52 protein-coding genes (1 of these 52 cut by a window edge) are annotated in these 56,168 nt (G+C 69.6%); 20 read left to right on the top strand and 32 right to left on the bottom strand.

Annotated elements, in window-relative coordinates; genetic code table 11:
* Positions 1 to 237 precede the first annotated feature (237 nt).
* From BKK80_RS32975 to BKK80_RS33015, 9 genes are all read right to left on the bottom strand, one after another.
* Complete coding sequence (locus BKK80_RS32975; RefSeq protein ID WP_071072879.1) at positions 238 to 1,563, bottom strand: MFS transporter; 1,326 nt, start codon at positions 1,561 to 1,563, stop codon at positions 238 to 240.
* Between the two features lie 103 nt (positions 1,564 to 1,666).
* The gene (locus BKK80_RS32980; protein WP_071072882.1) at positions 1,667 to 2,680 is read right to left on the bottom strand and encodes an amidohydrolase family protein; all 1,014 of its coding nucleotides are present in this window, start codon (positions 2,678 to 2,680) and stop codon (positions 1,667 to 1,669) included.
* Positions 2,677 to 3,255, bottom strand: coding sequence for a 3-hydroxyanthranilate 3,4-dioxygenase (gene nbaC / locus BKK80_RS32985; RefSeq protein WP_071072884.1), 579 nt, complete (start codon positions 3,253 to 3,255; stop codon positions 2,677 to 2,679). Before nbaC ends, BKK80_RS32980 begins: the two co-directional genes overlap by 4 nt.
* A gap of 1 nt (position 3,256) precedes the next feature.
* Positions 3,257 to 3,688, bottom strand: coding sequence for a RidA family protein (locus BKK80_RS32990; protein ID WP_071072886.1), 432 nt, complete (start codon positions 3,686 to 3,688; stop codon positions 3,257 to 3,259).
* Positions 3,689 to 3,735: 47 nt separating this feature from the next.
* On the bottom strand, positions 3,736 to 4,524 hold the full coding sequence (locus BKK80_RS32995; RefSeq protein ID WP_071072888.1) for a 2-keto-4-pentenoate hydratase: 789 nt from the start codon (positions 4,522 to 4,524) through the stop codon (positions 3,736 to 3,738).
* Between the two features lie 46 nt (positions 4,525 to 4,570).
* A complete protein-coding gene (locus BKK80_RS33000) occupies positions 4,571 to 5,380 on the bottom strand; it encodes a 2-keto-4-pentenoate hydratase (protein ID WP_071073510.1) in 810 nt (269 codons plus the stop codon).
* Positions 5,381 to 5,394: 14 nt separating this feature from the next.
* Positions 5,395 to 5,793: a RidA family protein gene (locus tag BKK80_RS33005; protein WP_071072890.1), complete on the bottom strand. Its 399-nt coding sequence runs from the start codon at positions 5,791 to 5,793 to the stop codon at positions 5,395 to 5,397.
* Between the two features lie 6 nt (positions 5,794 to 5,799).
* Positions 5,800 to 7,281: a 2-hydroxymuconic semialdehyde dehydrogenase gene (locus BKK80_RS33010; RefSeq protein WP_232346435.1), complete on the bottom strand. Its 1,482-nt coding sequence runs from the start codon at positions 7,279 to 7,281 to the stop codon at positions 5,800 to 5,802.
* Between the two features lie 178 nt (positions 7,282 to 7,459).
* Positions 7,460 to 8,389, bottom strand: coding sequence for a LysR substrate-binding domain-containing protein (locus BKK80_RS33015; protein ID WP_071018083.1), 930 nt, complete (start codon positions 8,387 to 8,389; stop codon positions 7,460 to 7,462).
* A gap of 302 nt (positions 8,390 to 8,691) precedes the next feature.
* On the opposite strand from BKK80_RS33015, the gene BKK80_RS33020 reads away from it, so the two are divergent.
* From BKK80_RS33020 to BKK80_RS33050, 7 genes are all read left to right on the top strand, one after another.
* Positions 8,692 to 9,630 carry a dioxygenase family protein gene (locus tag BKK80_RS33020; RefSeq protein WP_071018081.1) on the top strand — a complete coding sequence of 313 codons (939 nt, stop codon included), beginning with the start codon at positions 8,692 to 8,694 and terminating at the stop codon, positions 9,628 to 9,630.
* Between the two features lie 57 nt (positions 9,631 to 9,687).
* Positions 9,688 to 10,437: an SDR family NAD(P)-dependent oxidoreductase gene (locus tag BKK80_RS33025; protein ID WP_071072892.1), complete on the top strand. Its 750-nt coding sequence runs from the start codon at positions 9,688 to 9,690 to the stop codon at positions 10,435 to 10,437.
* A 39-nt stretch (positions 10,438 to 10,476) separates the two neighbouring features.
* On the top strand, positions 10,477 to 11,361 hold the full coding sequence (locus tag BKK80_RS33030; RefSeq protein ID WP_071018078.1) for a beta-keto acid cleavage family enzyme: 885 nt from the start codon (positions 10,477 to 10,479) through the stop codon (positions 11,359 to 11,361).
* Positions 11,362 to 11,422: 61 nt separating this feature from the next.
* Positions 11,423 to 12,400: a quinone oxidoreductase family protein gene (locus tag BKK80_RS33035; RefSeq protein ID WP_071072894.1), complete on the top strand. Its 978-nt coding sequence runs from the start codon at positions 11,423 to 11,425 to the stop codon at positions 12,398 to 12,400.
* A complete protein-coding gene (locus tag BKK80_RS33040) occupies positions 12,397 to 12,732 on the top strand; it encodes a cupin domain-containing protein (protein ID WP_071018076.1) in 336 nt (111 codons plus the stop codon). The genes BKK80_RS33035 and BKK80_RS33040 overlap by 4 nt, the downstream gene beginning before the upstream one ends.
* Positions 12,733 to 12,826: 94 nt before the next feature.
* Positions 12,827 to 13,846: a tripartite tricarboxylate transporter substrate binding protein gene (locus BKK80_RS33045; RefSeq protein ID WP_071072897.1), complete on the top strand. Its 1,020-nt coding sequence runs from the start codon at positions 12,827 to 12,829 to the stop codon at positions 13,844 to 13,846.
* A gap of 136 nt (positions 13,847 to 13,982) precedes the next feature.
* Entirely contained in the window at positions 13,983 to 15,017 is a 1,035-nt protein-coding gene (locus BKK80_RS33050) for a LacI family DNA-binding transcriptional regulator (RefSeq protein WP_071018075.1), read from the top strand.
* Between the two features lie 12 nt (positions 15,018 to 15,029).
* Here the strand turns inward: BKK80_RS33050 and BKK80_RS33055 are convergent, their stop codons facing one another.
* Positions 15,030 to 15,923 carry a LysR family transcriptional regulator gene (locus BKK80_RS33055; RefSeq protein WP_071072899.1) on the bottom strand — a complete coding sequence of 298 codons (894 nt, stop codon included), beginning with the start codon at positions 15,921 to 15,923 and terminating at the stop codon, positions 15,030 to 15,032.
* A gap of 98 nt (positions 15,924 to 16,021) precedes the next feature.
* Here BKK80_RS33055 and BKK80_RS33060 point away from each other — a divergent pair, with 98 nt between their 5' ends.
* Both BKK80_RS33060 and BKK80_RS33065 read left to right on the top strand, forming a co-directional pair.
* Complete coding sequence (locus BKK80_RS33060) at positions 16,022 to 16,798, top strand: NAD(P)H-dependent oxidoreductase (protein WP_071039050.1); 777 nt, start codon at positions 16,022 to 16,024, stop codon at positions 16,796 to 16,798.
* Positions 16,799 to 17,075: 277 nt separating this feature from the next.
* Positions 17,076 to 18,014 carry a LysR family transcriptional regulator gene (locus BKK80_RS33065; protein ID WP_071018067.1) on the top strand — a complete coding sequence of 313 codons (939 nt, stop codon included), beginning with the start codon at positions 17,076 to 17,078 and terminating at the stop codon, positions 18,012 to 18,014.
* A 105-nt stretch (positions 18,015 to 18,119) separates the two neighbouring features.
* On the opposite strand, the gene benD is transcribed toward BKK80_RS33065, so the two are convergent.
* From benD to BKK80_RS33100, 7 genes are all read right to left on the bottom strand, one after another.
* Positions 18,120 to 18,890 (bottom strand): benzoate diol dehydrogenase BenD, encoded by a 771-nt coding sequence (gene benD / locus BKK80_RS33070; RefSeq protein ID WP_071072901.1) that lies wholly within the window; start codon positions 18,888 to 18,890, stop codon positions 18,120 to 18,122.
* 2 nt (positions 18,891 to 18,892) lie between these two features.
* Complete coding sequence (gene benC / locus BKK80_RS33075) at positions 18,893 to 19,927, bottom strand: benzoate 1,2-dioxygenase electron transfer component BenC (protein WP_071039054.1); 1,035 nt, start codon at positions 19,925 to 19,927, stop codon at positions 18,893 to 18,895.
* Between the two features lie 41 nt (positions 19,928 to 19,968).
* Positions 19,969 to 20,457 carry a benzoate 1,2-dioxygenase small subunit gene (gene benB, locus BKK80_RS33080; protein ID WP_071072904.1) on the bottom strand — a complete coding sequence of 163 codons (489 nt, stop codon included), beginning with the start codon at positions 20,455 to 20,457 and terminating at the stop codon, positions 19,969 to 19,971.
* Positions 20,454 to 21,812 (bottom strand): Rieske 2Fe-2S domain-containing protein, encoded by a 1,359-nt coding sequence (locus BKK80_RS33085; protein ID WP_071018061.1) that lies wholly within the window; start codon positions 21,810 to 21,812, stop codon positions 20,454 to 20,456. The genes benB and BKK80_RS33085 overlap by 4 nt, the downstream gene beginning before the upstream one ends.
* A 151-nt stretch (positions 21,813 to 21,963) precedes the next feature.
* On the bottom strand, positions 21,964 to 22,899 hold the full coding sequence (gene catA / locus BKK80_RS33090; protein WP_071018059.1) for a catechol 1,2-dioxygenase: 936 nt from the start codon (positions 22,897 to 22,899) through the stop codon (positions 21,964 to 21,966).
* A gap of 155 nt (positions 22,900 to 23,054) precedes the next feature.
* Positions 23,055 to 24,191: a muconate/chloromuconate family cycloisomerase gene (locus tag BKK80_RS33095; RefSeq protein WP_071018057.1), complete on the bottom strand. Its 1,137-nt coding sequence runs from the start codon at positions 24,189 to 24,191 to the stop codon at positions 23,055 to 23,057.
* Between the two features lie 429 nt (positions 24,192 to 24,620).
* Positions 24,621 to 25,544, bottom strand: coding sequence for a LysR family transcriptional regulator (locus BKK80_RS33100; protein ID WP_071072906.1), 924 nt, complete (start codon positions 25,542 to 25,544; stop codon positions 24,621 to 24,623).
* Positions 25,545 to 25,732: 188 nt separating this feature from the next.
* Here BKK80_RS33100 and BKK80_RS33105 point away from each other — a divergent pair, with 188 nt between their 5' ends.
* From BKK80_RS33105 to BKK80_RS33115, 3 genes are all read left to right on the top strand, one after another.
* Positions 25,733 to 26,476, top strand: coding sequence for an SDR family oxidoreductase (locus BKK80_RS33105; protein WP_071072908.1), 744 nt, complete (start codon positions 25,733 to 25,735; stop codon positions 26,474 to 26,476).
* 121 nt (positions 26,477 to 26,597) lie between these two features.
* A complete protein-coding gene (locus BKK80_RS33110) occupies positions 26,598 to 28,502 on the top strand; it encodes a bifunctional metallophosphatase/5'-nucleotidase (protein WP_071039061.1) in 1,905 nt (634 codons plus the stop codon).
* Between the two features lie 169 nt (positions 28,503 to 28,671).
* Complete coding sequence (locus BKK80_RS33115; RefSeq protein ID WP_071072910.1) at positions 28,672 to 30,822, top strand: LamG-like jellyroll fold domain-containing protein; 2,151 nt, start codon at positions 28,672 to 28,674, stop codon at positions 30,820 to 30,822.
* A gap of 119 nt (positions 30,823 to 30,941) precedes the next feature.
* Here BKK80_RS33115 and BKK80_RS33120 read toward each other — a convergent pair whose 3' ends face one another.
* Positions 30,942 to 31,562 (bottom strand): c-type cytochrome, encoded by a 621-nt coding sequence (locus BKK80_RS33120; RefSeq protein WP_071018049.1) that lies wholly within the window; start codon positions 31,560 to 31,562, stop codon positions 30,942 to 30,944.
* A gap of 42 nt (positions 31,563 to 31,604) precedes the next feature.
* Positions 31,605 to 32,867 (bottom strand): cytochrome C, encoded by a 1,263-nt coding sequence (locus BKK80_RS33125; RefSeq protein WP_236903870.1) that lies wholly within the window; start codon positions 32,865 to 32,867, stop codon positions 31,605 to 31,607.
* 633 nt (positions 32,868 to 33,500) lie between these two features.
* Between BKK80_RS33125 and BKK80_RS33135 the strand changes: the two genes are divergently transcribed.
* The 4 genes from BKK80_RS33135 (at position 33,501) to BKK80_RS33145 (ending at position 39,383) form a co-directional block, all read left to right on the top strand.
* The gene (locus BKK80_RS33135; protein WP_071039066.1) at positions 33,501 to 34,259 is read left to right on the top strand and encodes a DeoR/GlpR family DNA-binding transcription regulator; all 759 of its coding nucleotides are present in this window, start codon (positions 33,501 to 33,503) and stop codon (positions 34,257 to 34,259) included.
* A 294-nt stretch (positions 34,260 to 34,553) separates the two neighbouring features.
* Positions 34,554 to 34,709 (top strand): hypothetical protein, encoded by a 156-nt coding sequence (locus BKK80_RS37145; RefSeq protein WP_167366700.1) that lies wholly within the window; start codon positions 34,554 to 34,556, stop codon positions 34,707 to 34,709.
* Positions 34,710 to 34,758: 49 nt separating this feature from the next.
* Positions 34,759 to 37,020, top strand: a complete 2,262-nt coding sequence (locus BKK80_RS33140) for a phosphocholine-specific phospholipase C (protein ID WP_071018042.1) — start codon at positions 34,759 to 34,761, stop codon at positions 37,018 to 37,020.
* A gap of 104 nt (positions 37,021 to 37,124) precedes the next feature.
* A complete protein-coding gene (locus BKK80_RS33145; RefSeq protein WP_236903872.1) occupies positions 37,125 to 39,383 on the top strand; it encodes an alkaline phosphatase family protein in 2,259 nt (752 codons plus the stop codon).
* Between the two features lie 61 nt (positions 39,384 to 39,444).
* On the opposite strand, the gene BKK80_RS33150 is transcribed toward BKK80_RS33145, so the two are convergent.
* From BKK80_RS33150 to BKK80_RS33160, 3 genes are all read right to left on the bottom strand, one after another.
* Complete coding sequence (locus BKK80_RS33150) at positions 39,445 to 41,145, bottom strand: SulP family inorganic anion transporter (RefSeq protein WP_071039067.1); 1,701 nt, start codon at positions 41,143 to 41,145, stop codon at positions 39,445 to 39,447.
* A 176-nt stretch (positions 41,146 to 41,321) separates the two neighbouring features.
* The gene (locus tag BKK80_RS33155; protein WP_071073513.1) at positions 41,322 to 42,056 is read right to left on the bottom strand and encodes a hypothetical protein; all 735 of its coding nucleotides are present in this window, start codon (positions 42,054 to 42,056) and stop codon (positions 41,322 to 41,324) included.
* Positions 42,057 to 42,327: 271 nt separating this feature from the next.
* Positions 42,328 to 43,218: a hypothetical protein gene (locus BKK80_RS33160; protein WP_071072913.1), complete on the bottom strand. Its 891-nt coding sequence runs from the start codon at positions 43,216 to 43,218 to the stop codon at positions 42,328 to 42,330.
* Positions 43,219 to 44,099: 881 nt separating this feature from the next.
* On the opposite strand from BKK80_RS33160, the gene alr reads away from it, so the two are divergent.
* Positions 44,100 to 45,245: an alanine racemase gene (gene alr, locus BKK80_RS33165; RefSeq protein WP_071072915.1), complete on the top strand. Its 1,146-nt coding sequence runs from the start codon at positions 44,100 to 44,102 to the stop codon at positions 45,243 to 45,245.
* 73 nt (positions 45,246 to 45,318) lie between these two features.
* Here the strand turns inward: alr and BKK80_RS33170 are convergent, their stop codons facing one another.
* On the bottom strand, positions 45,319 to 45,810 hold the full coding sequence (locus BKK80_RS33170) for a flavodoxin family protein (protein WP_071018034.1): 492 nt from the start codon (positions 45,808 to 45,810) through the stop codon (positions 45,319 to 45,321).
* Positions 45,811 to 45,984: 174 nt separating this feature from the next.
* On the opposite strand from BKK80_RS33170, the gene BKK80_RS33175 reads away from it, so the two are divergent.
* Positions 45,985 to 46,539: a lipocalin family protein gene (locus tag BKK80_RS33175; protein ID WP_071018033.1), complete on the top strand. Its 555-nt coding sequence runs from the start codon at positions 45,985 to 45,987 to the stop codon at positions 46,537 to 46,539.
* A gap of 34 nt (positions 46,540 to 46,573) precedes the next feature.
* Here BKK80_RS33175 and BKK80_RS33180 read toward each other — a convergent pair whose 3' ends face one another.
* On the bottom strand, positions 46,574 to 47,554 hold the full coding sequence (locus BKK80_RS33180) for a GlxA family transcriptional regulator (protein WP_071018031.1): 981 nt from the start codon (positions 47,552 to 47,554) through the stop codon (positions 46,574 to 46,576).
* A 116-nt stretch (positions 47,555 to 47,670) separates the two neighbouring features.
* Here BKK80_RS33180 and BKK80_RS33185 point away from each other — a divergent pair, with 116 nt between their 5' ends.
* The gene (locus BKK80_RS33185) at positions 47,671 to 48,492 is read left to right on the top strand and encodes a dienelactone hydrolase family protein (protein ID WP_071072917.1); all 822 of its coding nucleotides are present in this window, start codon (positions 47,671 to 47,673) and stop codon (positions 48,490 to 48,492) included.
* Between the two features lie 31 nt (positions 48,493 to 48,523).
* Here the strand turns inward: BKK80_RS33185 and BKK80_RS33190 are convergent, their stop codons facing one another.
* The 4 genes from BKK80_RS33190 to BKK80_RS33205 form a co-directional block, all read right to left on the bottom strand.
* Positions 48,524 to 49,453, bottom strand: a complete 930-nt coding sequence (locus BKK80_RS33190) for a LysR family transcriptional regulator (RefSeq protein ID WP_071018027.1) — start codon at positions 49,451 to 49,453, stop codon at positions 48,524 to 48,526.
* A 41-nt stretch (positions 49,454 to 49,494) separates the two neighbouring features.
* Complete coding sequence (locus tag BKK80_RS33195; protein WP_071073515.1) at positions 49,495 to 49,758, bottom strand: cupin domain-containing protein; 264 nt, start codon at positions 49,756 to 49,758, stop codon at positions 49,495 to 49,497.
* 81 nt (positions 49,759 to 49,839) lie between these two features.
* Entirely contained in the window at positions 49,840 to 50,367 is a 528-nt protein-coding gene (locus tag BKK80_RS33200; RefSeq protein ID WP_071072920.1) for a GNAT family N-acetyltransferase, read from the bottom strand.
* A 107-nt stretch (positions 50,368 to 50,474) separates the two neighbouring features.
* Positions 50,475 to 51,065, bottom strand: coding sequence for a helix-turn-helix domain-containing protein (locus BKK80_RS33205; RefSeq protein WP_071072922.1), 591 nt, complete (start codon positions 51,063 to 51,065; stop codon positions 50,475 to 50,477).
* Between the two features lie 259 nt (positions 51,066 to 51,324).
* On the opposite strand from BKK80_RS33205, the gene BKK80_RS33210 reads away from it, so the two are divergent.
* Positions 51,325 to 51,756: a GNAT family N-acetyltransferase gene (locus BKK80_RS33210; protein ID WP_071039075.1), complete on the top strand. Its 432-nt coding sequence runs from the start codon at positions 51,325 to 51,327 to the stop codon at positions 51,754 to 51,756.
* Positions 51,757 to 51,765: 9 nt separating this feature from the next.
* Here the strand turns inward: BKK80_RS33210 and BKK80_RS33215 are convergent, their stop codons facing one another.
* From BKK80_RS33215 to BKK80_RS33230, 4 genes are all read right to left on the bottom strand, one after another.
* Positions 51,766 to 52,644, bottom strand: coding sequence for an SMP-30/gluconolactonase/LRE family protein (locus tag BKK80_RS33215; protein ID WP_071039076.1), 879 nt, complete (start codon positions 52,642 to 52,644; stop codon positions 51,766 to 51,768).
* Positions 52,641 to 53,408, bottom strand: coding sequence for an SDR family NAD(P)-dependent oxidoreductase (locus tag BKK80_RS33220; protein ID WP_071018020.1), 768 nt, complete (start codon positions 53,406 to 53,408; stop codon positions 52,641 to 52,643). Before BKK80_RS33220 ends, BKK80_RS33215 begins: the two co-directional genes overlap by 4 nt.
* Before the next feature lie 125 nt (positions 53,409 to 53,533).
* Positions 53,534 to 55,351: a sulfatase family protein gene (locus tag BKK80_RS33225; RefSeq protein WP_084545854.1), complete on the bottom strand. Its 1,818-nt coding sequence runs from the start codon at positions 55,349 to 55,351 to the stop codon at positions 53,534 to 53,536.
* Between the two features lie 83 nt (positions 55,352 to 55,434).
* A protein-coding gene (locus BKK80_RS33230) for a formylglycine-generating enzyme family protein (protein ID WP_418235907.1) crosses the window boundary here: on the bottom strand, positions 55,435 to 56,168 show its 3' portion. The gene runs 484 nt beyond the window's last position; only the last 734 of its 1,218 coding nucleotides appear in the window; its start codon lies beyond the right edge, outside the window; its stop codon occupies positions 55,435 to 55,437.

Below are 56,168 nucleotides of genomic sequence, written 5' to 3' on the forward strand. Positions count from 1 at the left end.
GGAATCCGGTTGCGGGTCATAACGTGATCTTATAAGCGCAACAAAGTGCGGTTTCAACCGCCAACTCGGGGGGGATGCCCGAGCCGCAACAAGTGCTCGATGAGATGCTTGGCGCCGGTTCGCTCCCCTCTCCGGTCTGAACACGCATGCGGGGAGAGGGAGCCACGACACCATGCTTGGCCAACGGCGTCGGCGTCGCTGCCGGCTCCGTCCAGCGCGTCTGCGTCCATCCGTTGGCTAGGCCGTGCGTTGCCGCACCAGATCGGAGCGGCCGTGGTTCACCAGCGCGATCGAGGCCGCGGCGATCACCGCCGGCACGGCGATGACAAGGAAGTTGTGGGCCAGCGGCAGGGACAGTCCGATGATGGCGCCGATCAGGATCGGCGCCAGGATCGCCCCGGCTCGCCCCACGCCCAGCATCAGGCCCAGCCCGGTGCCGCGGCAGGCCAGCGGATAGAACTGTCCGCAATAGGCACAGGACAGCGTCTGCGTGCCAATGGTGCAGGCGCCGGCCACGCCGACCAGCACGAACAGGACCCAGGTCGGCATGCCGTGGCCCAGCAGCGCGATCGACACCGCCGCCAGCAGGAACATCGGCACCAGCACGCCCTTGATGTGCAGGCGGTCGGCCAGCCAGCCGCCGCCGATGGCGCCGGCCGTGGCGCCGAGGTTCAGCACCAGCACGAAGGCCAGGGCCGATCCCAGGCTGTAGCCGGCCGAGGCCATCAGCTTGACCAGCCAGGCATTGAGCGCGTACACCATGAACAGGGACATGAAGCAGGTCACCCAGAACATCACGGTGCTGAAGCCTCGCCCCTCGGCGAACAGGGTGCGCAGCGGCGCCTCCTGCGGCTTGTCCTGGCTCGCCACCACGAAGACGTCGTCCGCCTGCGGCGCGTACTGCGGCGCCAGGCGCGCGAGGATGGCCTGCAGTTCGCCGGTGCGGCCGCGCTTGTGCAGGAAGGCCATCGACTCGGGCATCTGCCGCCAGATCCATGGCAGCAGCACAGCCGGCGCCGCCGCCGCGAGGAACACGCCCTGCCAGCCGTAGGATTCGATCAGGCCGCGCCCCACCAGCGCCGCCACGATGCCACCCACCGAGTAGCCGGAGAACATCACCGTGATCAGCGTGCTGCGCATGCGCCGCGGCGCGTACTCGGACATCTGCGCGATCACGTTCGGCATGACCCCGCCCATGCCCAGCCCGGCGAGGAAGCGCATCACGCTGAAGGCCACCGGCTCGTGCATCATGCCGGCCGCCGCCGTGCACAGGCTGAACAGCGCGATGCACAGCACGATCACCGCGCGCCGCCCGATGCGGTCGGCGAGCGCGCCGAAGACGATATTGCCGAACATCATGCCGAACAGCGCCGAGCTGACCATGAAGCCGGCCTGGGTCGCGTCCACGCCCATCTCCTTCATGATCGCCGGCAGCGCGATGCCTGCCACGGCGAGGTCGTAGCCGTCGAAGACGATGGCCAGTGCGCACCAGACGAGCACGGTGGCGTGGAAGCGGTTGAAGCTGGCGTCGTCCGCCAGTCGGTTGGCATCGATCTGCCGCATGGTGGTCTCCTCCTTGCCGCGCGCGCCGGCCTCCGGCTCTGTGCGCCCGCCGCGGGTTCTGCTGCTTGATGGTAGATGGCAGGTGACTGGCCGCCGTCGGCCTTCACGCTGCCGGCGCGGCCGCATCCAGCCCGAAGAAGGCGCGTGCGTTTTCGCCCAGGATGCCGCGCCGCTGCGCGGCGTCCAGGCAGGGCGCGCGGCGCACCAGGGCCCCGACCTCCTGCTCGCCGAGCGGGAAGGGATAGTCCGAGCCCAGCATCACGCGCTCGGCCCCCATCACGTCGACCAGCAGGCGCAGCGCGCCTTCGTCGAACACGATGCTGTCCACGTGCAGGCGCCGCGCATACTCCGACGGTGGCCGCGGGCAGTCCTTGCGCACGATGTCGCGGTGCTTCCACGCGTTGTCGGCACGCCCGAGCTGGAAGGCGAAACTGCCGCCGCCATGGGCGAAGCAGATGCGCAGCGACGCGGGAATCCGCTCCAGCGCGCCCGACAGGATCAGCGACAGCATGCCGAGCTGCGTCTCCGCGGCCATCGCCACCAGCCAGGGCAGCATCCAGCGCTTCATGCGCTGCCCGCCGCCCATCATGTCCCAAGGGTGGACCAGCACCGGGATGCCGTGCTCGGCGCAGTAGACGAGAAAGTCGACCAGGTCCGGATGGTCGAGGTCTTTGTCTCCCACGTGATTGCCGATCTGCACGCCGACACAACCCGCGGCGAGCGCGCGCGAGGCTTCCGCGCAGGCCAGCCGCGTATCCTGCAGCGGCACTTGCGCCAGCGCCTTGAGCCTGTGGGGATGGCGCGCGCAGAAGCCGATCGCCTTGTCGTTCATGCGCGCCGCCCAGTCGGCGGTGCGGGCGGCCTCCCAGGCATAGCCGAACATCACCGGCGTGGCGCACACCAGCTGCATGTCGATGCCCTGCGCATCGAGCTCGGCGACACGGAAGTCGGCGTCCCACAGCGCCCGGTAAACCGGGCGGAAGGGCGCATCCGCGATCATGATCTGTCCGGCCTCGCCACCGGCATCGACGGCCAGCCAGGGCGCGCGCTGCGCATCGACCGCGCTGGCCTCCGCGCGGCTGATGGGGGGCAGGAAATGGGAGTGGATGTCGATCATGGCAAGGCGGGAAAGTGCTTGGCCAGGGTGCGGTGCCAGGCCTGGAAATCGCGCCCGGGATGGATCTCGCCGCAGCCGGGGCAGCGGCGCGCGTGCTCCGGGCTCGCGTAGAAGGATTCGTACAAGGGCGGCAGGTCGGCGACGATGCTGCGCAGCGTCACCTCATGCCGCTGCACCGCCGTGCCGCAGGCCGCGCAGCTCCACTGGAAGGCGTCGTTCTCGCCGGCCGGGCGCTGGCGCTCGACCACCAGGCAGCGGCTGCCCGCTTCCGGGCGCTGGGGCGAATGCAGGGTATGCGGCGGCAGCAGGAACATGTCGCCCTCGCGCAGGTCGACGCGCTCGTAGCGGCCGCGCTCCCACAGCAACAGGTAGGCATTGCCCTGGAACTGATAGAACAGTTCCTCGACCGGGTCATCGTGGAAATCGCTGCGCTCGTTCGGCCCGCCGACCACGGTGACCATGAAGTCGCTGTCCTGCCAGATCTGCTGGTTGCCGACCGGCGGCTTGAGCTGTTGCGCGTGTTCGTCGAGCCAGCGCCGGAAGTTGAGCGGCCGGCCGTATTTCAAGGGAAACATGTCAGTCCTCCTGCGTGGCCAGCGGCTTGTAGGCGGTGGCCTTGATCTCAATCAGCAAGTGCGGGTGCGGCAACTGGTGCACCGCCACGGTGGTGCGGGTGGGACCGTCGTAGTCGAAGTACTCGGCCCAGGCCTCGTTGAAGCCGCCGAAGTCGTTCATGCTGACGAGAAAGACCTGGGTTTCGACCAGGTCCGACAGGCCCGCGCCCGCGCTGGCCAGGATGTCGCGGATATTGTCGAGCACGGCGCGTGTCTGTGCGCGGATATCGAGCGTGGTGACGCCCATCTCGTCGGCCTGCGCGCCGGCGAAGCTGTGGTCCGGGCGGCGTGAACTGGTGCCCGAGACGAAGAGGAAGTCGCCGGCCCGCTTGCAGTGCGGGAAGCGGCCGCGCGGCCGCGCCTTGCCGGCGACCAGGTGCGCTTCTGAGGTCATGGCTGGAGTCTCCTGTTGTCGTGGATGCCTGTACGGCCGCGCCGCGCTCAATGCCCGCCCGGCTGCGTGGTGAAGGCCACGCAGCCCAGCGCGCTGTCGCCGCAGCCGATGCTGCAGCTCACGTGCAGACCCGGCCGCAACGCCTCGGCCGCGGTGGCAGCGCCGGCCATGATCAGCGAGCCGGCAGGAAGGCTGGCTTGCGCCGCGTGCAGCAGGCGCGCGGCCTGCACCACCGAGCGCAGCGGGTGGCCGAGGATAGCGCCGGTCGAGCCGACCTGCACGTCGCGGCCGTCGAACTGCATGCGCACGCCATGGTTGCCGAGGCCGTCGAAGCGGCGCGACCAGGCGCCCACCACCAGGCCGGCGGAGGAGCAGTTGTCCGCCACCACGTCCTCGAGACTGAAGCGGAAATCGCGGTAGCGCGAGTCGATGATCTCCATCGCCGGCGCCACCGCTTCGAGATAGTCGGCGGCTTCCAGCGCGGTCAGCGGCGCGTCGATGGTGCGGCGCGTGACAAAGCAGACTTCGGGCTCGACGCGCGGGTGGATGTAGCGCCCGAGATCGACCGGACCGCCATCCTCTTCGATCATGGCGTCGGTCAGGTAGCCCCAGATCAGGCTGTCCACGCCCATCTGCACCATCTTTGCGCGGCTGGTGAAGCCGAGCTTGATGCCCTTGAGGCGCTCGCCCCGTTCGAAGCGGCGGGCGATCGAGGCGTGCTGGATGGCGTAGGCCGTGGGCAGGTCGAAGCTGCCCGGCGCGAACTGGGGAATGGCTTGCGCCTGGCTGGCGGCCGCATCGAGTGCGAGCGCGGCGTCGGCGAGGATCTGGCTCATGTCGGTTCCTGTGCAGGGGTTTCGTGGTGCGGCGGATCGCGCGGCTTCAGTCGCGCCCGCCGAAGACGGCCCGCACCGAGCCCAGCCCTTCGATGCGCGCCTGGAACACATCGCCGGGCGCGGCCGCCACCATCGGCCCCAGCGCCCCCGTCAGCAGCACGTCGCCGGCGCGCAGCGGCGCGCCCAGCCGGGCCATGGTGTCGGCCAGCCATACCGCCGCGTTGAGCGGATTGCCCAGGCAGGCCGCGCCCACGCCGCTCGAGACCGGCTCGCCGCGGCGCTCCATCACCATGCCGCAGTCGACCAGGTCGAGCCGGTCCAGCGTGACCGGCCGCGTACCCAGCACGAACAGGCCGGAAGAGGCGTTGTCGGCCACGGTGTCGGCCAGCCGGATGTCCCAGTCGGCGATGCGGCTGCCCACCACTTCCAGCGCAGGCAGCGCGTAGGCCGTGGCGGAAATCACGTCGGCCACCGTATGCGACAGGTGCGGCAGGTCGCGCTGCAGCACCAGCGCGATCTCGGCCTCGACCTTGGGCTGCAGGGTGCGCGACCAGGCGATCTCCTCGCCATCGCCGGCCGCCATGGTGGCGAACAGCGCGCCGAAGTCGGGCGCATCGACGCCGAGCTGGCGCTGCACCGCCTTCGAAGTCAGGCCGATCTTGCGGCCGACCAGGCGCTCGCCACCGGCCAGGCGGCGCTCGCTCAGCACTTGCTGCACCTGGTAGGCCATCGTCAGCACGTCGCCGCCAGGTCCGGCCGCGGCGGCCAGTTCTTCGCGCACGGGCGGGGTGGGCTGGCGCAGTTCGGCAGCGCGCCAAAGACGCTGCGCCACCTGCTGGACGACTTCATCGATCATGGCTTCCCTCGGCATCATGAGCGCTCCGCTGTGGAGCAGGCAAAGGTGAACTCGATCTCCACCGCGGCGCCCAGCGGCAGCGCGGCGACACCGAGCGTGGTACGGGCCGGCAGCGGCCGGCCGGCGAAGACCGACTCCCAGGCGTGGTTGAATTCGGCGAAGGTGGAGAAATCGCTGAGGTAGGCGCGCGCCAGGCACAGGGCATCGAGATCGAGGCCATAGTCCGGCAGCGCCAGTTGCAGGTTGTCGAAGATGCGCCGGGTCTGCGCGGCCACGCCGCCGTCGACCAGGCGGCCGCTGTCTGGGTCCAGCGCCACCATGCCGGCCACGTAGGCGGTGGCGCCGTGGCGCACGCACGGCGAATAGGCGAACTTCGGCGCGGCCACGCGCGTCGAGAGGATTCTCTGCAGCATGGCGCCTCAGATCTTGATGCTGACGTTGGTGGTCTCGGAGTAGAAGTCCAGCGAGTAGCGGCCTCCCTCGCGCCCCATGCCCGACAGCTTGCTGCCACCGAACGGTGTGCGCAGGTCGCGCGAGAACCAGGTATTGACCCAGGCGATGCCCACGTGCAGGCGCGCCGTCACGCGGTGCGCGCGCGACAGGTTGGTGGTCCACACGCTGCTCGCCAGGCCATAGGCGCTGTCGTTGGCGCGGCGGATCGCCTCGTCCTCGCTGTCGAACGGCGCCAGGTGGCAGACCGGGCCGAACACTTCCTCGCGCATGCAGCGCGCGTCGTCCGCCAGGCCGGTCCAGATGGTCGGCAGCACGAAGGCGCCGTCGTCGCGCGCGTCGCCGAACTGCGGCACACGGCCGCCGGTGACGACAGTGGCGCCCTCCTGCACGGCGAGATCGAAATAGGACAGCACCTTGTCGCGGTGGCCGTGCGAGATCAAGGAGCCCATGAAGACCCCGGGCTGGTCGGGCCAGCCCACCTGCAGCGCCTCGGTGCGCGCCTTGAGCGCGGCGACGAAGCGCTCGAAGAGGGGACGCTCGACGTAGACGCGCTCCGTGCACAGGCACACCTGGCCGGCGTTGGTGAAGCTGGAGCGCACGATGCCCTCCACGGCGGCGTCGAAATCGGCGTCGGCGAACACGATGGCGGCGTTCTTGCCACCCAGCTCGAACGACACCTCCTTCACGCCGTCGGCGACCGCCTTCATGATGGCGGCACCGGTGCGCGACTCGCCGGTGAACGTCACCGCGTCGACACCCCCATGCGTGGTCAGCGCCTCGCCGGCCGAGCCGGGGCCGAAGCCATGGACCACGTTGAACACGCCGGCCGGCGCGCCGGCCTCGTGGAACGCCTCGGCCACCAGCGTGGCGGTCGACGGCGTCTCCTCGGACGGCTTGCAGACGATGGCATTGCCGCAGATCAGCGCCGGCGCCGCCTTCCAGGTCAGCGACAGGATCGGCAGGTTCCACGGCGAGATGCTGGCGACCACGCCGAGCGGCTTGCGCTTGGTGTAGTTGATCAGTTCGGTGCCGTCGCCCAGCCGGGTCTCGAAGAAGTCGGTATGGGCCAGCTTGCCGAGGTCGGCGAAGGTGCGGAAGTTGTGGATGCCGCGGTAGATATCGAGCTGGCGCGCCTGGCCGAGCGGGCGGCCGGTATCGGCCACCTCGGCGGCAAGGAAGTCCTCGAAGCGGCGCTCGATGATGTCGGCCACGCGATGCAGCAGGCGCGCGCGCTCCTCGACATGGGAGCGGCCCCAGGGCCCTGCCATGGCCGCGCGCGCGCTGCGCACGGCGCGGTCGACCAGCGCGGCGTCGGCCTCGTGCACCTGGGCCAGCTCATGGCCATCCACCGGGCACAGGTTGCTGAAGGTCCGCCCGGTTTCGACGAACTCGCCGCCCACATAGTTGCGCGTCGGCCGCAGCGACGCCGGTAGATTGAATCGCGACAAGATGGTCTCCTCCGATGGCGCCGTCCACGATGGCCGCGCCGGCCTCGCGCGGCCGGGGGCTCCGGCTGACGGGCACGGAAGGATTCTAGGGAGCGGGCCGCGCGCCGGATAATGAAATCCTCGCGCGTTCGTATAAGGAGCAGGAATACCAGCGCTGCGGCGCGCCGGCACGACCCGGCTACGGCTCGGCGGCCTCGCGCAGCGCCTGCAGCAGGCGCTCGGCCGCCGGCGACGGCTCGCGCCCCTTGCACAGGGTATAGCCGATGGTGCCGAAGACGCTGCCATGGCCCAGCGGCAGCACGCTCAGCAAGCCACCCTGGACGAACTGCCGGGCCACCGAGAACGGCATCACCCCGATCATCTCGGACTGGATCAGCAGACCGAGATTGGTCAGGATCGAAACCGACTCGATCACCCGCACCGGCCGCTTCATGCCCAACGCCTCGAAGAAGCGCAATGCCGCCGGCATCGCGTCGGACTCCGGTGTCGGCAGGATCCAGTCGTAGTGCTCGAGCTGCGCCAGCGCCGGCGCCACCTCGCTGGCGAGCGGATGGTGGCGCCCCACCACCGCACACAGCTTCTCCTCGAAGAGCGGCACGTGCTCCAGCGCCGGATCGCCCGGCTGCGCCGGCAGCAGGCCCACCATCACGTCCAGCTCGCCGCGCACCAGCGCCTCGAACATGGCCTCGTTGCCGCCCACGCGCACCTCCACCACCACATCCGGCGCCAGCGCGCGCAGCCGCACCAGCGCCTTGGGCAGCAGGCGCGCCGAGGCCACCAGCAGCGAACCGACGATGACCTGCCCCGATACCCCGGCCTTCCAGGCATTGAGGTCGTCGGCCAGCAGGCGCACCCCCGCCAGCAGCGAACGGCAGTGCCCGTGCATCATGCGGCCGAAATCGGTCAGTTCCACGCCGCGCCGGGTGCGCACGAACAGCGCCTGCTCCATGTGTTCTTCCAGTTCCTGCACCGCCTTGGTCAGCGCCGGCTGGGTCATATGCAGCTCGCGCGACGCCGCCAGCAGCGAGCCGGTGGCGACCACGGTGTCGAAGATGGCGAGTTGCTGCAGGCGCAGGCGGCGGGCCAGCGAGAGTTTGGAGAAGGACATGGGAGCTCGCAGGGATCGGGCGCGGCGCGGCTTCAGCGGCCGCCGGCGCCGCAGATATTACCGCAAGGCACGCCGGCGGCCTGCCCGCCGTGCCCGCCGATGCTGGCAACGGCCACGCGCCACCCTCCGCTTCCGGCGGGTATCAAGCACACGCCCGCAGATGCGGTAATGGCTTGTTTTCATTGGATTTCCGCGGCTCCTGCCGCAGCCTGCACGGTGCCACGGCACAAGTTTCCCTTGACCATTGCGATTCCCCGGCTATGATTGCAAACGTTTGCAGCAAACGTTTGCAAGGAGCAGTGATGGAGACAGCAGTTCACGACAAGACATCCCGCGCCGACGAAGCGCTCGCGCTGATCGAGGACGAGTTTTCGGTGACGCCCATCGTCGAGGCCGCCATGGCAGGCACGTCCGACCCGCGCCTGCGCTTCGTGATGGCGTCGCTGGTGCGGCACCTGCACGACTTCCTGCGCGAGGTCCGGCCCACCGACGAGGAGTTCGAGCGGGGCCTGGAATTCGTCGCCGCGCTCGGCCATGCCACCCATGCCACCAATAACGAAGTGGTGCTGGCGGCGGACGTGCTGGGGCTGTCGACCCTGGTCACGGTGATGAACAACAGCACCCGCGACGGCCGCACGCCCGGCGCGCTGCTGGGACCGTTCTACCGCGCCAACGCGCCGGCCTACGACTGCGGCGACTGCGTGGTGCAGGACGATGCGCCCGGCCTGCCGCTGTTCGTCAGCGGCACGGTGCGCGCCACCGACGGCACGCCGCTGGCCGGTGCCCTGGTGGAGGTCTGGCAGGCATCGCCGGTGGGCCTGTACGACAACCAGGACCCGTCGCAGCCCGACCGCAACCTGCGCGGGCGCTTCCACACCGATGCCCACGGCCGCTACCACTTCCGCACCGTGCGCCCGGCCGGCTATCCGGTACCGACCGGCGGCCCGGTGGGCACGCTGCTGGCGGCGCAGCAGCGCCATCCGTACCGCCCCGCCCACATCCACTTCATCGTCGCCGCGCCGGGCTACCGCACCCTGGTCACCCAGGTCTTCGCCGACGAGGCGCCGGCGCTGGAAGGCGATGTGACCTTCGGCGTGCACCGCCAGCTGGTGGGCCGGCTCGACCATGTGGAGCAGGGCCGCAGCCCCTGGGGCGAGCTGCCCGCGCCCTACGACACGCTGGACTTCGACTTCGCGCTCGAACCCGGCACGCCGACCTTCCCCAAGCCGCCGATCGACTGAACGGCCGCTGCACGCTTGCCATCCCTTCCCATCCACCCTGTCATCGCGCACCACACCATGAGCCTCTCTCCTCTTTCCGGCAAGGTCGCCGTCATCCTCGGCGGCACCGGCGGCATCGGCTTCGCCGCCGGCGACGCGCTGGCCCGCCTCGGCGCCAGCATCGTGCTGGCCGGGCGCAACCACGACGGCGCGGCCAGCGCGGCGGCGGCGCTGCCGGCCGGCAACCACCTGGCCGCCAGCGCCGAGATCCGCGACAGCGCCTCGCTGCGCGAACTGGCCGCCTCGGTCCTGCACCACTACGGCCGCATCGACATCCTGGTCAATGCCGCCGGCTTCACGCGCGCCGTCCCGCATGCCGACCTGGACGCCCTCGACGACGACCTGATCGACGAACTGTTCGCGGTCAACTGGCGCGGCCAGTTCGCCGCCATCCGCGCCTTCGCGCCGCACCTGCGCGCCGGCGGCGACGGACTGGTCGTCAACGTGGGCTCGATCGCCGGCCGCAACGGCCAGGGCAGCAACGTGGCCTACTGCGCCGCCAAGGCCGGGCTCGACGCCATGGCCATGTCGCTGGGCCGGGCGCTGGCACCGGAGATCCGCGTGCTCAACGTCTCGCCCGGCGTGGTCGACACCGATTTCGTGCCGGGCCGCGACGCCGCCTTCAACGAACGCGCGGCCAGGACCACGCCGCTCAAGCGCATCGGCCGCGCCCAGGACGTGGCCGAGGCCATCGCCGCCTGCGCCACCACGCTGCGCTTCGCCACCGGCACCACCCTGGTGGTCGACGGCGGCCGCCTGCTCGGCTGAACGCCCCCCCGCCCCCCGGACATCACGCACCCACGCCCCATGCATGCACGCAAAACCCTGATCACCTGCGCCGTGACCGGCAACATCGTCACGCCCGAGCAGCACCCCGGCCTGCCGGTCACGCCGGCACAGATCGCCGACGCGGCGCTGGAAGCCGCCGAGGCCGGCGCCGCCGCCGCGCACATCCACGTGCGCGACCCCGAGACCGGCCGGCCCTCGATGTCGCTCGACTACTACGCCGACGTCATCGACCGCATCCGCCGCCGCCACCGCACACTCATCATCAACCTCACCACCGGCCCCGGCGGACGCTTCGTGCCGAGCGAGGACGAGCCGCGCGTGGCCGCGCCCGGCACCACGCTGCTGCACCCGGCCAAGCGTGTCGAGCACATCGCGGCGCTGCGCCCCGACGTCTGCTCGCTCGACCTGAACACCATGAACTCGGGCGGCGACGTCGTCATCAACACCCCGGCCAACGTCCGCAAGATGGCCAAGGTGATCCGCGCAGCCGGCGTGATGCCCGAGCTGGAGATCTTCGATTCCGGCGACCTCAACCTGGCGCTGGACCTGCAGCGCGAAGGGGTGCTCGACGGCCCCGGCCTGTGGACCTTCGTGCTGGGCGTCAAGTACGGCTTCGCCGCCACGCCGGAGACCGTCTTCTACGCGCGCAACATGCTGCCGCCGGGCGCCCACTGGTCCGCCTTCGGCATCGGCCGCGCCGAGTTCCCGATGGTGGCCCAGGCCTGGCTCGCCGGCGGCCATGTACGGGTCGGGCTGGAAGACAACCTCTACCTCGAGAAAGGCGTGCTGGCACCCGACAACGCGGCCTTGGTGGCCAAGGCGCGCGGCATCGTCGAATCGCTCGGCGGCGAGATCGCCTCGCCCGCCGAAGCCCGCCGCACCCTCGGCCTGCGCGACGCCTGAAGCGCGCCGCACGCACGCATACGGCACCCACACCCCAAACCCAAGTCCGACAGGAAAGCCCGTGAACACCATCCAAGTCAGCCGCAAGGCTTCCGATATCGACTCCCTGCAGCTCGACCTGCTCGACCTGCCCCGCCCGGCCGCCCAGCACAGCCAGTGCGTGATCGAAGTGGCCAGCGCCGGCGTCAACCCGAGCGACGTCAAGGCCACGCTCGGCCTGATGCCGCACGCGGTGTGGCCGCGCACGCCCGGACGCGACTTCGCCGGCACCGTGGTCGAGGGTCCCGCCGCGCTGCTCGGCCGCGCGGTCTGGGGCAGCGGCGGCGAGCTCGGCATCCGCCGCGACGGCAGCCATGCGCGCTACCTGCGCCTGCCGGTGGAGTCGGTGCGCGAGAAGCCGTCGACGCTCTCGCTGCTGGAGGCCGGCGCCGTCGGCGTGCCCTTCATCACCGCGTACGAGGGGCTGCGCCGTGCCGGCATGCCGGGCGCGGGCAGCACCGTGCTGGTCTGCGGCGGCAATGGCAAGGTCGGCCAGGCAGCGGTCCAGATCGCCACCGCGCTGGGCGCGCGCGTGTTCGCCGTCGAGCGCACCGCCGAGGCCTATCGCGGCCATGCCAGCGGGCCGGTGCGGATGATCGACGCCAGCCGCGAGCGCATCGCCGAAGTGGTGCGCGACGAGACCGGCGGCCATGGCGCCGACATCGTCTACAACACAGTCGGCAGCCCCTACTTCGAGCAGGCCAACCAGGCCATGGCGATCGGTGCCGCCCAGGTCTTCATCTCCACCATCGAGCGCGCGGTGCCGTTCGACATCTTCGCCTTCTACCGCGGCCAGCACACCTATGCCGGCGTCGACACGCTGGCGCTGGACAGCGCCGCCGGCGCCTGCATCCTCGACCAGCTGGCGCCGATGTTCGCCAGCGGGGCGTTGCGTCCCTTCCCGGTGCTGCAGGACTACACCTTCGCGCTCGGGCAGGCCAAGGACGCCTATCGCGCGGTGCTGCAGGGCGCGCCCGAACGCGTGGTGCTCAAGCCATGAACGTCACCCGCTTCGCCGAAGCACCGGCCTACTTCCCGCCGCACCACACCGGCATGCACTGCCTGCGCCTGCAGGGGCACGAGGCGGGCCGCTCCGACGCCCTGTGGATGGGCGTGTCGGTGCTGCTGCCGGGCGGGCACACCGCCCTGGACGCCTCTCCCCTGGAGAAGCACTACGTCGTGCTGGAGGGCGAGGTGCGCCTGCGCACGCCGGACGAGACCGTCACGCTGCATCAGTACGACTCGGTGCGGCTGGCGCCGGGCGAGGCACGCGAAGTCTCGAACCCGTGCAACCGGCCCGCCCTGCTGCTGCTGGCCATGCCCTATCCGTGAGGCGGCCGGAGCCCGGCGCAGACCGGGCCCGGCCCTCGCCGGCGCGTCCGCCACCGCGGACGCGCCGCGCCCCACCCCACCAAGGAGACAAGAGATGCTGCAATACCTGTTCCCCAGGCTGCGCGCCGCCGGCACCGCCCTGACCGCGACCCTGACCCTGGCCGCGGCCACGACCGCGCTGCTGGCGCCGGCCCCCGCCGCGCGCGCACAGGGCACCTACCCCAACAAACCCATCCGGCTGGTGGTACCGTTCTCGGCCGGCAGCGCCACCGACATCCTGGCCCGCATCCTCAGCAGCAAGATCGGCGAGGGCGGCGGCTACACCGTCATCGTCGAGAACCGGCCCGGCGCCGGCGGCACGCTGGGCGCCGCCATCGTCGCCAAGTCGGCCCCCGACGGCTACACGCTGGCGCTGGTGTCGATCGGCCACGCCATCAATGCCACGCTTTACCCGCGCCTGTCCTACGACACCTTGAAGGACTTCGCCCCGGTATCGATGGTGGCGACGGTGCCCAATGTCCTGGTCGTGAACGCCACCGGCCCCTACCACTCGGTACGCGACATCCTGGCCGCGGCCAAGGCCAGGCCCGGCACGCTCAACTTCGACTCGGCCGGCTCCGGCAGCTCGACCCACCTGAGCGGCGAGCTGTTCAAGCTGCAGGCCGGCATCGACATCCTCCACATTCCCTACAAGGGCACCGGCGAGGCGCTGACCGACATCATGGCCGGCCGCGCGGACTTCATGTTCGCGCCCACCGTCTCGGCCATGCCCTTCGTGCGCCAGGGCAAACTGCGGGCGCTGGCGGTGGCCACCGCCCAGCGCGCCGCCACCCTGCCGGACCTGCCCACCGTGGCCGAGGCCGGCCTGCCCGGCTACGCCTTCGACTCCTGGTTCGGCGTGCTGGCGCCGGCAGGCACGCCCAAGGAGATCGTCGATGCGCTCAATGCGCAGATCGCCAAGGCCCTGGTGGCGCCGGACGTGCGCGAGCGGCTCGCGGCCCAGGGCGCCGAGGCCAGGGGCTCGACCCCGCAGGCCTTCGCCGCCACCCTGCGCAGCGAAGTCGCCCGGCTGGCGCCGGTGGTACGGCAGGCCGGCATCCGCGGCGGGCAGTAAGGCACGGTCAGGCACAGGAGGGGGCTGGCGGCGGGCGGAAAGCGGCCCCCGCGCGTGGCGGCGGCCCGGTGCTGGCTTAGAATGGCGGATCCGCCAACCCGCGCCGCCGCCGCACCGCATCCCCCATCCCGCCGCCATGCCCGAGCGCAAACGCCTGACCCTCAAAGACCTGGCCGCCGAGATCAACGTCCATTACTCGACGGTTTCGCGCGTGATGAATCCGGCCACCCGGCACCTGGTGGCCGACGACGTCGCGGCGCGCATCCTGGAGGTGGCCGAGGCGCGCGGCTTCCGTCCCAACCGGATCGCGGCGGGACTGCGCACGCAGCGCTCCGGCCTGGTGGGCGTGGTGCTGCCCGACATCGCCAACCCGGTGTTCCCGCCCATCCTGGCCGGCATCGAAGCCGTGCTGGCCCAGCAGGGCTATGTGCCGATCGTGGTCAACGCCGGCCTCGACAAGGTGCGCCAGCGCTTCGTCATCGACCAGCTGGTCGGACGCCAGGTCGAGGGCCTGCTGCTGGCCACGGCCGAACGGGAAGACCCGATCCTCGACTACTGCCTCAAGCAGCGCATCCCCGCCGTGATGATCAACCGCGGCGAGGACGCGGGGCGCGCTTCCTGCGTGGTCAGCGACAACCTGCTGGCGATGCGCCTCACGGTGGACCACCTGGTGGCGCTGGGCCACCGCCGCATCGGCCACATCGCCGGGCCGGCCGCGCTCTCCACCGGCTACCAGCGCCGCGAGGGCTTCCTGCAGGCGGTGCGCCGGCATCGCCTGCGCCGCGAGGCGTGGCAGGTGGTGGAAGCCGACAGCTACTCGCGCGAGGCCGGCCGCCAGGCCTGCGCGCGCCTGTTCGCGGACTTTCCCGGCATGACCGCCATCGCCGCCGGCAACGACCTGATCGCCATGGGCTGCTACGACTACCTGCGCGAGCACGGGCTGTGCTGCCCCGCCGACATCTCGGTGGTCGGGCACAACGACATGCCCTTCGTCGACGCGCTGACGCCGCCGCTGACCACCGTGCGCATTCCCGTGCACCAGATGGGCGAAGACGCCGCGCGCCTGCTGCTGCAGCAGATCGGCGCGCCGGCATCGCCGCCCGTCACCGTCGAGCTGGTACCCGAACTGATCGTGCGCGGATCGACCGCGCCGCCGCCCGCGCCGCACTGAACGGCGCGCGCCCTACACCGCCGCCACGATCAGGTCCCGCAGCCACCGGTGGGCCGCGTCGCGGTGCACGCGCTCCGGCCACAACATCGAGATCTCGAAGCCCGGCACCTCCACCGGCGGCTCCACCACCCGCAGCGCCGGCACGCCGCGCACCAGCCGCTCCGGCACCATGGCGACCAGGTCGCTGCCGGCCAGCGCCGACAGCAGGAAGAGGAAATGCGGCACCGACAGCGCCACGCGGCGCGTCAGGCCGCGCGCCGCCAGCGCCTCGTCGGTGACACCGCGAAAGCCGCCGCCGTCCTGCGACACGATCACGTGGTCGAGCGCGCAGAACTGCGCCAGCGTGGGCCGGCGCCGCAGGCGCGGATGGCCGGCGCGCCCGGCCAGCACATAGCGCTCGCTGAACAGCGCGCGCCGGTGCAGGGCGGGCGGCGCGCCCTCGGTGGTGTGGAAGGCGAGGTCGATCTCACCCTGCTCCGCCTGACGCGCCACCTTGGCCGGCACCAGTTCCAGCACAGCGAGCCGGGTCCCGGGCGCCTCCACGCGCAGGCGCGCCAGCACCGGCAGCACCAGGGTGGACTCCATGTAGTCGGTGGCGGCCAGGCGCCAGGTGTGGCCGGCCTGGGCCGGATCGAAGGGGCTGTCCGCCGCCACCGCGCGCTCCAGCGCGGCCAGCGCCTCGCGCAGCGGCTCGCGCAGGAACTCGGCGCGCGCGGTCGGCCGCATGCCGCGTGGGCCCGGCAACAGCAGCGGGTCGTCGAAGAGCTCGCGCAGCTTGGCCAGGTGCACGCTGACCGAGGGCTGCGAAAAGTGCAGCCGCTGCGCCGCGCGCGTCACGTTGTGCTCGGACAGCAACACGTCCAGCGTCACCAGCAGGTTCAGATCGAGCCGCCTGAGATTATTCATGGAAATACCTGGAATATTGGAAATTCATTTCCAATATACCTGGGGGCGGCGCATGCTGCGGCTATCGCGACTCTCCGCTCCCGCAACGGCAGCCCACCATGAACGTACTGATCGTCTACGCCCACCCCGAACCCCGCTCCCTGAACGGCTCGCTCAAGGACTTCGCCGTGCGCCGCCTCGAAGCGGCCGGGCACACGGTGCAGGTCTCCGACCTCTATGCCATGCGCTGGAAGGCCACGCTCGATGCCGCCGACAGCCTCGACGGCGCGGCCGGCCCGCGCTTCGACCCCTCGCTCGACTCCAAGCGTGCCTTCGAGAACGGCCGGCAGAGCGAAGACATCGCCCGCGAGCAGGACAAGCTGCGCTGGGCCGATGCGGTGATCCTGCAGTTCCCGCTGTGGTGGTTCTCGATGCCGGCCATCCTCAAGGGCTGGGTCGAACGCGTCTACGCCTATGGCTTCGCCTACGGCGTCGGCGAGCACTCAGACACGCACTGGGGCAACCGCTACGGCGAAGGCACGCTGGCCGGCAAGCGCGCCATGCTGATGGTCACCACCGGCGCCTGGGACTCGCACTTCGGCCCGCGCGGCATCAACGGCCCGCTCGACGACGTGCTGTTCCCGATCCAGCACGGCGTGCTGTTCTACCCCGGCTTCGACGTGCTGCCGCCCTTCGTCATCCACCGCAGCAGCCGCGTCGACGCGGCCGGCTTCGATGCCGCCAGCGCGGCGCTGGGCGAACGGCTCGACACCCTGTTCGAGACGCAGCCGATTCCCTTCCGGCGGCAGAATGGCGGGGACTACGAGATTCCGGCGCTGACCCTGCGCGAGGAGATCGCGCCGGGGCGCAGCGGCTTCGGCGTGCACCTGGCGTAGTGGGCGGCGGGGCGAGGGACGGCGGCGGAGCCAGGCGGCGACGTTGCCGGTGTTGCCGCGCAACGGACCCGACCGGACCCGACCGGTCCCGACATGACCGCGGCGAGACATTGCGTCCGATGGGCCACGAAAGGCCGCCGCAGCGCCCACCGATCGTCAAGTAGAATGTGCCGGCGATCGGCAATCGGCAATCGGCATTCGGCAATCGGTTCAGCGGCACCCGCTCACTGCTCTGCACGCCGGCCTGGCATCGCGTCCCCATTGAACGGCAAGGAACATGGAGCTACGCCACCTGCGCTATTTCGTTGCGGTCGCCGAAGAGCGCAGCTTCACCCGCGCGGCGCAACGCCTGCATATCGCCCAGCCACCGTTGAGCCGGCAGATCCAGCAGCTCGAGCAGTTGCTCGGCGCACAGCTGTTCGAGCGCAATTCGCGCCCGCTGAAGCTGACCGAGACCGGGCGCTTCTTCTACCAGCACGCGGCGCAGCTGCTGGCGCAGATGGACGAACTCGAATCGATGGCGCGCCGTGTCGGCAAGATCGAGCGGAGCCTGTCGGTCGGGTTCGTCGGTTCGACCCTCTACGGCATGCTGCCGAAGATCATCCGCCGCTACCGCCAGCTGCATGCCGAGGTCGAGTTGAGCCTGCACGAGATGTCGACGATGGACCAGATCGCGGCGCTCAAGGAGGGCCGCATCGATGTCGGCTTCGGGCGCATCCGCCTGGACGATCCGGGCATCCGCCGCGTGGTGCTGCGCGAGGAGCGCATGATCGTGGCGCTGCCGCTCGGCCATCCGCTGTGCGAGGCGAAGGCGGCACTATCGCTGCGCGACCTGCTCAAGGAGACCCTGATCATCTTTCCGAAGTCCCCGCGCCCGAGCTATGCGGACCAGGTGCTGGCCGCCTTTCACGACCGCGCGCTCAAGCCCTCGCGCGTGCTGGAGACCCGTGAACTGCAGATCGCGCTCGGGCTGGTCGCCGCCGGCGAAGGTGTATCGATCGTGCCGAAGAGCGTGTACGGCCTGAAACGCGACGACATTGCCTACAAGGACCTCGACGACGACAAGCTGGTGTCGCCGATCATCATGAGCATGCGCATGCTCGACGAATCCGAGGACATCGAACGCATGCTGCGCCTGATCTACGATCTCTACGACGAAGGCGCGATGGAGTACCAGGCGCCCGGCGACCGCGCCGGCAAGCCGCCGCAAGCGTAGGCGGGGCGGGGCCGGCCGCAGCGGCGCGAGCGCGCCTGCAGTGCCACCGCGGCGGCGACTTCGCCGTTGTGGCGGAGCGCGCGGCCAAAGCCGCACGCCCGCCGTTCAGCCGGTGTCGCCGCCCGCGACTGGCAGCACGCTGCCGGTGATGTAGCTGGCCTCGTCGGAAGCAAGGAACAGGATGGGCGCGACCTGCTCGTCGAGGCTGCCGTAGCGCTTGAGGAAGGTCGACCCGATCACCTGCTGCACGGCCTCGTTCATCCACGCTTTTTCCTGCTCGCTGTCGCCGGCGGCATTGCGCGGGATCCGCCGCGGCGGCGCCTGGGTGCCGCCCGGCGCGGTCGCGACGACGCGGATATTGTGTTCCGCGTACTCCATCGCCAGCGCCTGTGTGAGCGCGTTGACGCCACCTTTCGCGGCCGAGTACGGCACGCGCCGGATCCCGCGCGTGGCGTTCGACGAGATGTTGACGATGGTCCCGCCGCCGCCCTGAAGCAGGTACGGCAGCACTGCGTGGCAGCTGTACAGCGTCGGCATCAGCGAGCGGCGCACCTCCGCGTCGATCTGCGCCGGCTCGAACTCGGCGAACGGGCGCATGCGGATCGCACCGCCGACGCCATTGATCAGGATGTCGATGCCGCCGAAGCGCTGCCCGGCGAATGCCATCGCGGCCCGCGCGCCTTCATAGGTTTCGAGGTCGGCCACAAATCCAGCCGTGCGCCCGCCGACGGCCTCGGCCGCCACGTCGGCTACGAACTCGGCGCGATCGACGAACAGCACCGAGGCGCCCTCGGCGGCGGCGCGCAGCGCGACACCGCGGCCGATGCCCTGGGCCGCTCCGGTGACCACCATGGTCTTGCCTGAAAAGCGCTGCATGATCAGGCCGCCTTGGAAGACACGCCGGGTGCCGCGTTGGGCGTGAACTTCTCGTAGTGGAAGCTGTTCGGCTTCACGCCGTTGTCGTCGAAGTGCTTGCGCACCGCATCGACCATCGGCGGCGGCCCGCACAGGTAGACGTCGACATCGCCGTCGTTCAGTGCGTCGGCCGGGATATGCTGCGTGACCCAGCCCTTGCGCGGGTGGCGGGAGGCTTCCTCGGCGACCACCGTCGCGTAGCTGAAGTTCGGCAGCCTGGCGACGAACGCGTCGATCGCACCGACCTGCACGAGATCGAGATCCCGCGTCACGCCATAGATCAGGTGGACCTTCTGCTGCGAACCGGCGCGCGCCAGCACTTCCAGCATCGACAGGAAGGGCGCGAGGCCGGTGCCGCCGGCAAGGAACAGCAGCGGCCGGCGCACGTCGCGCAGGTAGAAGCTGCCGAGCGGCCCGTGCAGATCGAGCTTTTGGCCCGGCTGCGCGGCTTCCAGCCACGTGCTCATCACGCCGCCGGGGATCTTCTTGATCAGGAAGCTGACCTTCGCTTCGCCCGGCGCCGACGAGAAGGAGTACGAACGGTGCTGGCCGCTCCCCGGCACGTCGATGTTGACGTACTGCCCCGGCAGGAACTCGGGCGCGCCCGCGTCCATGTCGAGCTCGAGCACGATCGCCGCATCGTGGTGCGGCTCGACCTTCGACACCGTCGCGCTGAAGCGGCCGTGCGCGGTCTTGCATGCGGTCGATGAGGTCGGCACAGCGATCACGCAATCGCTGTGCGGCACCATCTGGCACGTCAGCACCAGGCCGTCGTGCTTCTCATCCTCGCTCAGCGCGTCGTCGATGTAGTCATCGCCAAGGTCATAGCTGCCGCTTTCGGCACGGCACTTGCAAGTGCCGCACACACCGTCGGAGCAATCCATCGGCAGGTTGATACGGGCGCGGAAGGCGGCATCGAGCACCTTCTCGCCGGCCTTGCATTCGATGAAGCGGGTAACGCCGTCCTCGAAGTTCAATGCAATGTTGTAGCTGGACATGGAAGCTCCTCCATTTCCTTTCAGTACGGAATCGATCGGCGTCAGACGTGATAGACGTCGAGCACCTGGCGGATGTAGTCGTTCTTCAGCGCGATCTTCTTGTACGAGATCAGCAGGTCGTCGCCGACCCTGCGCAGCGTGACGAACATCGTGCCGAAGAAGTGATCGGTGACCCGGTAGCGGTGGTTGAGTGTGTGGAAGTTGTAGCGCACGTCGACCTCGTCGCCGCGCTCGGCCAGCACCTCCACATTGGTGACGTTGTGGCCGGTGCGCGGCTCCGGCGTCGAAGCGCTGCTGCGCTCGGTCTTGATGCGGAACACGCGATCCTCCAGACCGCCCCGGTCGGGGTAGTACATCAGCGAGATCTGGCGCTCGTGATCGTCGGTCAAGCGGTCGTCGTCGTCCCAGGCCGGCATCCAGTAGGTGACGTCCTCGGTATAGCAGGCCAGCCATGCGTCCCACTCGCGATCGTCGAGCAGGCGTGCCTCGCGGTACAGCGCGGCGCAGATGGTGCGGTAGTCGAAGCTCATGACAAGGCCTCCTCGCGTTCCGTCTTCAGGGCGTTGCGCATGACCCGCACCCAGTATTCGTGCTGGCACACGAACAGCCCTTCGTCCTCGCTGCGTTCGCCCGAGATGAGCGGCTTCAGCCCCATCTTCCTGGCGTTCTCGTCCGGCCCCTCGACCCACAGCGGGGCACCGCGCGACAGGTCGTTCCACATCGCCGTGGTGCCCGCGTAGCCGGCCTGGCAGGCCCGGAACTCTTCGAGGTCGTCCGCGGTGCCCATGCCGGACACGTTGAAGAAGTCCTCGTACTGGCGGATGCGGGTGGCGCGGTCGGCTTCGCTTTCCCCCTTCGGCGCGAAGCAGAAAATCGTGACTTCCGTCTTGTCCACGCTGAGCGGGCGCACGACGCGGATCTGCGTGCTGAACTGGTCCATCAGGAACACGTTCGGATACAGGCACAGGTTGCGCGTCTGGTTGACGATGAATTCCGCGCTGACCTCGCCCACGCGCGCCCGGATCTCCTCCCGTTGCCGGTAGACCGGCCGCACCTCCGGGTTCATCGTCCGGGTCCACAGCAGGATGTGGCCGTGCTCGAAGCCGTAGACGCCGGCGACCGACTTGCTCCAGCTGTTCGCATCGACAGCCTTGGTGCCCTCTTCCTTGCGCCGCCCCATCGTCGCCGCATAGTTCCAGTGCACGGTGCTGACGTGATAGCCGTCGCAACCGTTTTCCATCTGCATCTTCCAGTTGCCCTCGTAGATATACGAGGAGCTGCCGCGCAGCACTTCGAGACCCTGCGGCGCCTGGTCGACGATCTGGTCGATGATCACGCGTGCTTCGCCGAGGTATTCCTCGAGCGGCTGCACGTCATCGCTGAGGCTGCCGAACAGGAAGCCGCGGTAATTCTGGAAGCGGGCGACCTTCTTGAGGTCGTGCGAGCCGTGCGTGTTGAACTGCACCGGATACTCGGTCGTCTTCTCGTCCTTCACCTTCAGCAGCTTGCCGGTGTTGGAGAAGGTCCAGCCGTGGAACGGGCAGGTGAAGCTGCCCTTGTTGCCGTGCTTGCGGCGGCACAGCATCGCGCCCTTGTGCGCGCAGGCATTGATGACCGCGTGCAGCTCGCCGGTCTTGTCGCGCGTGATGACGATCGGCTGCCGGCCGATCCACGTCGTGTAGTAGTCGTTGTTGTCCGGGACCTGGCTCTCATGCGCCAGGTACACCCAGTTGCGCTCGAAGATGTGCTTCATCTCCAGTTCGAACAGGTCCGGGTGGGTGAAGATGTCGCGGCGGCAGCGGAATACACCGGCCTGCCTGTCGTCCTGCACGGCGGCAGACAGCAGATGCTCCAGTTGCTTGGCTTTTTCGATGATGGCGGACATGGTTCCTCCTCCTATGCGCACCCCAAGCCCTGCATGGAGTTCCTGCATCGGTGTCGAATGATTCTCGCGGGGGGGATCCGGGCGGCGGCGCCAGCGCGCCGCCCGGCCTGGCCGTATCGCGCGCCAGCGGCGATACGGTGGGTCGCAGCGGTCAGGCCGCTGCGGATGCGCGCAGGCGATGGACGATCTGGTTGTCCTTGCCCTCGAGCAGCGGCGTCAGGACGATGTCGAACTCGATGTCCTGGTAGGCATCGGCCTTCATGCCCAGCGCTGTGCCACCGGTCTTGCCGACCACGTGCGGGATCAGCTCTTCGCGGGTGGCGTAGGCGAAGTCGTCCCAGATCAGCGGGTCGCCCTCGATGTTGAACTGCGTCGTCAGCTTGCGGTGCGCCTCGCTGGTGACGAAGAAGTGCACGTGTGCCGGACGGCTGCCATGCCGGCCGAGGCCGTCCAGCAGCTGCTGCGTGGCACCTTGCGGCGGGCAGCCGTAGCCCACCGGCATCAGCGTGCGGAATTCGTACTTGCCGTCAGCGCCCGTGCGGACCGCGCCGCGCAGGTTGAAGTCAGTCTGCGCGCCGGTCGGGTCGAAGTGCGAATAGAAGCCCTTCGAGTTCGCGTGCCAGCATTCGACCACCGCACCGGCGACCGGCTTGCCGTCGGTGCCGGTGACGGTGCCGCGGATGACGAGGGGGCCCGCGTCCGCGTCGGCATCGAGGTCGATGCGCGACACGCCTTCGCGCACCGGCGCGCCGGCCACGTACAGCGGGCCCTCGATGGTGCGCGGGGTGCCGCCATCGAGGCCGGCCGCCTTGTCGGCGGCGTCCATGCGGATGTCGAGGTACTTCTCGAGGCCGAGGCCGGCCGCGAGCAGCGCCGCTTCCCCGTCCTGGCCCAGCTTGTTCAGGTAGTTGACACCGGCCCAGACTTCATCGGGCGTGATGTCGAGATCGTCGATGGCCTTGAACAGGTCGCTCAGCAGGCGGTGGACGATCTGCTGGCAGCGGGCGCTGCCCTTGTCGCCGCCGAGATTGGACGCCGCTTTCAGCAGATCCTGCACTTCCTGGGTATCGAATACTTTGACGCTCATGGTCGGTGTCTCCACTTGTGTTGGGGGAAAACATGGCTCGGGGCATGCTCCTCCCCGAACGAGCCGCCTTTCGCCGGCTCAAGGCCCGTCGCCGCGGGCCGGCGACGGCTGGCGACACCACGGTGTCACCGGAATCTTCTTGCGCGCGAACGGGATCAGCGGGTCACCTTGGTCAGCCCGTCGCGGGTGAATCGCCGGACCTTGTCTTCGTCCAGCTCGATGCCGAGGCCGGGGCCGTCAGGCACGGTCAGTTCGAAGTCGCTGTAGTCCAGCGGCTTCGCCAGGATCTCTTCGGTGATCAGCAACGGCCCGAACAGTTCGGTGCCCCACTGCAGGTTGGCGAAGCTCGCGAACAGGTGCGCGGAGGCGACCGTGCTGAACGCCCCTTCGAGCATGGTGCCGCCATACAGCTCGATGCCGGCCGCATCGGCGATCGCGGCGACGCGCTGCGCGGCGAAGAGCCCGCCGTTCTGTTCGATCTTGATCGCGAAGACATCGGCGCCATGGTGCCGCGCGATGTCGAAGGCACTCTCCGGTCCCTGCAGGATCTCGTCGGCCATCAGCGCGACGGGGTAGCGGCGCATCAGGCGCGCCAGTGCCGCGGCGGAGGCGACCGGCTGCTCGACCAGCTCGCAGCCGGCGTCGGCCAGGGCCGGAATCGCCTGCGCCGCCTGCGTCTCGCTCCAGGCCATGTTCACGTCCACGCGCACCGCCGCGCGCTCGCCGAGCGCCTGCTTGATGGCGGCGACATGGCGGATATCCGCATCGATCGCCTTGGCGCCGATCTTCAGCTTGAAGACCTTGTGCCGGCGCTCGGCCAGCATGCGCTCGGCCTCGTCGATATCGCGCGCGGTATCTCCGGAGGCCAGCGTCCATGCCACCGGCAGGCGCTCACGGCGGCGGCCGCCGAGCAGTTCGCTCACCGGCACGCCCAGCCGCTTGCCATGCGCATCGAGCAGCGCCGTCTCGAGCGCGCTCTTGGCGAAGTGATTGACCTTCACCAGCTTGCCGACGAAGTCCATCAGCGCCTGGATGCGCGTCGCGTCCCGGCCGATCATGGCCGGCGCGAAGTAGGTGTCGATCGCGAGCTTCATCGCCTCGGGACTTTCCGGGCCATACGCCATGCCGGCGATGGTGGTGCCTTCGCCGATACCCGTCACGCCGTCGCTGCACACCACCGTCACCAGCATCAGCGTCTGGCCGTGCATGGTCGCCACCGAAAGCTTGTGCGGGCGGATTGTCGGCAGGTCGACGAGCCGGGTTTCGATGCGTTCGATGGTGATCGGAGTCATGGGGCACGCTGCATGGGGAAGGTTCATGGAATGGTTTTATACGCGCCGGCCGGATCGAGCGTCCAATACTTTTGGACACCCGTTTTCATACCTGCCGAGCATAAAGTCCGGAGCAGATCCCCGAGAATTGCCGGGTTTCGATACCCGTCATGACAGTCGTACCCGGCTGAGAGCCATGCAGGCTCTAGGAAAGCCGTGCCACGTGGCAAGGCTTGCGGAAGGCCGGGACGCCAGCGGCCGCGCGCGCGCCAACGGCGGCCGATCGAGCCATCGATAGCCGGTACTCAGGGTTTTCCTGATGGCGATGTGACGCATCGCGGCAGGCGTCAGCCCGCCCTTCCGCCGCCCTTCCGCCGCTCTTCCGCCGCCCTTTCTCCGCCCTTCCGCCCGGCCTGCCTCGCCAGCGCGGAGACGAGCCGCCTGCCTCACTCAGCGCGCATCGAAGCGCGCCGCCAGCCGCTGCTCGCGGAAGGCCTGCACGATGTATTCGATGAACACCTGCGTGCTGCGCGGCAGCAGCTTCTTGTGCGGGTAGTAGAGCGACAGCGGACCGAAGTCCGTGTACCAGCCCGGCAGCAGCCGCACCAGGCGGCCTTCCTGCAGCCAGCGCGCGGCATGGGGCAGCGGCAGCAGCGCCACGCCGTAGCCCAGCATGGCCGCGTGGGCCATGGCGTCCGGGTCGTCGAAGACCAGGCGTGTGCGGCATTCGGCCTGCACCTGCCGGCCGGCCCGGTCGTGCAGCACCCAGGCGCGCAAGCGGCCGGTGGAGCCGGAGCGGCGCACGATGCCGTCGTGCTGTGCCAGCTCGGCGGGATGCGACGGGGCGGCATGGGTCGACAGGTAGGCGGGCGCGGCGGCGACCACGCCGTGCACCTGGGCCAGCTGGCGGGCGATCACCCCCTGCGTGAGTTCGATGCCGCCGCCGATGGCGGCGTCGAAGCCGCCCTGGATCAGGTCGGCCGGCCGGTTGTCGAACTGCCAGTCCGGCACGATGGCCGGATAGCGCTGCAGGAAGCCGCCCAGCATCGGCACCAGGTAATCGCGCCCGAAAGCCACCGCCACGCTGACGCGCAGCGTGCCGGAGGGCTCGCCGTCCTGCTGCGCGGCATGGGCGATGGCGTCCTGCAGGTCGGCGAACGGTTCGCCCACGCTCTGCAGGAACTGCCTGCCGCCCTCGGTCAGGGTCAGGCTGCGCGTGCTGCGCTGGAACAAGCGCAGGCCGAGCTGGGATTCCAGCCGCGCCACGTTCTTGCTGACCGCGGCCGGCGTCAGGCCGAGACGGCGCGCCGCTTCCGAGAAGCTGCCGGCATGCGCGGACTGGATGAAGGACTCGAGCAGGTTGAGGGCTTCCATGGGTAGACAGCGGCTCCGGCCAGGCCGGTTCGGACCGGCCCCAGCCTGATACCAGCAGTTGAAAGTAATGATCCGGATTATCGCCTACCGCACAGGGAATCGGCCGGACATACTGGCTCTACACCGGAACCACGCCGGAACCTCATCGGCAACCAAAACCGCAACCGCAACCGCAAGGAGCCCACATCATGTCAACTCCCTTCCAAGCCAAGATCGCCTTCGTCACCGGCGGCGCCCGCGGCATCGGCGCCGCCATCGTGCGCCGCCTGGCGCGCGACGGCGCCACCGTCGCCTTCACTTACCGCGAATCCGGCGCCGCTGCCCGCGCGCTGGCCGCGGAGATCGAAGCGCAGGGCGGCCGCGCGCTGGCCATCCAGGCCGATGCCGGCGACGCCGCCGCGCTCGCGCAGGCCATCGACGACACCGCCGCGCGCTTCGGCCGCATCGACATCCTGGTCAACAACGCCGGCGTGCTGCGCCTGGGTGCGCTCGACAGCTTCACGCTGGAAGACTTCGACCGCACGCTGGAAGTGAACGTGCGCGCCGTCTTCGTCGCCGCCAAGGCGGTGCTGCCGCACATGGGCCAGGGCGGCCGCATCATCAACATCGGCAGCTGCAACGCCGACCGCATGCCCTTCGCCGGCGGCGGCGCCTATGCCATGAGCAAGTCGGCGCTGAAAGGCCTGGTGCAGGGCCTGGCGCGCGACCTGGGCCCCAGGGGCATCACCATCAACAACGTGCAGCCCGGCCCGACCGACACCAATATGAATCCGCAGACGGGCGACTTCGCCGAGTCCCTGCACGGCCTGATGGCGCTGCCGCGCCATGCGCATGCCGACGAGATCGCCGGCATGGTGGCCTACGTGGCCAGCGCGGAGGCGGGCTTCGTCACCGGCGCCAGCCTGACCATCGACGGCGGCTTCAACGCCTGAACCCGGGGCGGGAGGCCGCCGGGCAGCCGGCGATGCCGCAGGGCATCGCCGGTGCCATGTCATCAGCACGTCATTTGCATCACGGAAGATACATTGAGACACATCTCAGACACATTCGACCGTGACACGCACTCTTCCCCGCCAGGCCGGCGCCTACTCGCTGGCCCTGCTCTCGACCCTGTTCACCCTGGCCGCCTGCGGCGGCGATGACAACGGCCAGCCGGCCACCCCGCAGGCCACCGCGCCGCAGCCGGCCGCCGAGGCCAAGCCGCTGTCGCTGACCATCCTGCACGTCAACGACCACCACTCCCACCTCGATCCGGAGTCGGTCAAGCTCAACCTGCTGACCGCCAACGGCAAGCGCGAGGCCATCGACGTGGAATACGGCGGCTTCGCCCGCGTGACCGCCGCCATCCAGTCGCTGGCCGGCGCCTCGCGCAATGTATTGAAGATCCACGCCGGCGATGCCGTGACCGGCGACCTGTACTTCAACCTCAGCAACGGCAAGGCCGATGCCGAGATGATGAACACCGTCTGTTTCGATTCGTTCACGCTGGGCAACCACGAGTTCGACAACACCGACAGCGGCCTCAAGACCTTCATCAACTACCTGCACGCCGGCAGCTGCAAGACGCCGGTGCTGAGCGCCAACGTCAAGTTCGCGTCGAGTTCGGCACTGGCCGGCGGCCCGGTCAAGGCCTCGACGGTGGTGGAGCGCGACGGCCAGAAGATCGGCATCGTCGGCCTGACCATCGCCGACAAGACCAAGAACTCGTCCCGTCCCGATGCCGGCACCACCTTCGACAACGAAGCGGTGGCGGCCCAGGCCGAGATCAACCGCCTGCGCGCCCAGGGCATCAACAAGATCGTGGTGGCCTCGCACGTCGGCTACACCGGCGAGCTGGCACTGGCCAAGCAGCTCAGCGGCGTGGACGTGATCGTCGGCGCCGATTCGCACACCCTGCTCGGCCCCAAGGAGCGCATGCAGACAGTGGGCCTGACGCCGGAGGGAGACTACCCCACGCGCGTGACCGACAAGGACGGCAAGCCCGTCTGCGTGGTGCAGGCCTGGCAGTACAGCTACGTGGTGGGCGAACTGAAGGTGGACTTCGACAAGAACGGCGACGTCAGCGATTGCCAGGGCACTCCGCATGTGCTGATCGGCAGCACCTTCAAGCGCGGCGCCACCCCGGTGAGCGACGCCGAAGCCGCGCTGATCCGCCAGGACATCGCCGCCAGCGGCGTGCTGCGCATGACCACGCCCGATGCCGCCGCGGCCGCGAAGCTGGCCACCTACAAGACGGAGAAGGACGCGCTCGGCCAGAAGGTGGTCGCGCTGGCGCCGGCCAACCTGTGCCTGCGCCGCGTGCCCGGCAGCAAGCGCGATGCCACCCGCTCGACGCTGGGCGACGTCTGCAACAAGGACGCCAACGTGATCGCCCACGGCGGCGACGTGCAGCAGCTCGTGGCCCAGGCCTTCCTGGAACGCGGCAAGGCCTTCTTCAATGCCGACATCTCGATCCAGAACGGCGGCGGCGTGCGCATCGACCTGCCGGCCGGCAATGTCACCGTGGGCAATATCTACAGCGTGCTGCCGTTCAAGAACACGCTGGTGCAGCTCAAGATGACCGGCGCCGAGGTCAAGGCCACGCTGGAAGACGCGATCGCGGCGGTGGTCGCCAACAACACCGGCTCCTACCCCTACACCGGTGGCCTGCGCTGGAACGCGGACCTGAACCAGCCGGCCGGCTCGCGCCTGAGCCAGCTCGAGGTCAAGACCGCCTCCGGCTACGTGCCGCTGGACCCGGCCAAGACCTACAGCGTGGTCACCATCAACTTCCTCGCCGACGGCCAGGACGGCTACACCACGATGAAGAGCGTGACCGGCGCGCGCCGCACCGAGGTGGGCCTCGACTACGCCGAAGCCTTCCTGACCTATGTGGACGGCCTGCCCGGCACCAGCAAGCAGCTCAACAAGCTGCCGGTGGCGGACTACAGCACGCAGGTATTCACCGATACGCCCTGATCCGGGATCCGCGCGTCAGTGCGCGGACCGCGGCGGCCTGCCAGTGCCGCCGCCTGGCCCTGGCTCTGGCCAGGGTCTTTTTTTGCCTGATTTTTGCCTGATTCTTGCCTGATCCCGGCGGAGACCGCGCCCCGCGGCGCCTCCGCGCCAACCCGCGAAACCTGCAGTCATGGAAAAAACCACCCCCAAGCGTCCCGACCTCGTCGCCGCCGACGGCACCGTCGCGCCAGGCCTCCCCGCCGCGCCCGACGCGCGCCGCCGCAACCTGCTCAAGGCCGGGCTGAGCGCCTCCCTGCTGCCGGTCGGCGGCAGCGCGCTGCTGGCCGCCTGCGCCGGCGGCGATGACAACGCCACCACGGCAGCGCCCGCAGGCGGTGCCGGCACCACGCCGCCGGGACCACAAACGCCGCAGGCGATCTCCAGCTTCGCGCTGGCGGTGCTGCCGGACACGCAGTTCTATGCACGCTATGCCACCGTGGCCGAGAACCGCCAGTTCTCGCGCAAGTTCGGCAGCGAACCCTTCCGCGCCCAGACCCAGTGGGTGGCCGACAACGCCGCCGGCCTCAACATCCCCTTCCTGGTCCACCTGGGCGACGTGGTCGACCAGCAGGGCAAGGAAGCGCAGTGGATGGTGGCCGACGCGGCCATGCAGATCCTCGAGAACGCCAAGGTGCCGTACTCCATCCTGGCCGGCAACCACGATGTGATCTCCGACCAGGACTATGTCACCCCCGCCAGCCAGGACAGCGGCACCGACCAGCAGCGCGACCTGTCGCGCGAGCCCTACCTGCAATGGTTCGGCACCGCGCGCGCGAAGCGGCAGGCCACTTTCGGCGGGCGCGATCCCAGCGGCTTCCACGAGTACCACGTGTTCATCGCCGAGGGCCAGCAGTTCCTGGTGCTGTCGCTGTCCTGGCGCATCTCCGACGCGGGGCTGGCCTGGGCCAACCAGGTGCTCCGGGACCATCCCACGCTGCCGGCGATCCTGGTCAACCACCAGTTGCTCAATATCGACAAGGACGGCGTCAGCCCGCTCGAAGTGCCCTACGGGAACATGCTGTGGAACAAGCTGATCCAGAACAACGACCAGATCTTCATGACGCTGAACGGCCACTACCACGGTGCCGCGCGCCTGACCAAGACCAATGCCTACGGCAATGCGGTGGAGCAGATGGTGGTCGATTACCAGATGGCCTACCAGGGCGGCAACGGCCTGATGCGGCTGTACGAGTTCGACCTGAGCAACAACCAGATCCGGGTGCTGTCGTTCTCGCCCTGGGTGCCGCAGAAGCCCAAGGACACGCTGAACGCCTTCGACCAGGCCGTGCTGACCGCGCCCAATGAGCAGTTCACCATCCGGATGGACTTCGCCAAGCGCTTCGCGCGCTTCAACCAGGGCTTCCAGGCCGGCAAGCCGCGCCATACCTCCCTGGTCGACAAAGCGCGCGCACTGGTGCTGGCGGGCTACACCGACCCGGCCGTGGCGGCACAGAAGCCGGCCGCCGATAGCGAAGACTATCCGCACGTGGCCGGCACGCTGGCGCATTGGCGCTTCTTCGGCGGCACCGACGGCCAGGTCGTCAAGGTCGGCGAAGTGGTGGCCGACCAGGCCGGCGCCAACCCGGTCCGCCGCGCGCCGCTCAACGTCGACGGCGTGGCCGGCGCGCAGCTCGACGACCTGGTCTGGTCCAGCGACCGCCATCACCTGTCGGCGGCGCCGGGCTCGGTGCAGTTCCGCAATACCGACAAGAACACACCGCGCCTGAGCTACTTCCTCACCGATGCCGCCGCGCCCATCAACGCCGAGACGCTGGCCAACGGCTACACCGTGGAGGCCTTCGTCAAGCTCGACAAGAGCTGGAGCGCCGGCAAGCACGCCTGGATGAACATCATGACCCGCGACGGCAAGCGCGGCGACCTGCCGGGCTTCGTCGGCGGCGACCCGGAATCGCCGCCGATGCTGTTCGCCGTCTCCAGCCTGCGCGAGATCCAGTGGGAAGTGGTGCCGGTGCAGGCCGGCAACCGCGACGCCAGGACCAACTGGTCCGGCGAGATCATCGCGGACAAGTGGGTGCACGTCGCCATCGTCAGCGACAACAGCAGCAAGGAGACGCTGCTCTACATCGAAGGCGCGCCGGTGCTGCGCAACACCAGCAACGCCACCGGTGTCGACACGCTCGGCGCGGCCATGCCCTGGGTCATCGGCGGCGGCTCGTGGGACGGCAGCCGCGCGGACGGCTTCTTCGGCAGCATCGGCGAGATCCGCGTGGTCGGCAAGCCGCTGAAGCCGGCCGAATGGCTCACGGCGCGGCGCGGCTGAGTACGAAGCGGGCAGGCTGCAGAGCAGGCTATGCAGCCCCTCGTCCGCCAGCTCGCGCCGGCGCCGCACCGCGGCTTGCAGGCGTCCGCTGCCGGTGGCGGACTACCCCGACTCGCGCGTCACTGTGCCTGCAAATAGGCTGCGACGGCTTGTGCCTGCTCGACGCTGAGTTGATGTGCTACCGCGCTCATTACTGGCGCGTTACCCCGGGCACCGCTGCGGAATACCTCGATCTGGCGAACGAGATAGGACTGATGCTGTCCGGCCAGGCGTGGAAACAAGCTATTGCCCTGGGCCTGGGCACCGTGGCAAGTAGCGCAGGGGGGGACACCCTTGTCCGGCAGGCCCTGTTCGAAAATGGCTTTCCCTTTGGCCATGATCTCAGTCTCGCCCGCACCACCCGGCGGCGCCTTCTGGCTGGCGTAGTAGTCACCTAGAGCACGAATAGTGTCGTCATCCAGTTGCGAGGCGATTCCCCACATATAGGAGCGAGCATCGGTCTCGCCTCGCTCATGGTGGCGGAATCCCTTGAGCTGCGCCTGGATATACTCGGATGTTTGCCCGTCGAGCCGCGGGAACATGGGCGATTCGCTGTGACCGTGCACGCCATGGCAGGCTGCGCATAACTGCGAGGCAAGCTTCGCGCCATCTGCCGCGCACGTCACCGGGATCGTCAGCACGGCAGTGGCCACGCCGAGCACGACAGCTCTTGACAGGCGAACGACGCAGATATGGCTCATGCTCTCCTCATCGTCAGGAAGAATCGCCTTCGCGCTAATCGGTTAGAACGCGAACCAGGCCAGTAAATAGAGGGTGTTGTTGTCCTGGGCATTCCTGCCATTGCCGTCATAGTTGGCATGCGCCCCATTGAATTTGAGAAACCAGGTGTACTGCAATGCCAGTTTGACCTGCGGGTGGGGCAGATAGTCCAGCTCAAAGATCAGCCCGCGCGAATCCGGATAGCCATTGGCGCTGCCTGTCACCGGCGCTGGTGCGTAAAGACCGGGGTCGGCGTTTCCAGTCGTGGAAAAGTACGCCAGGGTACCCCCGTACTTGCGCTGGTACATATAGGAAGCCCTGGCCTTGAACGTCGTGAGATGGTCTGTCGGATTGGCCGGGGTCGGACCGGCACCGATACCACCACTGGGGAAACTCGCGCGCCAGTTTTGTTTTTCGTAGATCCATGCGGCCTGCGCTGTAAAGGCGTGCGGCAGGGTCAGGTACTGATACTGCGCGTCGAGTGCGTAATCGCTGAAGCGGTCTGTCGGCGTACCCGGCAAGGTGTTATCCGGATAGCGATCCGCGATCATGCCAAAGGTGCCGAGCATCAGGGAATTGGCGCCCCATTCGTGGTTGTAGGCGAGACGCCAATACGGGCTTGCGCCGCTCAGGCGCGCCACCCCTCCGGGGGTGTTGATGTCCTGCCCGGTCCGGAAGACGGAGAGCGCTCCGTCAGCCGTGCGGTAGAAGCCGAATTCGGCATAGACGCTGCGTTGCCAGAAGGCATAGGCGGCAAGACCCGCAACCTGCTGTGCCAGCCCGCCATCAATCAGCGTACTCGCGGCGGGCGTGACGGAGACGCTGCTCGACGCGAATGGAAAGCCAAACGCCGGCGTGCTGTTCCACACGTCTGACACGGTGGGGTTGTTATTGACTGTGACGCCGTAAATGAAATCAATATCGTTTTCAGCCAGGTGCCATGCCGCCCGGATATCGGTATTGTCAAGCGCGGCGCGGTGGGCGATGCCATCATAAGTCCATTGTGTGAATGTGCCCACGTGATCGAAGATGCGGCCTGCCAGGAAAACGCTTGCCTGCTGCAGCGCGAGATCGTCATTGCGAACGAAGTCGAAATTAGCCTGATCGACAGTTCGGGACGATGTTCTTGAAACCTGAACCATCGCGGAGAGCGGGATAGTCCGATTGTTCGACAGGGTATAGCCGGTCAGCTTGAAGAACCGCCCGAATGGCGTGAGCTCCGGGAAGTTGACGTGGCAAGCGACACAGGCCATGCCGGTCTGGCGGGCGAAGGCCGGTACTGCCATGCCACTCTGAGGAAGCGCGGCGATTAGGAGTGCAAATGCAGCGCCGAAGGCAATCCAATACCTCGCACGAGCTTTCATCCCGGGCCTCCCGACTAATCCGATCCCCAGCCTGCAATTTTTTTAACTATATCGGATCGGACTTGGATGGGATGGTCATCCATGCGGCTTAGTTCAAATTGCTGGCGGGGTCCTGCGAAGGGTATTCCCGAAACCACGAAGCTATCCGATCACTTGCAAGGGTGGCTAGTCGTGCTTCATGGATGTCGCGGAAAGAACGAGTCTTCTCTGGCCGGAACGGCCACTGAAGATCCGCCGCGAGCGCGGGAGTTCACCAAGCATGCCACCGCTGCGCAGCGCACAGGACAGCGGTATCCATGCGCCTGCCCCGGACCGGAACGCAGCGCTCGATCATCGTCCCCCCGACCATCCCGCCAGGCATCTGCGCGGTCACGTCGGCCTTGTCATGCGCAAGGCGCTCCAGCTCGACCGCAACGCATGCCAACGCATGCCAACGCTTGCCCATGGCATGTGCAGGTTACGTAAGCTGCCCACGCCTTCTCGGCAGATATCATTTCTTCGTCACATTTGGCAGGTAGATTTTCATTCGAATACAAATCATGAGCGAATGAACAAATGGGCCTGAACCGACGACAGCGAGACATCCTCGACTGGCTGCACGAAGTGGACCGGCTGACCACGGAGCAACTGGCCGACCGCTTCAACGTGAGCAGCCAGACGATCCGTCGCGACATCAACGACCTCGATGAGCAAGGCCTGGTCAGGCGCGTGCATGGCGGGCTGAGCCTGCCGACCCACCAGCACAACCAGAGCTTCCTGCAGCGAAGCAATGTCCAGGTCGAACGCAAGCGCCGTATCGCGCAGGCGGCTGCCGGTCTCATGCAGGACGACGCGACCGTCTTTCTCGGCTATGGCACCACGGTGGCGGAGTTCGCGCGAGCCCTGCCTCCGGACCGGCCGCTGCGCGTGGTGACGAACAACATGGATGCGGTACGGGTTCTGGCCGACAAGCCTGGGATAGAGACCTGGGTGACCGGCGGCAGGCTGCGGCCCGCCGACCGCGATGTGATGGGGAGCGCCACGCTCGATTTCCTGCGCAAGTTCCGCGCGCATTTCGCCGTCTTCGGCGTAGGCGCCGTCAGCGCCGACGGCACCCTCTACGAATTCCAGCCCGACGAAGCGGAACTGTCGCAGGTCCTCCTCACGCATAGCCACCGCAGGCTGCTGCTTGCCGATAGCGGCAAGTTCCTGCGTGAGGCGCCCTGCAGGGTGGCGAGCCTCGAACAGGTCGACCACTTCTTCACGGACGCCGACGCCCCCGCCGACCTGCAAGCGCTGTGCGAGCGCGCGGGCGTGGAGATGCACCTCTGCTGAGCGCCATGGCATGCCGGGCGAGATCGACGACTCGCGTCACGACATGCCCGCGTAGCCCGACATAGCCGATGCAAACGCCCTCGCGCGGCATCGGCGAGAACTCCTGAAGCGTACCGGAACAGTCTTTCCCTCGCAGCCGAGCCTGCTCCAGGGACGCCCCGCTGTTGTCGCAAGACCCGTGCATGGCGACAACTCGATTGACCACGAAGCCCATCGCAACGATCCGCGCTCGGACTGCAACTGACCCATCTCATGACTAGACCGATCCCTACACATCAAGAAACAGGCCGATCCATGCTGGGCATTGGTGCGCTGTGCATCGTGCTGCTGCTGGGCGGCTGCGGCGGCGGCGACAACCCGACGGCGCCCCCTTCCCCGGGCAACCCCGGAAACACCGGCGACGTGACTCCGGCGGCCTGCACCACGACGCACTGCGCGCCGGTACCTTGACCGCGGTACGCCCAGCCTTGTCCGAGCCACCCACCATCGTTCATCCGGTATGACCTTCAATCCTTCCAAGCGCAAGTTCCTGCGCTCCTCCCTCGGCACCGCCGCCGCCATCGCGACGCTCTCTTCCTTCCCGCCAAGCATCCGGCGCGCGCTGGCCATCGAGGCCAACAACGCCACCGGCACCATCCAGGACGTCAAGTACGTGGTGATGGTGATGCTGGAGAACCGCTCGTTCGACAGCTATTTCGGCACGCACAAGGGCATGCGCGGCTACGGAGACCGCTTCCCGGTTCCCTCGGCGAATGCCCCCAGCATCTTCTACCAGTCCTACGGGGCCAGCACGCTCATCCCCTATCACCTCGACGGGAACGCAGGCAACGCACAGCGTGCCGGCGGCACGCCGCACACGTGGAACGATGCGCAGGCCGCCTGGGACCATGGCCGGATGGCGGCCTGGCCGAACGCGAAGACGCCGCTCTCGATGGGCTACTACGACACCGCGGAAGTGCCGTTCCAGCGCGCGCTCGCCGATGCCTTCACGGCATGCGATGCCTATCACTGCGGCATGCACACCGGCACGATCCCCAACCGCCTGTTCTACTGGACCGGCACCAATGGACCGAGCGGACTGGACCCGGACACCAACGCGCCCGTGGGGGTCGCCGCGCTGGTCAATGAGTTCAACGGCGGCAACGACATCGGAGCCTCCACCTCCGGCTGGACATGGACCACCTACGCCGATCGCCTGGAACGCGCGGGCGTCAGCTGGAAGGTCTATCAAAGCCTGATCGACAACTTCGGCTGCAATGAAATGATGGGCTTCCGCCATTGGCGCAAGGCCATCGAGCAGATGCCCTCGACGCGCCGGCCGGTGTATGTAGCGACAGAAAGCCTGGCGCAGTCGCCGACGGCCGCCGGACCCGCCTACAACCCCGATATCGACGATGCACTGAGCCCGCTGGCCAAGGGTTTCGGCAACACCATGCCGGAAGGCCTGCTCGAGACGTTCCGCAACGACATCCAGAACGGCACGCTCCCGTCGGTCTCCTGGATCATTCCTCCGTCGCAATACAGCGAGCACCCGGGGCCCTCCAGCCCGGCGCAGGGCGGCTGGTACGTGCAACAGATCCTGGACGCCCTGACCGCGAATCCGGAAATCTGGAGCCAGACCGTGCTGCTGGTCAACTATGACGAGAACGACGGCTTCTTCGACCACCTGCCTCCGCCGAGCGCGCCGTCGCGCAATCCGGATGGCACGCTCGCGGGCGGCAGCACGCTGTCGGACAGCGATATGGCGCCCGAGTACCACACGTACACGCCCGCCACGAGCAAGCAGCCGGCGGCAGACGGCCGCCCGTATGGCCCGGGTCCGCGCGTGCCGATGCTCGTGATTTCTCCGTGGAGCCGCGGCGGGTTCGTCAACTCGCAGATCTGCGATCACACATCGACGCTGATGTTCCTCGAGAAACGCTTTGGCGTCATCGAGCCCCAGATCAGCAATTACCGCCGCGCCGTCTGCGGCGACCTCACCTCGTGCTTCGACTTCGTCAACCCGAATGCCGCCCTGGTGCCGGATCTGCCGGGCCGCACCACCAAGGTCGGCGTCGACGCCCTGGCGATCGCGCAGAGCGCGAAGTCCGCCATTGCCGTGCCTGGCGCCACGCCCGATTCCGCCCTGCCCGCCCAGGCAGCCGGCACGCGGCCGTCGCGCGCGCTGCCCTACGAACTGCACACCACCATGCATCCGAATGCACAGGCGGGTGCTGTCACGCTGGAATTCGTCAACGCCAGCACCGGCGGCGTGGGCGCGCTGTTCCATGTCTATGACAAGCTGCACCTGGACCTCATCCCGCGCCGCTACCTGGTCGAAGCCAACAAGTCGCTGAGCGGCAGCTGGACACTTCCCGTTGCCGACCACGGCAGGTACCACCTCTGGGTGCTTGGCCCCAATGGCTACCACCGCGAGTTCGTCGGCGACCTGAGCGAGACGACGGGCGCGGTGAATCCGGAGATCCAGGTCTGCTACCAACCGTGCGACAACGCCTCGGTGAGCGTCAAGCTGCACAACCGGGGCAACCAGCCCTGCACCTTCACCGTCGCCGCGAACGCGTATCACACGGACGGCCCGTGGTCGCTCTCGGTGGCACCGAACTCGGTGGGCGAACTGAGCTGGCCGGTGGCCAACAGCGGCAACTGGTACGACTTCAGCGTCAGCACCAGCGTATCGCCGACGTTCAAGCGCCGCTTCGCCGGCCGGATCGAAACCGGCAAGGACTCCGTCTCGGACCCGGCCATGGGCATGGGCGCATAGCGACGATGCCCGGCCGGCCCGCCGCCCATGCCGCGGCGGGCCGGCCTTGCGCCCCACGACGGACTCCAAGGTCTCCCATCTTCCCCTATTGGCTATTCCACGACATGACCATCCACAGCAATGCATTGCGCGCGGGCGCCGGCCCGCAGACGCCGGCCGCGGCGCACGGGTGCGCCGACCACGCCGCCACCGCGCGCCAACGCCCGGCACCCCGTCGCCGGCCGCTGGCCCGGCTCGCCGGTTCCCTGGCCCTGGCCGGGCTGATCGGCGGCGCCCTGACGGCTTGCGGCAGCAGCGACGACAAGACCGCCTCCGCCGAGTTGCCTGTGCCCGGCACCGGCACTCCCTCGGCGTCCACGACCACCTTGGCCAGGCGCACGCTGCTCGTCGATCTTGACGGTGTCACTTACGACGCCTTGCGCCAGGGCATCGCCTCGGGCCAGTTGCCGAATCTCGCCAGACTCCAGCCGCAGCTCGCCTACAGCGGCGGCGTACTCAACGACGTGAGCCAGCAGCCGAACCTGGATGCACCCGGATGGGCGACCCTGCTGACGGGCACCTGGGCGAGCCGGCATCGGATCTTCGCGATCGCGCCCGGCCAGAAGCCCGCCGTGCCGACCCTGTTCAGCCTGGCCAAGGCATCCGGCACGAGCCGGACAGGGGCGGCGGTCGCCTCGGCACCGCTGGCGACCCTGCTGGCGCCCGATCATGCCGCGGGCGCGCTGGACACGCTGGCCAGCTGCGCCCAGGACGCCACCCCGGACGACTGCGTCACGCGCAATGCCATCCAGATGATAGGCAGGGGCGACTACGCGACCGTCGTCGCCCAGTACCATTCCGCCGAGGACGTGGCGCTGAACGATGGCCTGGCTTCGTCTCAATACGCGCAGGCGCTTGCCCGACTGGACGCGGCGGTCGGCACGCTCCTGTCGGAAACGGCGAAGCATGCCGACAGCCAGTGGCTGGTGGTCGTGGCCTCGAGCCACGGCCTGAATGCCAACGGCCGCGCCGACGGGTTGCCCGAGGTGCCGCAGTCGGCCGCGTTCATCGCCGTCAACCAGGACGAGAACAATGGCCAGCGGGGATCGACCCCGGCGCTGCCGGCAACCGTCGCCGGGTTGTATCGGTACGCCAGCATCGCGGACGTGACCCCCACGATCCTCGCCCATCTGAACAAGACGCCGGCCAATCCGGACTACGCGATGGACGGCGCCCAGTTGATCGGCGCGCAACCCCCGACGCTTGCCGTCCAGATTGCCGAGGACAACACGACGCGGGCCCGGGCCGTGCTGGCCTGGAGCGCGCCCGCGAGCGCGGCCATCACGCTCATGCGCGATGGCAAGGAGATCGCCAAGCTGCCCGCAGGCACGACGACGTACACCGACCCGCTCGCCGACCGGGCCGAACTGCAGACCGGCAAATACCGCTTCAGCTATGCCGTGATCGCTGGCACGGCGGCCCGCGCCGTGCTCACGCCTCAGATTTCGTACATCAAGGCGCAACCCCCTGTCCCCCTCGCCGCCACCCTGGTCAACGGGCTGACGGTCTACTACCCCTTCGGTCAGGACCCGCAACTGACGGCGCCGGTCGATGCGCTCGGCCACAGCACGATGGGACCGTGGGCGGCCGATGCCAATGGCGGCGCCATGACCGCCGACCCGCTGGGCGGCCATGGCCTGTTCATCGATACCAATATCGCGAATGCCGCCGGCTACGACGGTTACCGGCTGACACCGCAATCCTCTTCGCAGGACGTGGTGAACAGCGCGGTGGCCAGCGGTGGCGCCTTCTCCATCGGCTTCTGGTACAAGGCTCCGGCGTGCAGCACCAACACGGTCGGCGAGCCCATCTTCAGCAACAAGACGGGCTACGCTACCAGCGGCGGCACCGCGGGCATCATCATCAGCATGTTCGGATGCGGCGCGGAGTTCAACGTCGCGGACGGCTCCCACCGCACCGACACCAACAGCCCGTACATCCCCTTCAGCGAGAACCAGTGGGTGTACTTCGCGCTGGTGGTCGATGTCGGCGGCAAGACCATGTCGGGCTATGTGTTCGATCCCATCCTGGGCAGCCAATCGCAGACCCATGCATTCGCCGCCGGCATGGTTGCCGCGGCACTGGCCGGCGTGAACCAGTCGAGCGAAGTCGGCTTCGGCCTGGGCGAGGATGGAACCGGCAAGTTCTACATGGCCAAGAACGGGCAGAAGGCCGGCTCCTACAATCCCAGCCTCGCCACGACAGACAAGCCCATGCAGATGGCCTTCTCTGACCTGGCGATGTGGAACCGCGCCTTGACGCAGGATGAGCTGAGCTCGATCTTCCTGTCGCAGAAGCCGCTGTCCGGCTTGCTGGCGAAGTAGGCGGAATCCGGCGCACGCGGGCGGACCTGGCCTTCCAGGCCGCCCGTCCGCACGGCGGCGCCTAAGCGGATGCCGCCCCCAGCGAGCGCACGCACTCGTCCACGCTGAGGTCGTGCAGCGACTCGCGCGGCAGGGCCGGAGAGGCGGCACGGATCAGCACGTCGAGCACGGGCGGCTTCAGGCGCACCAGCAGCAGGCGCTGGCCGTCGGCGGCCACCTGCGCCGCGAACACTTCCAGCGCCTCGATGGTCGAGCCGTCGATGTCGGGCGACTCCTCCAGGCTGAAGATCAGCGTATGCAGCCCCTCGTCGGCCGCCTGGCGCAGGTGCCGCACCGCGGCCAGCATGCGCTCGACGTTGGCGAAGAACATCGGTGCCTCCGGCCGCACGATCAGCACGCCGGGCAGGCGCTGCGCCTCCGGGTGGGCGGCGATATCGACATAGTCGTGGCCGCCGTCGAGCCGCCCGAGCTGGCTCACGCGCGGCTCGGAGAAGCTGCGCAGCGTCAGCGCCAGGCTGACGCCGATCGCCACCAGCAGCCCGTCCAGCACGCCCAGCAGCAGTACCGCGGCGCAGGCCGCGATCACCAGCAGGCGGTCGCGCCGCCAGGCCCAGTAGGGCCGGAACACGGCCGGCCGCAGCGTATGGCTGACGGCATGGATGACGATGGCGGCCAGCACGGCCTCGGGCGTCAGCGCGAGTTGCGGCAGCAGCAGCGCGACGATCAGCGCGATGACGGCGGCCGCGCACCAGCCGGCCAGGCGCGACTGCGCGCCGGCGGCTTCGTTGGCGGAAGTGGCGGAGAAACCCGCGCCGACCGGCGCGCCGTGCAGCACGCCCGAGCCGAGGTTGGCCAGGCCGAGCGCGATCAGGTCGCGGTCGGGCTGGGTGCTGTCGCCGTGCTTGAGCGCGAAGCTGCGGATGGAACTGTAGGACTCGGCGTACAGGATCAGCACCAGCGCGATCGCCAGCTCGCCCAGGCGCAGCCACTGCGCGCGCGGCAGGTCGGGCAGGCCGAGGCGGAGGTCGGCCAGGTCGATGGCGCCGACCTGGCCGATGCCGAAGTGCTTCAGGTCGGTGGCATAGGCCGCGGCGACGCCGAGCACGATCACCACCATCGGCCCCGGCACCCGGCGCCAGCGCGCCAGCGCGAACAGCACCAGCAGCGCCGCCAGGCAGGCGGCGAGGGCGTTGAGGTTCCACGCCGGCAGTACCTGCAGGAATTCGTAGCAGAAGCGCGGCAGGTCGTTGTGCGCCGGGTGGACGCCGGCCACCCCGGCGACCTGCTTCAGGATGATGGTGATGGCCAGCCCGAAGGTGAAACCGCGCAGCACCGGCTTGGCGATGAAATCGGTGATGCCGCCCAGGCGCGCCAGCCCGGCCAGTATCAGGAACACGCCGGCCAGCGCCACCAGCGCGGCGCCCAGCGCGAGCCGCTGGCCGGCATCGGCGCCGCTCATGGACAAGGTCGCCGCGGCCAGCACCGCCGCCGAGGACGAGGTGGCCGAGACCACCGCGAAGCGGCTGGTGCCGACGATGCCGTAAGCCACCAGGCCGACCAGCAGCCCGATCAGGCCGGCTTGCGCCGGCAGGTTGGCGATGCCGGCATAGGCCACCGCCTCGGGCAGCAGCAGGCCGGCGATCGAACAGCCCGCCACCACGTCGCGGCCGATGCGCTGGCCGCGCGTCAGCGCGCCATCATCGGCCGGCCCGGAGCTGTCGGGCGGGCGGCTGGAAGCAGGGGCGGCGGGTGCATGGTCCATGGCAGCAAAGAGCGTAGCGTCGTCGATCCGCCCATTCTGCCAACAACCGGCGCCGCGAGAAAGCCGCGCACGGCGGCGCCGGCGCACGCTGCGCGCGTGCCGCCACGCAGGCCTCCCCGCTCCAGGCATGATGCGGCGCGGCATGCCGCCCGCCGGCGCCGGCCTGGCCGCTTACCTCAGCCGAGCGGAATCTCGAAGATCCACTTGAAGGTCCAGCGGTCGGTCGCGCGCGTCAGGCCACGGCCGATGCCGAAATTGAAGACGAAGGGCTTGCGATCGACGTCGAAGGCCAGGTAGACGCTGTGCTGCTCCTGGTGCAGCGGCAGCGGATGGTTGACCGGCCCGAGGTCGGCGTAGTACTCGACCCCCGCAGCCAGTCCGCGCGCCATGGTGCGCGCCACCTTGACGCCCGGCGCGGCGTCCGGCACACCGCTGCGGGCGGTGCCGGACAGGTTCCAGTCCAGCACCGGATTGACCGCCCACAGCCAGCGCGCGTCCTGGTGGCCATAGATGGGGCGCAGTTCGAGTGCGTTCTGCGAGGCCTCGAAACGCGGGCCCACATGGGCCAGTTCGACGTTGATGCCGCCGAAGCTGCCGACACCGTCCTGCGGCTGCAGCGGCATCCACTTGACGCGCAGCTTGGGGCCGGTGACATAGAAGGTGTTGTCGCGCGTCAGCGTGGTGGGGATGTAGAAACCGAACTCCACGGTACGCGTCAGGCCGTAGGAAAACTCGGCGGTATAGCGCCAGCCATGCGGCGTAGTGACCTCGCCCGGATAGCTGGGCGTGCCGATGCCGCTGGGCGTGGTATTGACGTGCAACTCCAGGCCGAGCTGGCCTGGGGCATTGATGTCGCCGGTGTAGACCTGGATCTCGTCGGGCAGCACTGCGCGGGCCGATGGCGGGAACATCGCCAGCGCCAGCACGATCGCGATGACCAGCGCCACCTGCGGAGGCGGCAAGCGTCGGCGCAATCCTGGCTGCGGGCATGTCGGCGGCATCGTGCGTCCCCTGTCTCTTTCATCGCAGCATAGGACAGGACGGCGCGCCGCCACGCAATAACCCCGTGCGGCGAATCCGAACGCGCGTGACTCGCATTCGCATTCTTGCGCGCCCCGGCCACCGCAGGTGGCGACAGCCGGGGCACCGGCGGGACGCCCGCGCGGGCGTCCCGCATCCCGCTTACAGCGCGCGGGCCACCAGCGTGGTGCTGCCGGCGCTGCCGGTCACGGTGCCGACCACACCGTTGACCAGGCCCGTGACCGGCGCCAGGGTGCTGCCCAGCACGGGCACGTTGCCCAGTGCACCGGTCGCGGTCTTCACCACGCCGCCGACTGCCGCCAGCGGGTTGCCGGCATTGCTGCCTGCCGCGCCGGCCACGGTACCCACCACGCCGTTGACCACATTGGTCACCGGAGCGATGGCGCTGCCCAGCACCGGCACATTGCCCAGCGCGCCGGTGGCGGTGCCGACCAGGCCCGTCACCGCGGCCAGCGGGTTGCCCGCATTGCCGCCGGCGGCGCCGGCCACGGTGCCGAGCGCGCCATTGACCGCGCCCGTCACCGGCGCCAGCGCGCTGCCCAGCACCGGCACATTGCCCAGTGCGCCGGTGGCGGTGCCGACCAGGCCCGTCACCGCGGCCAGCGGGTTGCCGGCATTGCCGCCGGCCGTGCCGGCCACGGTGCCGAGCACGCCATTGACCGCGCCATTGACCGCGCCCGTCACCGGCGCCAGCGCGCTGCCCGCCACGGGTACGTTGCCGAGTGCGCCGGTCGCGGTGCTCAGCACGCTGGTGATCGGCGTGATAGGCAGGCCGCCGGAGCCGCTGGCGGCGCCGCTGACGGCGCTGACCACGGAGGCGACCGCGCCGGTGACCGGGGCCGCGGCGCTGCCCAGCACCGGTACGCTGCCCAGCGCGCCGCTGGCAGTGCCGACCACGCCCGTCACCGGCGCCAGCACGTCGCCGACCGGCAGCGCCGGCAGCGAGACGGACTGCGCTTGTGCCGCATTGACCCAAACCGATGCTGCGAAGGCGAGGCCGGCCACCTTCCAGCACGATTGCAGCTTGTTCATGTACTAGTCCTTTTTCGATGAGTTGTCGTCGCGCGGCGGCACCATGCCGCTGCGTCTCCGAGATGCCGGCGGCCGGTCCGCAGCGGGTAGCGGGCCGGGCCGGTCGGCGTGCGGACAGCGCAGGAGACGTGCCAGCCCATGCCCGCGTGCCGGCCGCCGGTGGGCGGCGACGCGCGCACGGCATCCGGCCGAGGCCGACGGCCGAAAAATCAAGGACTTGGCGCGGGAAGGCGGCGGCGGGGCAGGCGACGCCACGGGCGGCGTGCGCGCCCCGGCAGGGCGGAATCGATGTGGCGTGTAACGTTACGCAGAAACATTTTCGTTACGGCGCACGCCAGGATTGGCGCTGCGGCCGGCGGCACCGGAGCGGGCCGCAGCGTGCGCGGACGGACGGCGCGAGCGGAGTGTGCAGAACGCGCCCCGCACCCTACGTGCCCAGCCCGTGGCGACGAAGGCGTCGAACACGCCGCACCATAGATCGAAGCCGGCAAAGGCGAAACGCATCCGGCCCTCCTTCCTTGTCACGATTGCGCCGTTGCCGGCCCAGGCAGGCATGCTAGCCAGTCGGGGCGCGGCGCAAGGGCCGAACTGGACGGCACTCCGTGCCTATTTAAGCGGCCGTAACCGAGCGGTAACGGCGCGTAAGACAGCGCCACGCCGGACTGCCGCATGGCGCACAGGCAGGTACATGGCGGATACAAAGGCGGGCGTCCGCCCGATCCCGGCTGCCGGCGCACAGGCGGCAGGTTGGCGGCGCCCGGGGGCGCAGCAAGCTTTCCTGTTTTTCCAGATCAAATTGGAAACAATGCCTGCCTTGTTGCTCATACGATAGCGTGGTTTGCTGGAAACAGCCCCACCGCCATCGACCCGCCCCTGCCCCCATGCCGCGCCCGATCACCGCCACCATCCACCTCCCCGCCCTCGCCTCCAACCTCGCTGCCGCCCGCCGCGCGGCGCCCGCCTCGCGCGTCTGGGCGGTGATCAAGGCCGACGCCTACGGGCACGGCATCGAGCGCGCCTATCCGGCGCTGCGCGCGGCCGACGGCTTCGCCCTGCTCGAACCCGCCGAGGCGGCGCGGCTGCGCGCGCTGGGCTGGAACAAACCCATCCTGCTGCTGGAAGGCTTCTTCGACGCCGCCGACGTGGACCGGCTGGGCGAGCTCGGCCTGAGCACGACGGTGCATGACGAGGCCCAGTTGCGCCTGCTGGAGGACGCTTCGCGCGCGCGCCGCCTTGCCCCGCGCTCGCTCGACGTCTGCCTGAAGCTGAACACCGGCATGAACCGCCTGGGCTTCGACCCGGCCGGCTACGGTGCCGCCTGGCGGCGCCTGCAGGCCATCGAGGCGGTGCGCTCGGTCACGCACATGACCCACTTCTCGGACGCCGACGGCGACAAGAGCATCGCCGCGCAGATGGCGGTCTTCCACGCGGCCACGCACGGGCTGCCGGGCGCCGCCTGCGTGGCGAACTCGGCCGGCACGCTGTGGCATGCCGGCAGCCGCATGGACTGGGTGCGGGCCGGCATCATGCTCTACGGCGCCTCGCCCGCCGGGCGCTGGGAGGACGTGGCCGCGCAGGGCCTGCAGCCCGCCATGACCCTGAGCAGCCGCATCCTGGCCGTGCGCGACGTGCCGGCCGGCGAGGCGGTCGGCTACGGCTCGCACTACGTCGCGCCCGCGCGGCGCCGCATCGGCGTGGTGGCCTGCGGCTATGCCGACGGCTACCCGCGCACGGCGTCCTCGCACGCCGGGCACTTCGCCCCGGTATGGGTCGACGGGGTCGAGAGCCGCACGGTCGGGCGCGTCTCCATGGACATGCTCGCGGTCGACCTGAGCGACTGCCCGGCGGCCGGCGTCGGCACGCCGGTGGAACTGTGGGGACGGCACGTGCCGATCGACCGCGTGGCGGCGGCCGCCGGCACGCTCGGCTACGAGCTGATGTGCGCGGTCGCCCCGCGCGTGCCGGTGATGGTGGAAGCCCTGCCGGCACCGGCCGAAGAGAACGCCGGGATGGCCCTGGCCGGCTGAATCCGGCTGGCCACGCCCGTCCGGCGCGGAGAGTGGCGTCCGGCGCGGGGAGTGGCGGGAGTGGCGGGCACGGCTAGAACACGCCCAGCGCCAGCCCCGCCGCCAGGCCCGCGCCCAGCTCCGCGCAGCGCGCCAGGTCATCGGCCTCGACGGTCTTGGGCGCGAGGATGCGCTCGGGCGTCTGCGCATGGGTGCAGACGATGAGCCCGGCAGCGACGCTCTTGAGACGCCAACCGGTGGCGATGCGGTCGATCTGGCGCAGCGCGTTCTGGCCGTCGCTGCCGGCGCAGATCATGGCGGCGTAGGGCCGCCCGTTGACGCGGTCGAGCGCCGCGTAATAGCAGCGGTCGAAAAAATCCTTCATCAGGCCCGACATGGCGGCGAGGTTCTCCGGCGTGGCGAACAGGTAGCCGTCGGCCGCCAGCACATCCTCGGCCACGGTGTCCTGCGCGCGCTGCAGCCTGACCTCGACACCGGCCTGCGCGCGCGCCGCCGCGGCCGCCGCCTCGGCCATCTGCCGGGTGCCTCCCGTCATCGTGTGGTAGATGATCAGCAGCGTCTTCATGTGCGCCCGCCTGTGCCGTCATGCATCCGTCATGCACCCGTCGTGGTTCCTGCGCAGACTCTAGCACGCCGCCACCGGCGCGGTGCCCGCCCGCGGCGACTGGTGCTATCGTTGCGGCGGCGCACGGCACCGCCCCCCGGTGCCGCCCGCCTGTCCCGCCCAAGGAGCCTCTACATGTCGTCTTTCCGGATCCCGCTGCTCGCCTGCGCCGCGCTGCTGTGGCTGGGCCCCGCGCACGCCGCCGAGCAGGCCGCGGCGCCGCTGCAGCCGGTACCGGCACTCGCGGTCGAGCGCTATCTCGGCACCTGGTATGAGATCGCCAGGTATCCGAACCCCTTCCAGCGCGAGTGCATCGGCCACGCCACCGCGACCTACGCGCTGGCCGCCGGCGGCAAGCTCGCCATCACCAACCGCTGCAGCAACCGCAGCGGTGGCACCAGCGAAGCCGACGGCGTGGCGCGCCAGGTCGGCGGCGCCGCCTCGGCGCGCCTGCAGGTCCGCTTCGCGCCGGCATGGCTGGGCTTCCTGCCCTTCGTCTGGGGCGACTACTGGGTGATCGACCTCGACCCCGACTACACGCTGGCCGCCGTCAGCGAACCGAAACGCCAGTACCTGTGGATCCTGTCGCGCACCCCGCACGTGGACTCGGCGCGGCTGCAGGCCCTGGTGGAACGGCTGGCCGCCCAGGGCTTCGATATCGACGGTCTGGAGTCCACGCCGCAGGACTGAGCCGGCACCCCACGCCGCCACCACGACTCAACCACTACGCCGCCACCCCCGCCTGGCGGAAGCGGCCCGGATTGGCCCCCGCCACCTTGCGCATCAGGCGCCGCAACGCCGTCGCATCCTGGTAGCCGACCGCCTCGGCCACCTGCTCCACCGTCATCCGGCTGCCCTCCAGCAACGCCCTGGCGCGCCGCAGCCTGACGCTCTGCACCAGCGCCAGCGTGCTCTTGCCGGTGGCCTTCTGCACATGGCGCGCCAGCGTGCGCTCGGACATGCAGAAGGCCCGCGCCAGTTCCGCCACCGATGGCGGCGCCGGCAGCGCCGCCTCGACCCTGGCCGCCAGGCGCGCCACCAGGTCGTTGCCGCTGGCCATCGCCTCCGGCACGATGAAGGGCGCCTGTGCCTGGCGGCCGTCGACCAGCAGCATGCGCGCGACCTGCTCGGCCAGCGCGCTGCCGCAGCGCTCGCGCAGCAGGTGCAGCATCAGGTCGGTCTGGGCGAAGGCCGCGCCGGCGGTGGTCACCGGGCCGTCGGCGCACACCATGCGGTCGGCATCGACGCGGCACGCCGGCGCCATCGCCTGCAGCAGCGGCGCCAGCCACCACGAGGTGGTGGCGCGCCGCCCCTGCAGCAGGCCGGCATCGCGCAGCAGGAACACCGCCGAGCAGGCGGCGGCCACGGTGCCGCCGGCCGCGGCGTGGCGCGCCAGCGCGGCCGCCACCGCACCCGCCTCGGCGCTGGCCAGGCGCGCCCGCAGCGCCGCCGGCGTGGCCAGCCCGAGCCCGGGCAGCACCCACAGCGAGCGGTCCCGGCCCGCGCGCGCCGGCAGCCGCGCGGTCTGCACCGACAGCCCGCCCTGCAGCCGCACCGGCCCGCCGGCGAGCGAGCACAGGCGCCAGCGCGGCGCGGCCACGCCCGCCCGGGGTGCCAGCGCCGCGGCCGCCGCCAGCATGTCCTGCGTCACCGCGACGCTGCTGGCATAGGCCCCTTCGAGGATCACGACGGTGAAATCGTGCATGTCGGATTTCGCTTGAAACGAGTCATTTCAGACGCTGCCATTCTGCCCCTGCGAACGCTCCAATACAAGCAGCGCGCCAGCCGGCGCGCCCATGCCATCCACCAGGAGACAGACCGATGGAAACGCCCCAAGACCCGCAGGCCGACGATCCGCTCGACGACTTCGAACCGCGCCGCATCACGCTGGACGGCGTGAGCAAGGTCGTGCACGTGACCGGCAGTGGCCCCGCCGTGATCGTGATGACCGAGATGCCGGGCATCAGCCCGCAGGTGGCGCGCTTCAGCCGCTGGGTGCGCGCGGCCGGCTTCACCGTCTACATGCCCTCGCTGTTCGGGCGCGACGGCGCGCTGCCGCAGGTCGAGGAGGGCATCGCCACCTTCCGCCGGGCCTGCGTCAGCGCCGAGTTCCGCGCCCTGGCGGGCGGCGCGCCGAGCCCGGCCATGCAGTGGCTGCGCGCGCTGGCGCGGCTGGCGCACGCGCAATGCGGCGGCCCCGGGGTCGGCGCCATCGGCATGTGCTTCACCGGGAATTTCGCCTTGTCGATGATGCTGGAGCCGGCCATGCTGGCGCCGGTGATGTGCCAGCCCTCGCTGCCGCTCGACGACCCGGCCGGCACCGGCATGGCGCCGGACGAACTGGCGGCGGTGCGGGAGCGCCTGGAGCGCGAGGACCTGACCGTGCTGGCCTACCGCTTCGACGGCGACCGCCACTGCCGGGCCCAGCGCTTCGCCGCCTTCCGCGAGGCGCTGGGCGAGCGCTTCGTCGCGCGCGTGCTGCCGGACAGCGCCGCCCATCCGGCCCCGCCGCCTTTCTTCGCCCAGGTGGTAGGCAGCCCGCACAGCGTGGTGACCGCCCACCTGATCGACGAAGCGGGACAGCCGACGCTGCGCGCGCGCGACGAGATCCTGTCGTTCTTCGCACGCCGCCTCGGCGGCTGAGCCGGCGGTGGCGCCCCGGACCCGCCAGCGCTCAGGGCACCGCCGCGGCCTGCCCGGTCGGCCCCGGCAGCTGCGCAAGGAAATCGAGGAAAGCCGCGATGCGGCGCGAGCCGCGCTGGCTGGGCAGGTAAAGCGCAGTGATGGCGGAGGTGGCCTGGTTCGGATTGACCGTCCAGTCCGCGAACAGCGTGCTGAGCCGCCCGGCCTCGATGTCGCCGTCCACCATCCAGTCCGGCAGCAGGGCGATGCCGCTGCCGGCCAGGGCGAGTTCGTGCAGCACCTCGGCATTGTTGCTGCGCGAGCGCCCGCCGACCGGCACCTGGATGGCCTCGTCGCCGCGCCCGAAGGTCCACACCTGCTGGCTGGCCCCATAGCTGAAGCGCAGGCACTCGCGACCGGCGTCGGCCAGGTCGGCGGGCGCCGCCGGGATGCCATAGCGCGCCAGGTAGGCCGGACTCGCCACCACGCGCCGGCGGAACACGCCGATCTCGCGCGCGACCACGTCGTCGTAGGAGGCCGCGCTGCCCAGGCGGATCGACACGTCGATACGCTCGCGCAGCAGGTCGACGATCTCATCGGTCATGGTCACCTCCAGTTCGAGCTGGGGGTAGCGCGCCATGAACCCGGCCAGGAAGGGCGCGATGCAACGCCGGCCGAAGGCCACCGGCAGCGAAACGCGCAACTGCCCCACCGGGGCATCGCCGCGGTCGGCGACCAGCGCGTCGGCCTCGGCCACCGCCTCCAGGATGCCGCGCGCACGCTGGTAGTAGGCCGCGCCGGCCTCGGACAGCGTGACCTGGCGCGTCGAACGGTTGAGCAGCACCGCGCCGAGTTCCGCCTCCAGTCCGTCGAGCGTGCGGGTGACGGAGGAGGTGGCCACCTCCAGGCGCCGTGCCGCCGCGGAAAAGCCGCGCGCGTCCACGGTTTCGACGAACATCTTCAGGGCCAGCAGTTTGTCCATGTGCGGTAAGGGGAGGAAAGAAATGCCACCAGGCAGGCGCCTCAGCGGCGGCCGACCAGGGACTGCACGCCCTGCGCGCCATAGCGCTCGGCATGCGGCTGGCCGGCCGCGAGGTGGAACACGTCGCCGGCACGGTACAGCCGCTCCTCGCCGGCGGCAAGGAGTTCGATCTCGCCCGACAGGATCAGCGCCTTGGCCTCGAAGGAGTGGCTGTGCTCTGCCAGCGCGCCGGCCTCGCGCGTGACCAGCACGAATTCGCTGTAGCCCTCCTGCGTCAGGGCCTGGACAAAGGCTTCACGTTCCATGGCGATGTCCTCGGACAATGGCGGCGCGCCATCATGGGCGACAGTCTGACAGGTTTCCCTGACCGGTGTCTCAGCCACGTCCTAGGCAAGCTGCTTGTGGAAAAAGGTGGTGCCGCACAAGCTGCCGTCCGGCATCAGCGCGTAGTTCGGCACCGTGCCGACACGCAGCCAGCCGGCGCGCTCGTAGAGCCGCTCGGCATCGCCGCCGGTGACGGTATCGAGCACCAGCACCGACTTGCCGGCCGCGCGGGCCGCCGCGTCGAGCGCCGCCATCAGGCGCCGGGCCACGCCGCGGCGCCGCGCCCGGCGGCACACCAGCATCTTCGCCACGTCAGCGCGGTGGGGCTGGTTCTCCGGCTGCGCGGTGATCAGCTGCACGGTGCCGAGGATCTCGCCCTGCGCGTCCTCGGCCACCAGCAGGATGCGCTCGCCACGCGCCACGCCCTGCGCCACGCCTTGCCAGAAGGCCTGCGCGGTGGCGCGGGAGAGCGGCAGCATGAAGCTGACCGAGGCGCCACCTTCGACGCAATCGATCAGCACGTCGGCCAGCGCGCCGGCGCGGCCGGCTGCCTCCTCGGCGCCGAGCCGGCGCAGGACGATGGATTCCATGGCGGGTTCCCTGGTGGTGTCCATAGTGGGGTCCATAGTGGGTCCGTGGTGGATGCGCAGGCATGGCCGGGGCGATGTGTTGGCGCCGGGTTCTCGCCGGCGCGCCCTCAGCGGCCGCGCGGATCGTGGAAGGGTTGCTTGCTCAGCGCCACCAGGTAGCGTGCCGCCCTGCGCCCGGGATTGTGGAAAACGATGGGACGGTCCAGCCGCATCGCCAGGCAGTCGCCCGCCTCGAGCCGCCACGGCGCGTCGCCGACCCGCAACTCCATCACCCCTTCCAGCATCCAGAGCTGCTGGTGCAGATCGCTGTCACGCATGCCGGTGTCGTAGGCCACGCGCTGCCCCGGCGGGAACTGCACCTCGACCAGCTGGATCGGCGAAGGCACGGCAGGCGACAGGTTGCGCCGCACATAGCCGGATTCCGGGTCGGTCCAGAGCGCCTGTTCGCGCGAGCGGGACAGCGGCGACGGCTCGGCCGCCCCATCGTCCGGCGCCAGCTCGAACAACGACGCCAGCGCAACGCCGAGCGCCGTGGCCAGCCGCTCCAGCACCACGGCGGTGGGGCTGCTGGCGCCGCGCTCGATCAGCGAGATGGTGGAGCGGCTTACCTTGCTGCGCTCGGCGAGCGCCTCCAGCGACCAGCCCTGCGCATCGCGCAGCGCGCGTACGCGGGACGCGATGGTGGCATTGATATCCATGATTTCCAGTTTATTGGAATAATTATCCAGTAAACTAGATGAACTGCCGCTCCGCTGTCAAGATGCCGGGCTCCGTCCGCCCCATGCCATGCCTGCCCGCGCGCGCAGGACGGGGCCGGCGGGATCGCGGGCGGGCGTGGCGCTACCATGGTACGCCAGCGCCACGCCCGCCTGGCCGCGTGCCATGGCCACGACAGGCAGCGGCAGGCAGCGGCAGGCAAGAGTTGCCTTCGACGCGTCCTCACCCACACGGACCCTCATGCCCATCGACATCTCCACCGACCGGGATCGCCTCGACATCCCGATGATCCATGACTTCCTGTCGAACCGCTCGACCTGGGCGCGCGGCATCGACCTGGACACCGTGCAACGGTCCATCCGCCACGCGCTGTGCTTCGGCGCCTACGACACCGCCACGGGCCGGCAGGTCGGCTTCGCCCGCGTCATCACCGACCAGGCCACCTTCGCCTACCTGGTCGACGTATTCGTGCTCGAAACCCACCGCGGCCAGGGCGTGTCGCGCCGGCTGATGGAGGCCGTGATGGCCTGCCCGGCGCTGGCGCGGCTGCGCCGCTTCACCCTGGTCACGTCGACCGCGGCGGGGCTCTACGCCCGCTTCGGCTTCACGCCGCTGCACGCGCCCCAGGCGCATATGGAGATCCTGCGGCCGGACGTGTACCGCCAGGGCTGAGCCAGGCGTTCAGGGCCAGGCGCGGCAGATCCCCTGCGGCAGGCCGGCCACGGGTGCCCGGAACGCGAACAGGCCGCCGGCCAGCGGCTGCCGCTGCAGGGCCTCGGCGCCAAGTCCCTTGCGCGCGGTGGTGACGTAGACGGTCCGGAGGTCGTCTCCGCCGAAGGCCAGCTTGGTGACCTGGTCGCAAGGCAGGCGCACGGTGCCGGCCAGGCGGCCATCGGCGGACCAGCGCTCGATCCGCGCCCCGCCGAAGATGGCGATCCACAGGCAGCCATCGGCATCGACCGCCATGCCGTCCGGATACCCCTCGCCGCAAGGCCGGGCAAATACCCGCCTGCGCGACAGGGCGCCATCCGGCCCGACATCGAAGGCATAGACCTGGCGCGCAACGGTGTCGCCGTGGTACAGCGTGCGCCCGTCGGGGCTCATGGCGGGGCCGTTGGTGATGACATAGCCCTGGTCGCGGCACATCAGCCTGGCGTCGTCGCCGAGCTGGTAGAGGGACCCGCTCGCGGCCGACTCGCCATCGTCCATGGTGCCGAACCAGAGCCGCCCGGCGGGATCGACGAAACCGTCGTTGATGCGGTTCCCCGGCAGCTCCGGCTCGACTTCCAGCAGCTTGCGGCACGAGCCGTCGGCCGGATCGAAGCGGTAGAGCCCATGCTGCATGCCGCACAGGAACGAGCCGTCGGCGAACGGCAGCAGAAAGCCCGGCCGGCCGGCGAGCGGCCAGGTCGTGGTGGCGCCCGTCGCCACGGCCAGGCGATGGATGCTGCCGCCCAGGATGTCGACGAAGTAGAGCGCGCCGGACTCACGGTGCCAGACCGGGCCCTCGCCGAGGCCGGCAGCGAGCGGCCACAGGCAGGTGGGATGGATGCCGTTCATAGGCCGAATGTCCCTGCGTCGACGAAGTACTCCCGTCCCGAGCAGCAGCCGGCATCGTCCGACGCCAGGAACAGCGCCATGGCCGCCACATGCCGCGGTTCGATGCGCACCGGCAGGCACTGGCCCTGCATCAGCCGCGCCTCGCTCTCCGGCGTCTGCCACAGCTGCATCTGGCGCGGCGTGCGCACCGCGCCGGGGACGATGCAGTTGACGCGGATGCCATCACGGCCGAGGTCGCGCGCCAGCCCGCGCGTCAGGCCCTCGATGCCGGCCTTCGCCGTCATGTAGGCGGCAAGGTCCGGCACGGCCACATGCCAGGAAGCCGATCCCATATTGAGGATGACGCCGGCCTGCGCCGTGCGCATGCTGGCCGCCGCCAGCTGGGCGCAGAAGAACTGGTGGCGCAGGTTGACGGCCATGCAGTCCTCCCAGACGGCGGGCGTGATGGCCTCGACCCGATGCCGGTCGTCCCGGCCGGCGTTGTTGACCAGCACGCCGATCGGCGCGCCGTCGCGCGCGATGCGGGCGAAAACCGCCGCGGTGGCGTCCAGGTCGCGCAGGTCGCAGACGTGGCAGGTGATAGGCAGGCCCTCGGCGGCCAGTGCCTGCCGCAGGCGCGCGGTGTCCGCCTCGCTGATATCGATGCAGTGGACGCGCGCGCCCTGCTGCGCGAAGGCGCTCACCATTTCCGCCCCGATGCCGCTGCCGCCGCCCGTGACGACGACGGTCTTGTCCCGCAGGCCGGGGTAAATCGCATAAGACATCCGACTCTCCACTCTCTCCATGTTTTTCAGGCTCTCCATGCATCGATGCGGCGCAAGCGCAGGCCGGACGCCCGGGGGCATCCGGCGCACCGGCGCACCGCGCACCGGCGATCCGCCGGCACGCCTCAGTCCTGCCCGGGCGCCGACGTCTTGCCGTCGACGTAGTCGATGCGCGCCGGCGCATAGCCGATGCGCATCGCATTGACGTGCAGGATCTCGCCCGGCTTCAGCGCGATGACTTCGTTGTCGTAGACGGTCCATGCCTGCGGCACCGGCCGCATGTCGCCGACCTTGGCGAAGCCCTTGCCGAGCATCTCGCCGGCGAGGCGCTCGTAGTCCCAGCTCTGCACCACATGCCGGGGCGGAACCTGCGCGGCGCCCGGGCGTTCGATCCAGTAGCCGATGGATGCCCCCGGCGTGGCGCAGGCGATCCGCACGCCGCCGCCCGCCTCGGCCACCTCGCGGACCTCTGGCAGCGCGGTGGCGGGCGGCTTGTCGCCGCCCAGCCACATCTGCTTGAGCATGTCGCGCTCGGGAATGCCGCCCATGTCGCCATAGCGGGCCGTCCAGTCATGGAAGGCTTGCCGCAGTTCCTCCAGCTTGGCCCGGTAGCGCGGATCGTCCGCCAGGTTGTGCAGTTCCCACGGATCGCGCTCGGCGTCGTAGAGCTCTTCCACCGGCTTGGGCCCGAACCACGCCGCGGTGGCGGCCGGCAGCGTGCCGTCCGCCTTGCGCTGCAGGATGTCGCGCATCATGGGCAGCATCAGGCGGAACTTGAGGTCCTGGTAGTAGGGCCGCTCCGGCATGTAGTTGTAGAGATAGCGGTAACGTCCGTCGCGCACCATCCGCACCCGGTCGTACTCGGTATCCATGCGGTCGCGCGCGGCGAACACGTAGCGGCGCGCCACCTTGGCCCGCTGCGCGCCGAGGAAGGCCTGGCCCTGCATATAGGCCGGGACCGGCACGCCGGCGAGAGAGAGCACCGTGGGCGCGAGATCGACCCCGCTGACCAGCTCGCGGGCGCGCGTGCCGGCGTGCGCGCCGCCGGGAAAGCGCACGATGAGCGGCACATGCGTGCCGCGCTCCAGGATCTCGCGCTTCATCCACGGCAGGTTGCCGCCGTTGTCGGAGAAGAAAAAGATGATGGTGTTGTCGTACAGGCCATCTTCCTTGAGCATCCGGATCAACTCGCCGACCTGGTCGTCCATCATCCGGATATTCGTGTACATGCGGGCGATGTCGCCCCGCACCGCAGGCGAGTCCGGAAAGATCGGCGGCACGGCGACCTGGGCGGGATCCACGCGCAGCGGATCCTTGCGCAGTGCCACCATGGACTCGTGGGTCAGGAAGAAGTTGAAGATGGAGAAGAACGGCTTTCCAGCCGGGCGGTTGCGGAAGGAGGCGGCGGGGCCGTTCTCGTCCCACACCGTGACCGGCGCTTCGAACTGGTAGTCCTGCTTCTGATTGTTGGAGGTGTAGTAGCCCGCCTTGCGCAGGTACTCGGGGAAGGCCTTGACCTGCTCGGGCAGCACCACGGAATAGGTCGCCGGTATGCCGTCCGGCTTCGGCGCCATGGCGCGCCCGGGAATCTGGATTTCACCGGGGCCCGTGCGCATGTGCTGCGCGCCCACCGAGGTCGGGTACATGCCGGTGATCAGGGCGGCGCGCGCGGGCGCGCACACCCCCGCGGCCTGGTAGGCGTGGGTGTACAGCACGCCCTCCCTGGCGAGCCGGTCGATGTTCGGCGTCATCGCTTCCCGGTCGCCGTAGGCGCCGAGGAAAGTGGTGATGTCTTCCACCGTGATCCACACAATGTTCGGCCGGGCCGGCTGCGGGCCTGGCTGCGCAGGCAGCGTGCCGGCATGCGCGGCGGGCAGCAGCATGCTGCCCAGGGCCAGGACCAGGCGCAGGACGCCCTGGTGCGTTCGTTTCGGTAAGGGCATAGCGCCTCCTCGAGATTGAGACGGTGCGGCGGGCGGGGCCCTGCCGCGTTGATGCGGGGGTTGATGCGGGGACTGATGCGGGCTCAGGGCATCGCGGCGGCCAGCACGGCGGGCGCTGCGGGCGCGCTGGCCGACCGCGCCGGATGCCAGGCCTGCTGGTCCATCACCAGCCGGAAGCCCAGGTGCGACATGCTGCTGTACGGGTCGGTCCCGCGCCGGGCACTCGGGCGATAGCTCAGGCAATAGTCCTGGTTGCACAGGAAGGAGCCGCCGCGGATCACCCGCCGGGGCGCGTGCTCGGGCACGCCGGGCTCGGAAGGATCCCAGCTGTCGCCGGGGCCGTGCGGATCGACCGCGGCCGCAGCGTCCGCCGCGGCCCGCGCGAACTGGTCGGCGCGGTACCAGTCGGCCACCCATTGCCAGGCGTTCCCCGTCATGTCGTAGAGTCCATAGCCGTTGGCGGGGAACGTGCCGGCGGCGCTGGTGCCGGCGGCGCCGCCGGCCTTGGGACTGATCACGGGAAAGGGCTGCGCCTGCTGCCCTTGCCAGACGTTGGCCATCTGCCTGCCGTCCGGGGCGAAGCTGTCGCCCCAGGCGTAGGTCGCCTGCTCCAGGCCTCCGCGCGCCGCGAACTCCCATTCCGCCTCGGTCGGCAAGCGCTTGCCCGCCCACCTGGCATAGGCCTCGGCGTCCTCATAGGACACCTGCACGACGGGGTGGTCGCCCTTGCCCTCGATCGAGCTGCCCGGTCCCTGCGGATGGCGCCAGTCCGCGCCTGGCACGTAGCGCCACCAGCGCGAGTAGTCCTGCAGCGGCA

It is taken from the genome of Cupriavidus malaysiensis (genome assembly GCF_001854325.1).
Taxonomy (GTDB): domain Bacteria; phylum Pseudomonadota; class Gammaproteobacteria; order Burkholderiales; family Burkholderiaceae; genus Cupriavidus; species Cupriavidus malaysiensis.

Bases quoted from the DNA above. Each gene is read 5' to 3' on its own strand.
- BKK80_RS32975 (WP_071072879.1), bottom strand. From the start codon at position 1,563: ATGCGGCAGATCGATGCCAACCGACTGGCGGACGACGCCAGCTTCAAC.
- BKK80_RS32980 (WP_071072882.1), bottom strand. From the start codon at position 2,680: ATGATCGACATCCACTCCCATTTCCTGCCCCCCATCAGCCGCGCGGAG.
- nbaC (WP_071072884.1), bottom strand. From the start codon at position 3,255: ATGTTTCCCTTGAAATACGGCCGGCCGCTCAACTTCCGGCGCTGGCTC.
- BKK80_RS32990 (WP_071072886.1), bottom strand. From the start codon at position 3,688: ATGACCTCAGAAGCGCACCTGGTCGCCGGCAAGGCGCGGCCGCGCGGC.
- BKK80_RS32995 (WP_071072888.1), bottom strand. From the start codon at position 4,524: ATGAGCCAGATCCTCGCCGACGCCGCGCTCGCACTCGATGCGGCCGCC.
- BKK80_RS33000 (WP_071073510.1), bottom strand. From the start codon at position 5,380: ATGATCGATGAAGTCGTCCAGCAGGTGGCGCAGCGTCTTTGGCGCGCT.
- BKK80_RS33005 (WP_071072890.1), bottom strand. From the start codon at position 5,793: ATGCTGCAGAGAATCCTCTCGACGCGCGTGGCCGCGCCGAAGTTCGCC.
- BKK80_RS33015 (WP_071018083.1), bottom strand. From the start codon at position 8,389: ATGTCCTTCTCCAAACTCTCGCTGGCCCGCCGCCTGCGCCTGCAGCAA.
- BKK80_RS33020 (WP_071018081.1), top strand. From the start codon at position 8,692: ATGGAGACAGCAGTTCACGACAAGACATCCCGCGCCGACGAAGCGCTC.
- BKK80_RS33025 (WP_071072892.1), top strand. From the start codon at position 9,688: ATGAGCCTCTCTCCTCTTTCCGGCAAGGTCGCCGTCATCCTCGGCGGC.
- BKK80_RS33030 (WP_071018078.1), top strand. From the start codon at position 10,477: ATGCATGCACGCAAAACCCTGATCACCTGCGCCGTGACCGGCAACATC.
- BKK80_RS33040 (WP_071018076.1), top strand. From the start codon at position 12,397: ATGAACGTCACCCGCTTCGCCGAAGCACCGGCCTACTTCCCGCCGCAC.
- BKK80_RS33045 (WP_071072897.1), top strand. From the start codon at position 12,827: ATGCTGCAATACCTGTTCCCCAGGCTGCGCGCCGCCGGCACCGCCCTG.
- BKK80_RS33050 (WP_071018075.1), top strand. From the start codon at position 13,983: ATGCCCGAGCGCAAACGCCTGACCCTCAAAGACCTGGCCGCCGAGATC.
- BKK80_RS33055 (WP_071072899.1), bottom strand. From the start codon at position 15,923: ATGAATAATCTCAGGCGGCTCGATCTGAACCTGCTGGTGACGCTGGAC.
- BKK80_RS33060 (WP_071039050.1), top strand. From the start codon at position 16,022: ATGAACGTACTGATCGTCTACGCCCACCCCGAACCCCGCTCCCTGAAC.
- BKK80_RS33065 (WP_071018067.1), top strand. From the start codon at position 17,076: ATGGAGCTACGCCACCTGCGCTATTTCGTTGCGGTCGCCGAAGAGCGC.
- benD (WP_071072901.1), bottom strand. From the start codon at position 18,890: ATGCAGCGCTTTTCAGGCAAGACCATGGTGGTCACCGGAGCGGCCCAG.
- benC (WP_071039054.1), bottom strand. From the start codon at position 19,927: ATGTCCAGCTACAACATTGCATTGAACTTCGAGGACGGCGTTACCCGC.
- benB (WP_071072904.1), bottom strand. From the start codon at position 20,457: ATGAGCTTCGACTACCGCACCATCTGCGCCGCGCTGTACCGCGAGGCA.
- BKK80_RS33085 (WP_071018061.1), bottom strand. From the start codon at position 21,812: ATGTCCGCCATCATCGAAAAAGCCAAGCAACTGGAGCATCTGCTGTCT.
- catA (WP_071018059.1), bottom strand. From the start codon at position 22,899: ATGAGCGTCAAAGTATTCGATACCCAGGAAGTGCAGGATCTGCTGAAA.
- BKK80_RS33095 (WP_071018057.1), bottom strand. From the start codon at position 24,191: ATGACTCCGATCACCATCGAACGCATCGAAACCCGGCTCGTCGACCTG.
- BKK80_RS33100 (WP_071072906.1), bottom strand. From the start codon at position 25,544: ATGGAAGCCCTCAACCTGCTCGAGTCCTTCATCCAGTCCGCGCATGCC.
- BKK80_RS33105 (WP_071072908.1), top strand. From the start codon at position 25,733: ATGTCAACTCCCTTCCAAGCCAAGATCGCCTTCGTCACCGGCGGCGCC.
- BKK80_RS33115 (WP_071072910.1), top strand. From the start codon at position 28,672: ATGGAAAAAACCACCCCCAAGCGTCCCGACCTCGTCGCCGCCGACGGC.
- BKK80_RS33120 (WP_071018049.1), bottom strand. From the start codon at position 31,562: ATGAGCCATATCTGCGTCGTTCGCCTGTCAAGAGCTGTCGTGCTCGGC.
- BKK80_RS33125 (WP_236903870.1), bottom strand. From the start codon at position 32,867: ATGGCAGTACCGGCCTTCGCCCGCCAGACCGGCATGGCCTGTGTCGCT.
- BKK80_RS33135 (WP_071039066.1), top strand. From the start codon at position 33,501: ATGGGCCTGAACCGACGACAGCGAGACATCCTCGACTGGCTGCACGAA.
- BKK80_RS37145 (WP_167366700.1), top strand. From the start codon at position 34,554: ATGCTGGGCATTGGTGCGCTGTGCATCGTGCTGCTGCTGGGCGGCTGC.
- BKK80_RS33140 (WP_071018042.1), top strand. From the start codon at position 34,759: ATGACCTTCAATCCTTCCAAGCGCAAGTTCCTGCGCTCCTCCCTCGGC.
- BKK80_RS33145 (WP_236903872.1), top strand. From the start codon at position 37,125: ATGACCATCCACAGCAATGCATTGCGCGCGGGCGCCGGCCCGCAGACG.
- BKK80_RS33150 (WP_071039067.1), bottom strand. From the start codon at position 41,145: ATGGACCATGCACCCGCCGCCCCTGCTTCCAGCCGCCCGCCCGACAGC.
- BKK80_RS33155 (WP_071073513.1), bottom strand. From the start codon at position 42,056: ATGTTCCCGCCATCGGCCCGCGCAGTGCTGCCCGACGAGATCCAGGTC.
- BKK80_RS33160 (WP_071072913.1), bottom strand. From the start codon at position 43,218: ATGAACAAGCTGCAATCGTGCTGGAAGGTGGCCGGCCTCGCCTTCGCA.
- alr (WP_071072915.1), top strand. From the start codon at position 44,100: ATGCCGCGCCCGATCACCGCCACCATCCACCTCCCCGCCCTCGCCTCC.
- BKK80_RS33170 (WP_071018034.1), bottom strand. From the start codon at position 45,810: ATGAAGACGCTGCTGATCATCTACCACACGATGACGGGAGGCACCCGG.
- BKK80_RS33175 (WP_071018033.1), top strand. From the start codon at position 45,985: ATGTCGTCTTTCCGGATCCCGCTGCTCGCCTGCGCCGCGCTGCTGTGG.
- BKK80_RS33180 (WP_071018031.1), bottom strand. From the start codon at position 47,554: ATGCACGATTTCACCGTCGTGATCCTCGAAGGGGCCTATGCCAGCAGC.
- BKK80_RS33185 (WP_071072917.1), top strand. From the start codon at position 47,671: ATGGAAACGCCCCAAGACCCGCAGGCCGACGATCCGCTCGACGACTTC.
- BKK80_RS33190 (WP_071018027.1), bottom strand. From the start codon at position 49,453: ATGGACAAACTGCTGGCCCTGAAGATGTTCGTCGAAACCGTGGACGCG.
- BKK80_RS33195 (WP_071073515.1), bottom strand. From the start codon at position 49,758: ATGGAACGTGAAGCCTTTGTCCAGGCCCTGACGCAGGAGGGCTACAGC.
- BKK80_RS33200 (WP_071072920.1), bottom strand. From the start codon at position 50,367: ATGGAATCCATCGTCCTGCGCCGGCTCGGCGCCGAGGAGGCAGCCGGC.
- BKK80_RS33205 (WP_071072922.1), bottom strand. From the start codon at position 51,065: ATGGATATCAATGCCACCATCGCGTCCCGCGTACGCGCGCTGCGCGAT.
- BKK80_RS33210 (WP_071039075.1), top strand. From the start codon at position 51,325: ATGCCCATCGACATCTCCACCGACCGGGATCGCCTCGACATCCCGATG.
- BKK80_RS33215 (WP_071039076.1), bottom strand. From the start codon at position 52,644: ATGAACGGCATCCATCCCACCTGCCTGTGGCCGCTCGCTGCCGGCCTC.
- BKK80_RS33220 (WP_071018020.1), bottom strand. From the start codon at position 53,408: ATGTCTTATGCGATTTACCCCGGCCTGCGGGACAAGACCGTCGTCGTC.
- BKK80_RS33225 (WP_084545854.1), bottom strand. From the start codon at position 55,351: ATGCCCTTACCGAAACGAACGCACCAGGGCGTCCTGCGCCTGGTCCTG.